At 61.0% G+C, this 51022-nt stretch carries 49 protein-coding genes and 1 riboswitch (1 of these 50 only partly in view); of the genes, 26 read left to right on the forward strand and 23 right to left on the reverse strand.

The features are described 5' to 3' along the window. The 4 genes in view from FZE95_RS04830 to FZE95_RS04845 are tightly spaced (at most 11 nt apart) and all read right to left on the reverse strand, a layout consistent with a single transcriptional unit that may run on beyond the window. Window positions 1–216, reverse strand: the beginning of a protein-coding gene (locus FZE95_RS04830; protein ID WP_150299687.1) for a hypothetical protein. 429 nt of this gene lie to the left of the window's left edge; only the first 216 of its 645 coding nucleotides appear in the window; it begins with the start codon at window positions 214–216; the stop codon falls past the left edge of the window. Then, entirely contained in the window at window positions 213–1493 is a 1281-nt protein-coding gene (gene hemL / locus FZE95_RS04835) for a glutamate-1-semialdehyde 2,1-aminomutase (protein ID WP_150299688.1), read from the reverse strand. The genes FZE95_RS04830 and hemL overlap by 4 nt, the downstream gene beginning before the upstream one ends. An 11-nt stretch (window positions 1494–1504) precedes the next feature. Beyond that, entirely contained in the window at window positions 1505–2140 is a 636-nt protein-coding gene (gene thiE, locus FZE95_RS04840; protein ID WP_150299689.1) for a thiamine phosphate synthase, read from the reverse strand. Next, on the reverse strand, window positions 2137–2937 hold the full coding sequence (locus FZE95_RS04845) for a hydroxymethylpyrimidine/phosphomethylpyrimidine kinase (protein WP_150299690.1): 801 nt from the start codon (window positions 2935–2937) through the stop codon (window positions 2137–2139). Before FZE95_RS04845 ends, thiE begins: the two co-directional genes overlap by 4 nt. Window positions 2938–3090: 153 nt before the next feature. Here FZE95_RS04845 and FZE95_RS04850 point away from each other — a divergent pair, with 153 nt between their 5' ends. Beyond that, on the forward strand, window positions 3091–3513 hold the full coding sequence (locus FZE95_RS04850) for an Mpo1 family 2-hydroxy fatty acid dioxygenase (protein WP_150299691.1): 423 nt from the start codon (window positions 3091–3093) through the stop codon (window positions 3511–3513). A gap of 65 nt (window positions 3514–3578) precedes the next feature. Here the strand turns inward: FZE95_RS04850 and FZE95_RS04855 are convergent, their stop codons facing one another. After that, on the reverse strand, window positions 3579–4481 hold the full coding sequence (locus FZE95_RS04855; RefSeq protein WP_150299692.1) for a polyprenyl synthetase family protein: 903 nt from the start codon (window positions 4479–4481) through the stop codon (window positions 3579–3581). A 189-nt stretch (window positions 4482–4670) separates the two neighbouring features. On the opposite strand from FZE95_RS04855, the gene fni reads away from it, so the two are divergent. The 5 genes from fni to FZE95_RS04880 are packed head-to-tail and all read left to right on the forward strand — an operon-like array spanning window position 4671 to window position 10576. Further along, window positions 4671–5726 carry a type 2 isopentenyl-diphosphate Delta-isomerase gene (fni, locus tag FZE95_RS04860; RefSeq protein WP_150299693.1) on the forward strand — a complete coding sequence of 352 codons (1056 nt, stop codon included), beginning with the start codon at window positions 4671–4673 and terminating at the stop codon, window positions 5724–5726. Next, the gene (locus tag FZE95_RS04865; protein WP_150299694.1) at window positions 5723–7009 is read left to right on the forward strand and encodes a glycosyltransferase; all 1287 of its coding nucleotides are present in this window, start codon (window positions 5723–5725) and stop codon (window positions 7007–7009) included. Before fni ends, FZE95_RS04865 begins: the two co-directional genes overlap by 4 nt. Next, window positions 7006–8178: a lycopene beta-cyclase CrtY gene (gene crtY, locus FZE95_RS04870; RefSeq protein WP_150299695.1), complete on the forward strand. Its 1173-nt coding sequence runs from the start codon at window positions 7006–7008 to the stop codon at window positions 8176–8178. Before FZE95_RS04865 ends, crtY begins: the two co-directional genes overlap by 4 nt. After that, window positions 8175–9659 (forward strand): phytoene desaturase, encoded by a 1485-nt coding sequence (locus tag FZE95_RS04875; protein ID WP_150299696.1) that lies wholly within the window; start codon window positions 8175–8177, stop codon window positions 9657–9659. Before crtY ends, FZE95_RS04875 begins: the two co-directional genes overlap by 4 nt. Then, window positions 9656–10576 (forward strand): phytoene/squalene synthase family protein, encoded by a 921-nt coding sequence (locus FZE95_RS04880; RefSeq protein WP_223824973.1) that lies wholly within the window; start codon window positions 9656–9658, stop codon window positions 10574–10576. The genes FZE95_RS04875 and FZE95_RS04880 overlap by 4 nt, the downstream gene beginning before the upstream one ends. Here the strand turns inward: FZE95_RS04880 and FZE95_RS04885 are convergent. The 8 genes from FZE95_RS04885 to FZE95_RS04920 form a co-directional block, all read right to left on the reverse strand. After that, the gene (locus tag FZE95_RS04885) at window positions 10539–11066 is read right to left on the reverse strand and encodes a sterol desaturase family protein (protein WP_150299698.1); all 528 of its coding nucleotides are present in this window, start codon (window positions 11064–11066) and stop codon (window positions 10539–10541) included. The two genes, FZE95_RS04880 and FZE95_RS04885, sit on opposite strands and share 38 nt — an antisense overlap. Window positions 11067–11128: 62 nt before the next feature. Next, window positions 11129–11653, reverse strand: coding sequence for an FAD/FMN-containing dehydrogenase (locus tag FZE95_RS04890; protein WP_150299699.1), 525 nt, complete (start codon window positions 11651–11653; stop codon window positions 11129–11131). Window positions 11654–11752: 99 nt separating this feature from the next. Then, window positions 11753–12382, reverse strand: coding sequence for a pseudouridine synthase (locus tag FZE95_RS04895; protein ID WP_150299700.1), 630 nt, complete (start codon window positions 12380–12382; stop codon window positions 11753–11755). A 788-nt stretch (window positions 12383–13170) separates the two neighbouring features. Beyond that, on the reverse strand, window positions 13171–14820 hold the full coding sequence (locus tag FZE95_RS04900) for an acyl-CoA dehydrogenase family protein (protein ID WP_150299701.1): 1650 nt from the start codon (window positions 14818–14820) through the stop codon (window positions 13171–13173). Between the two features lie 104 nt (window positions 14821–14924). After that, on the reverse strand, window positions 14925–15125 hold the full coding sequence (locus FZE95_RS04905; protein ID WP_397387091.1) for a DUF2788 domain-containing protein: 201 nt from the start codon (window positions 15123–15125) through the stop codon (window positions 14925–14927). 79 nt (window positions 15126–15204) lie between these two features. Beyond that, window positions 15205–15693 carry an Lrp/AsnC family transcriptional regulator gene (locus FZE95_RS04910; RefSeq protein ID WP_150299702.1) on the reverse strand — a complete coding sequence of 163 codons (489 nt, stop codon included), beginning with the start codon at window positions 15691–15693 and terminating at the stop codon, window positions 15205–15207. A 307-nt stretch (window positions 15694–16000) separates the two neighbouring features. After that, window positions 16001–16885 carry a cation diffusion facilitator family transporter gene (locus tag FZE95_RS04915; RefSeq protein ID WP_150299703.1) on the reverse strand — a complete coding sequence of 295 codons (885 nt, stop codon included), beginning with the start codon at window positions 16883–16885 and terminating at the stop codon, window positions 16001–16003. Further along, the gene (locus tag FZE95_RS04920; protein ID WP_150299704.1) at window positions 16885–17298 is read right to left on the reverse strand and encodes a polyribonucleotide nucleotidyltransferase; all 414 of its coding nucleotides are present in this window, start codon (window positions 17296–17298) and stop codon (window positions 16885–16887) included. The genes FZE95_RS04915 and FZE95_RS04920 overlap by 1 nt, the downstream gene beginning before the upstream one ends. Window positions 17299–17396: 98 nt before the next feature. Between FZE95_RS04920 and hrpB the strand changes: the two genes are divergently transcribed. From hrpB to FZE95_RS04935, 3 genes are all read left to right on the forward strand, one after another. After that, window positions 17397–19946 (forward strand): ATP-dependent helicase HrpB, encoded by a 2550-nt coding sequence (hrpB, locus tag FZE95_RS04925; protein ID WP_223824965.1) that lies wholly within the window; start codon window positions 17397–17399, stop codon window positions 19944–19946. 932 nt (window positions 19947–20878) lie between these two features. Continuing rightward, window positions 20879–21898, forward strand: a complete 1020-nt coding sequence (locus FZE95_RS04930) for a methyltransferase (protein WP_190324495.1) — start codon at window positions 20879–20881, stop codon at window positions 21896–21898. Between the two features lie 26 nt (window positions 21899–21924). Further along, window positions 21925–22104, forward strand: a riboswitch (yybP-ykoY riboswitch). Window positions 22105–22120: 16 nt separating this feature from the next. Next, window positions 22121–22714 carry a TMEM165/GDT1 family protein gene (locus FZE95_RS04935; RefSeq protein ID WP_150299707.1) on the forward strand — a complete coding sequence of 198 codons (594 nt, stop codon included), beginning with the start codon at window positions 22121–22123 and terminating at the stop codon, window positions 22712–22714. Between the two features lie 33 nt (window positions 22715–22747). Here FZE95_RS04935 and FZE95_RS04940 read toward each other — a convergent pair whose 3' ends face one another. Beyond that, window positions 22748–23062 (reverse strand): BON domain-containing protein, encoded by a 315-nt coding sequence (locus FZE95_RS04940; protein ID WP_150299708.1) that lies wholly within the window; start codon window positions 23060–23062, stop codon window positions 22748–22750. Window positions 23063–23188: 126 nt separating this feature from the next. Here FZE95_RS04940 and FZE95_RS04945 point away from each other — a divergent pair, with 126 nt between their 5' ends. Together FZE95_RS04945 and FZE95_RS04950 are read left to right on the forward strand one after the other, a co-directional pair. Continuing rightward, a complete protein-coding gene (locus tag FZE95_RS04945) occupies window positions 23189–23968 on the forward strand; it encodes a class II glutamine amidotransferase (protein ID WP_150299709.1) in 780 nt (259 codons plus the stop codon). A gap of 312 nt (window positions 23969–24280) precedes the next feature. Continuing rightward, on the forward strand, window positions 24281–25102 hold the full coding sequence (locus FZE95_RS04950) for an SAM-dependent methyltransferase (protein WP_150299710.1): 822 nt from the start codon (window positions 24281–24283) through the stop codon (window positions 25100–25102). 80 nt (window positions 25103–25182) lie between these two features. On the opposite strand, the gene FZE95_RS04955 is transcribed toward FZE95_RS04950, so the two are convergent. From FZE95_RS04955 to FZE95_RS04990, 8 genes are all read right to left on the reverse strand, one after another. Beyond that, a complete protein-coding gene (locus FZE95_RS04955; RefSeq protein WP_150299711.1) occupies window positions 25183–26445 on the reverse strand; it encodes a hypothetical protein in 1263 nt (420 codons plus the stop codon). Beyond that, entirely contained in the window at window positions 26445–27086 is a 642-nt protein-coding gene (locus tag FZE95_RS04960; protein ID WP_150299712.1) for a hypothetical protein, read from the reverse strand. The genes FZE95_RS04955 and FZE95_RS04960 overlap by 1 nt, the downstream gene beginning before the upstream one ends. Next, window positions 27083–30856, reverse strand: coding sequence for an ATP-binding protein (locus FZE95_RS04965; protein ID WP_150299713.1), 3774 nt, complete (start codon window positions 30854–30856; stop codon window positions 27083–27085). Before FZE95_RS04965 ends, FZE95_RS04960 begins: the two co-directional genes overlap by 4 nt. A gap of 334 nt (window positions 30857–31190) precedes the next feature. Beyond that, complete coding sequence (locus tag FZE95_RS04970; RefSeq protein ID WP_150299714.1) at window positions 31191–32507, reverse strand: OprD family porin; 1317 nt, start codon at window positions 32505–32507, stop codon at window positions 31191–31193. Window positions 32508–32770: 263 nt separating this feature from the next. Beyond that, on the reverse strand, window positions 32771–33577 hold the full coding sequence (locus tag FZE95_RS04975; RefSeq protein ID WP_150299715.1) for a M48 family metallopeptidase: 807 nt from the start codon (window positions 33575–33577) through the stop codon (window positions 32771–32773). A gap of 153 nt (window positions 33578–33730) precedes the next feature. Beyond that, window positions 33731–34390, reverse strand: coding sequence for an SOS response-associated peptidase (locus FZE95_RS04980; RefSeq protein WP_150299716.1), 660 nt, complete (start codon window positions 34388–34390; stop codon window positions 33731–33733). Continuing rightward, a complete protein-coding gene (locus tag FZE95_RS04985; RefSeq protein WP_150299717.1) occupies window positions 34390–34659 on the reverse strand; it encodes a putative signal transducing protein in 270 nt (89 codons plus the stop codon). Before FZE95_RS04985 ends, FZE95_RS04980 begins: the two co-directional genes overlap by 1 nt. A gap of 2 nt (window positions 34660–34661) precedes the next feature. Then, window positions 34662–34856, reverse strand: a complete 195-nt coding sequence (locus tag FZE95_RS04990; RefSeq protein ID WP_150299718.1) for a CPXCG motif-containing cysteine-rich protein — start codon at window positions 34854–34856, stop codon at window positions 34662–34664. Between the two features lie 141 nt (window positions 34857–34997). On the opposite strand from FZE95_RS04990, the gene FZE95_RS04995 reads away from it, so the two are divergent. After that, window positions 34998–36158, forward strand: a complete 1161-nt coding sequence (locus FZE95_RS04995) for a 1-acyl-sn-glycerol-3-phosphate acyltransferase (protein ID WP_150299719.1) — start codon at window positions 34998–35000, stop codon at window positions 36156–36158. Between the two features lie 38 nt (window positions 36159–36196). Here the strand turns inward: FZE95_RS04995 and FZE95_RS05000 are convergent, their stop codons facing one another. Next, window positions 36197–36478 carry a hypothetical protein gene (locus FZE95_RS05000; protein WP_150299720.1) on the reverse strand — a complete coding sequence of 94 codons (282 nt, stop codon included), beginning with the start codon at window positions 36476–36478 and terminating at the stop codon, window positions 36197–36199. Between the two features lie 271 nt (window positions 36479–36749). On the opposite strand from FZE95_RS05000, the gene FZE95_RS05005 reads away from it, so the two are divergent. The 14 genes from FZE95_RS05005 to FZE95_RS05070 all read left to right on the forward strand — a co-directional run bounded on the left by FZE95_RS05005 (window position 36750) and on the right by FZE95_RS05070 (window position 50792). Continuing rightward, window positions 36750–37211, forward strand: a complete 462-nt coding sequence (locus tag FZE95_RS05005) for an outer membrane lipoprotein (protein WP_150299721.1) — start codon at window positions 36750–36752, stop codon at window positions 37209–37211. A gap of 1051 nt (window positions 37212–38262) precedes the next feature. Next, on the forward strand, window positions 38263–40986 hold the full coding sequence (gene mbhE, locus FZE95_RS05010) for a hydrogen gas-evolving membrane-bound hydrogenase subunit E (protein ID WP_150299722.1): 2724 nt from the start codon (window positions 38263–38265) through the stop codon (window positions 40984–40986). After that, window positions 40986–41414, forward strand: a complete 429-nt coding sequence (locus FZE95_RS05015) for a sodium:proton antiporter (protein ID WP_150299723.1) — start codon at window positions 40986–40988, stop codon at window positions 41412–41414. Before mbhE ends, FZE95_RS05015 begins: the two co-directional genes overlap by 1 nt. Beyond that, on the forward strand, window positions 41411–42904 hold the full coding sequence (locus FZE95_RS05020) for a proton-conducting transporter transmembrane domain-containing protein (protein ID WP_150299724.1): 1494 nt from the start codon (window positions 41411–41413) through the stop codon (window positions 42902–42904). The genes FZE95_RS05015 and FZE95_RS05020 overlap by 4 nt, the downstream gene beginning before the upstream one ends. Continuing rightward, window positions 42904–43383, forward strand: coding sequence for a Na+/H+ antiporter subunit E (locus FZE95_RS05025; RefSeq protein ID WP_150299725.1), 480 nt, complete (start codon window positions 42904–42906; stop codon window positions 43381–43383). Before FZE95_RS05020 ends, FZE95_RS05025 begins: the two co-directional genes overlap by 1 nt. Continuing rightward, window positions 43380–43703: a monovalent cation/H+ antiporter complex subunit F gene (locus tag FZE95_RS05030; RefSeq protein ID WP_150299726.1), complete on the forward strand. Its 324-nt coding sequence runs from the start codon at window positions 43380–43382 to the stop codon at window positions 43701–43703. Before FZE95_RS05025 ends, FZE95_RS05030 begins: the two co-directional genes overlap by 4 nt. Then, complete coding sequence (mnhG, locus tag FZE95_RS05035) at window positions 43700–44053, forward strand: monovalent cation/H(+) antiporter subunit G (protein ID WP_150299727.1); 354 nt, start codon at window positions 43700–43702, stop codon at window positions 44051–44053. Before FZE95_RS05030 ends, mnhG begins: the two co-directional genes overlap by 4 nt. A gap of 190 nt (window positions 44054–44243) precedes the next feature. Continuing rightward, the gene (locus tag FZE95_RS05040; RefSeq protein ID WP_150299728.1) at window positions 44244–47036 is read left to right on the forward strand and encodes a monovalent cation/H+ antiporter subunit A; all 2793 of its coding nucleotides are present in this window, start codon (window positions 44244–44246) and stop codon (window positions 47034–47036) included. Beyond that, a complete protein-coding gene (locus FZE95_RS05045; protein WP_150299729.1) occupies window positions 47036–47362 on the forward strand; it encodes a Na+/H+ antiporter subunit C in 327 nt (108 codons plus the stop codon). The genes FZE95_RS05040 and FZE95_RS05045 overlap by 1 nt, the downstream gene beginning before the upstream one ends. Beyond that, a complete protein-coding gene (locus FZE95_RS05050) occupies window positions 47362–48885 on the forward strand; it encodes a monovalent cation/H+ antiporter subunit D (RefSeq protein WP_150299730.1) in 1524 nt (507 codons plus the stop codon). Before FZE95_RS05045 ends, FZE95_RS05050 begins: the two co-directional genes overlap by 1 nt. Then, the gene (locus tag FZE95_RS05055; RefSeq protein WP_150299765.1) at window positions 48885–49388 is read left to right on the forward strand and encodes a Na+/H+ antiporter subunit E; all 504 of its coding nucleotides are present in this window, start codon (window positions 48885–48887) and stop codon (window positions 49386–49388) included. Before FZE95_RS05050 ends, FZE95_RS05055 begins: the two co-directional genes overlap by 1 nt. Continuing rightward, window positions 49373–49642 carry a K+/H+ antiporter subunit F gene (locus tag FZE95_RS05060; protein ID WP_150299731.1) on the forward strand — a complete coding sequence of 90 codons (270 nt, stop codon included), beginning with the start codon at window positions 49373–49375 and terminating at the stop codon, window positions 49640–49642. Before FZE95_RS05055 ends, FZE95_RS05060 begins: the two co-directional genes overlap by 16 nt. A gap of 9 nt (window positions 49643–49651) precedes the next feature. Beyond that, window positions 49652–49990: a Na+/H+ antiporter subunit G gene (locus FZE95_RS05065; RefSeq protein ID WP_150299732.1), complete on the forward strand. Its 339-nt coding sequence runs from the start codon at window positions 49652–49654 to the stop codon at window positions 49988–49990. Window positions 49991–50273: 283 nt separating this feature from the next. Continuing rightward, window positions 50274–50792, forward strand: coding sequence for an Hcp family type VI secretion system effector (locus tag FZE95_RS05070; protein ID WP_150299733.1), 519 nt, complete (start codon window positions 50274–50276; stop codon window positions 50790–50792). Window positions 50793–51022 lie beyond the last annotated feature (230 nt).

The following is a 51022-nucleotide window of genomic DNA, read 5'->3' on the forward strand; positions in this document are numbered from 1 at the left end:
GCCCAGCATGCGCTGGGCGTGCACCAGGCCATGCTGATTCATGCCCAGTTCGGTCAGCACCAACAACAGGGCAGCGGCGGCAGCCAGCAACAGTCCGACGAGGCCTGCGGTTAATGCCCCGCGAGCCGGTAGATGCAGCGGCTGGCGATGCAACCACAGCCAGGCACTCATCCCGAGCAGGCTGGTCGTCAGCGCAACGTACACGAATAGCGTCATAGGGCGGCGAAAGCTTTCTCGGCGGCATCAAGGGTCAGCTGCAGCTCGGTGTCGCCGTGGGCGATCGAGGTGAAACCGGCTTCGAAGGCGCTTGGTGCCAGATAGACGCCGTTCTCCAGCAGCACGTGGAAGAAGCGTTTGAAGCGTTCCGCATCGCTGGCCATGACATCCTCGAAGGTGACGATGTTATCTGCGCCCGAGAAGTAAAGGCCGAACATGCCCCCCGCCTGGGTGGTGATGAACGGTATACCGGCTGCATCGGCCCGCTCCTGGAGGCCGGTCAGCATACGACTGGTGTAATCGGTCAACTCGTCATGAAAGCCGGAACGCTGAATCAGCTTCAGAGTGGCCAGGCCGGCCGCCATGGCCAGCGGGTTACCGGAAAGCGTGCCTGCCTGATAGACCGGACCCAAAGGTGCAATCACCTCCATGATTTCGCGCTTGCCGCCAAAGCATCCCACTGGCATGCCACCGCCGATGATCTTGCCGAAGGTGGTCAGGTCCGGCGTGACGCCGTAATACGCCTGCGCACCGCCGAGGGCAACGCGGAAGCCGGTCATGACTTCGTCGAAAATCAGCACCACGCCGTGCTGGTCACACAGACTCCGAAGACCCTGCAGAAAGCCTGGCGCTGGCGGCACGCAATTCATGTTGCCGGCCACCGGCTCGACGATGATGCAGGCCACGTCGTTGCCGACTTCCGAGAGCATCTTCTCGACCTGGGCAATGTCGTTGTAGGGCAACGTCAGGGTGTGCTTGGCGAAATCGGCAGGCACCCCGGCGGAGCTGGGCACGCCCTGGGTCAAGGCGCCGGAGCCTGCCTTGACCAGCAGACTGTCAGAGTGACCGTGATAACAGCCCTCGAACTTGATGATGCTGTCGCGACCGGTATAACCGCGGGCCAGACGAATGGCGCTCATGGTGGCTTCAGTGCCGGAACTGACCATGCGCACCAGGTCCATTGAGGGCACGAGCGAGCACACCAGATCGGCCATTTGCGTTTCCATCTCGGTCGGCGCGCCATAGGACAGGCCATGGTCAAGTTGACGGCGTACCGCATCCAGTACATCGGGATGGCTGTGGCCCAGAATCATCGGACCCCAGGAACCCACATAATCGATGTAGCGTTTGTCATCCTCATCGATGATGTAGGCGCCCTCGGCATGCTTGATGAACAGTGGCGTACCGCCCACGCTCTTGAACGCGCGGACCGGGGAATTGACGCCGCCTGGAATGTGTTTCTGAGCGTTGGAAAAAAGTACTTCGGAGCGGGACATGGCTTTTTCTCTTAAAGGGGTGGAAACAATTCGGTGAAACCGCGGGCCCGGCGTTCGACCTCCGCAGGTGAGTCAGCGGCGAACAAACCGTTGACCACGGCGATCATGTCGGCGCCGGCACCGATGAGCTGCGGCGCGTTATGCAGGGTAACGCCGCCGATGGCTACCAGCGGCAGGGCGAAGCGGCGACGTACCTCTTCCAGTAGCACCGGGGTCGCAGCCGGTGCGCCGGGCTTGGTGACTGACTGGAAAAAACGGCCAAAGGCGAGATAGCTCGCGCCGGCCGCTGCGGCTTGCTCGGCAAATGCCTGGCTGGCATGGCAGGTGGCGCCAATAATCACGTTGGGGCCAAGTTGCTGGCGCGCCTCACGCAGGGAGCCGTCATCGCGGCCGAGATGCAGTCCGACGCCGAGCTCGGCGGCCAGGGCCAGGTCATCATTGATAATCAGATGAGCACCGTAATAGGCGCACAGCGCCCTGAGTTGTGTCGCCTCGTCCAGCCGGCGCGCCGAATCGGCAGTCTTGTCACGATATTGCAGCAGACGCGCGCCGCCTGCCAGGGCAGCATCCACCCAGGGCAACAGCCGGTCGCCAGGCAACAAGGCATTGTCAGTAATGGCGTACAGACCGCGCAGGGTCTGGCTCATGAACAGAAGTCCAGGGGCAATCGGCGTGGCACATACTGCCCGTGGCCGGGCTGCTCGGCGTCGCGCAGCGTACGCCAGGTGTAATCAAGTGCGGTCCTGACCGCGCTGACCAGCTCTTCGCCCAGGGCCAGCCGACCGGCCAGCGTGCTGGCCAGCGTACAGCCGGAGCCGTGGTAGCTACCAGGCAGGCGTTGGCAAACAAAGGTGTGCTGTTGTCCGTCACGGCAGTAGAGCCGGTTATGGACCTCGCTTTCGTCGCCGTGGCCTCCGGTGATCAACAGATTCTGGCAGTAGGGCAGCAGTTTGGCGGCACAGGCATCAGCGTCGCCCTCGGGCAGTTCCGCGAGGATGCGTGCTTCGGGCAGATTCGGCGTGGCGATACGGGCGGCTGGCAACAGGCGCTCACGCATGGCGTATCCGACATCGTCCTTGCCCAGCGAACCGCCGCCCCCGGCGCGCAACACCGGGTCGCATACCAGAGGCGCGTGTTCAAGCTGTTGCATCAGCTCCAGCACGGTATCGACCATCTCGACGGAGCCAAGCATGCCGAGCTTTACCGCCGAGATCGGCATGTCGGCGATCACCTTGTTGGCCTGGGCCAGGACCCATTCGCGATCCAGCACGCGAAAGTCGCTGACATCCAGGGTGTCCTGGACGGTCAGAGCGGTGACAGTTGGCGCAGCGTGACAACCCTGTGCAATCAGTGCTTCTATATCTGCCTGCAGACCAGCCCCACCGGACGGATCATGACCGGAAAGGCACAGCACTACAGGGCGGGAAGGAGTAGGTATATTCATGGCTCAAGCTTATCATCAAGCACCCGGTTGCGGCAGCCAGCGGCCGGGCTAAAGTGGTTAAAGCGTTTCGTTCGCTGCGCCAGTTGCTGCTGGTCCCGGTAAACGTTCGCCCCGAGCAAAAAACAATAACAATCCTTGATGGGACATTGTCGAATGAAAGCGATCAACCAGTGGTTCGATGAATACGGTGAAAGCCATGTCGATCCGGTCAACAAGATGCTGCACTGGATCTGCGTGCCGCTCATAACGTTCAGCGTGCTGGGTATCTTCTGGGCAATTCATCCGGCGGTCGCGATGCTTGCTGTGGCGCTCGCTCTGGCGTTCTACGTGGCGCTGTCATGGCGCATCGCGGTAACCATGTTGCTGGTAAGCATGCTGATGCTGCTGGTGCTGAGCCTGATGACCAATGTGTTGGTCCCGTCACTGGCGATTTTTGTGGTGGCCTGGATCGGCCAGTTCATCGGACATCACATCGAAGGGCGCAAGCCGTCGTTTTTCAAGGACATACAGTTCCTCCTGATTGGCCCGATCTGGTTGCTGGGGTTCGTTTTTCGCTCGCTGGGGCTGCGTTACTGACCTGAGGGCTGTCCCCACGAAGATCTGAGCGGCGGCTGCGTGAAGGCTCTGTCTGATGTTGCGCGTCAGTGCGGCGCCAGCGCCTGATCGAAGAGTTTGTGCATGAAACGGCTTATGGTCTGGTTGGGTCCGTATATGGCCGCCAGACTTGCATCCGCCTGAGCGATATGGCGGAGCAGCTGTTTGCGCGCCGCATCCGGGCCGAGGAGCGCCACCAGGGTGGACTTGCCTTCATCCTTCAGCGGGTCTTTTCCGGTGTCGGGCGCGCCATCGCGCAGATCGTCCAGCAGCTGAAACGCCTGGCCCAGCTCCTGAGCGAAGTCTGCCAGGGTCCGCTGCTGTGGCTCGGTAGCGCCGGCTACCAATGCAGCCATGTTCAGGGTTGCAGCGAAGAGCACGCCGGTCTTCAGGTCATTGGTGGTGGCAATGTCCTCCGCGGACCGCTGGGTGGCTCCTTCGCGCAGGTCCTTGTACTGCCCGTGCACCAGCCCCTGCATACCCACTGCATTGGCCAGTTCGGTAACCAGCTGAGCGCGCAGGGCCGCAGAAACATCCGGTAATGAAGAAACCAGACTGAATGCCTTGGTCAGCAGGGCGATTGCAGCCAGCACGGCCACGTCCTCACCATACTCCCGATGGATGGTCGGCCGCCCCCGGCGCAATTGGGCGTCGTCCATGCAGGGCATATCGTCGATGATCAGTGAGCTGGCGTGGACCATCTCCACCGCGCATCCCAGGTCGATTAGCGAGGGTGAGCTGGAACCCAGCCCCTGCGCGGCCAGCACCAGCAACAGGGGGCGTACGCGCTTGCCCGCAGGCAAGACACTGCCGCGCATTGCGTTGGCTACCTGATCCCCGCCATTCGGGTCCGCGGGCAGCCACTCGCCAAGGCGGCGATCAACCGCCTCTCTGATCGAATGCAGGTCTTGCAGGCCACTTTCCTCTGCTGCCACTGATAACGAATCCATAAGCACGCTGCTCCAGTCGGCGGTCCCTCGATCACGGTCACTTGACGGCTGAACTGTAGCTGAAAAAACTGTTCAGAATTGACGTTCGCACTTGTTTGCAAAGTTAGCCCACATCAGGAGGTGGAGAAGTTTCCTTGCAATGCAATGACACCTGCGCCCGAAAAAAAATCCCTCGGTGAAGGAGTGTCCATGGCCCATGGAGAGCTGGTTGACCGCAAGAACGATCATCTGGATATCGTGCTGGATCCCGGCCGCGCCATTTCGCCGATGGATAATTCTTTCAGCGCCTTTCGCCTCGAACACTGCGCACTCCCTGAACTTGACCTGGACGCCATCGACCTTAGCCAAACGTTTCTGGGCCGAACACTGCGCGCTCCCGTGCTGATCAGCTCCATGACCGGCGGGGCCGAGCGCGCACGCGGCATCAACCTGCACCTTGCCGAGGCAGCCGAACAGTTGGGCATCGCGCTGGCAATCGGCTCCCAGCGCGTGGCCGTCCAGACCGGCGTGGACCATGGTCTGACCCGCGAGTTGCGGGCCAGGGCACCGAGCGTACCGCTCCTTTCCAACATCGGCGCGGCGCAATTGGCCGAGCCTCAGGGCATCGGCTGGGCCCAGCGTGCGGTGCAGATGATCGATGCGGATGCGCTCATCGTGCACCTGAATCCGTTGCAGGAGGCCGTACAGGGCGGAGGTGACCGCAACTGGGTGGGCGTGCTGGCCAGCCTGAGGCGCCTGGTCCGCGAGCTAGACGTCCCGGTGGTCGTCAAGGAAGTCGGCGCAGGCATTTCGGCAAGTGTCGCGGCGAGCCTGGCGGATGCCGGCGTCGCCGTCATCGATATCGCCGGCGCGGGCGGGACCAGCTGGGCCGCGGTCGAGAGCGAACGGGCGGCCAACGAAGCCGACCGTCGCGTTGCACATGCCTTCACCAGCTGGGGAATCCCCACACCGTACGCCATTCTTGGAGCGCGCCGGGCGCTGCCGCGGAGCATACTGATCGCTTCGGGCGGCATACGCGACGGCGTCGATGCCGCGAAGGCAATTCGTCTCGGTGCCGATCTGGTAGGGCAGGCGGCCGCAGTCCTGCACGGCGCGACCCAGTCGACCGAGGCGGTGGTCGCCCACTTCCAGATACTCATCCGGCAGCTGCGGATCGCCTGTTTCTGTACTGGCAGTGAGAATCTGGCGGCGCTCAGGCAGGCACCGATCTACCGTGACGGCACCTTGCTGGAGCCCTGGACGTGAGCCACTTCGGGGTCGTGGCGCCGCCTTTCCCGAGTCATTTCAAGGTATTCCAGGCGCTCGCCATCGAGCTGATCGAGCGGGGTCATCGCGTCACTTTTTTCCATCAGGCAGATACTGCGGCCTGGCTCGACGATGGGCGGATCGGTTTTCATACCCTCGGATGCGACACACACCCGCCGGGCAGTCTCGCCGCGACGCTGCGCTGCGCGGCCAACCCAGGCGGGGTGCTGGCACTGCGCCGGCTCATCGGCGATATGGCGCGGACTACCGATATGCTCTGCCGTGAGCTGCCTGCCCAGCTCGATGCGCTGGGTATCGATGCGCTGCTCTGCGATCAAATGGAAGCCGCCGGTGGACTGGTCGCCGAGGGCTGTGGCCGGCCCTTCGTATCGCTTGCCTGCGCCCTCCCGGTCAACCGCGAGGCTGGGGTGCCGCTGCCGGTCATGCCAATGGCCTACGAAGACAGCGAGCGGGCGCGGCAGATCTATCAGGGCAGTACCCGGGTCTACGACTGGCTGATGGGTGCTCACCGGCAGACGGTGGCCCGGCATGCGCAGCGTTTCGGGCTGTCGCCCCGCGAGGGTCTCCACGAGTGCCTCTCGCCCAGTGCGCAGATCAGCCAGACCCTGCCCGGTTTCGACTTCCCTCGTCGGGCGCTCCCGGACCACTTTCACCATGTGGGCCCGCTGCGCTCGGTCGAGGAGGTCAGTCGGCCGCTGATTATCCAGCCAGACCCCGATAGGCCGCTGGTCTTCGCCTCGCTGGGAACCCTCCTGGGTCACCGTTTCGGCTTGTTCAAGCGGATCGCCCGGGCCTGCGCCGGGCTCGATGTGCAATTGCTGCTGGCCCATTGCGGCGGCCTGGATGCAGGACAGGAAGATCAGCTACGGCGTGCCGGCGCGACCTGGGTCACCGATTTCGCGCCGCAGCAGGCAGTACTCGAGCAGGCTAGCGCGGTGATCACCCACGGCGGCCTGAACGCGGTTATGGATGCCATTGCCAGCCGCACCCCCATGCTGGTCACGCCCATTGCCTTCGATCAGGCCGGCGTGGCTGCTCGCGTCGAGCATGCCGGCATCGGTCTGAAGGCGTCGCCTCGTTTCGCCGGGCCCGGCACGCTGCGCAAAGGACTGGAGCGGCTACTGCAGGGCAGCGAGTTTTCAGCCGGGCTGGAGCGGCTTCGCAAGCAGGCACTCGTCGCCGGTGGCACCCGCGCCGCGGCTGATATTGTTGAACAGGCATTGCGCAGCGGCCGTCCGGTGCTCGCGGTGAACGCTGCGTGAGTGCCGCCTGGGATCTGATCCTGGTCGGAGCCGGGCTGGCTAATGGGCTGATTGCCTGGCGGCTCAGGCAGCTGCGCCCTGAATTGAGGGTGCTGTTGCTCGAGGCCGGTGCGGTGCCCGGCGGCAACCACACGTGGTCGTTCCAGGCCTCGGACCTGACGTCCGCGCAGCTGGAGTGGCTCGATCGGCTGATCGGTGCCCGCTGGGACGGCTACGAGGTACGTTTCCCGACCCTGCAACGACAGCTCGAAAGTCCTTATTGCAGCATCTTCTCTGAACGCTTCGCCGAGGTCGTTTCCGTCGATCTGGGCGACTGTTTGCGCACGTCCACCGCGGTCCGGTCGCTGGGCCCAACCTGGGTAGAGCTTGAAAGCGGCGAGCGCATCGAGGCGCAGGCCGTTATCGATGGGCGGGGCGTCGAGCGCAGCCCGCATCTTGCTCTGGGTTACCAGGCGTTCGTAGGCCAGGAGCTGCGCCTGACGAAGCCCCATGGTCTGACGCGGCCGATTCTCATGGATGCCACAGTGAGCCAGGGGCAGGGCTACCGTTTCGTCTACGTGCTGCCCTTTGCTCCGGATCGTCTGCTCATCGAGGATACCCATTACATCGATGCGCCAGTGGTGGACGACGGGCTACTGCGCGAACACATCGCTGCCTACGCCAGCGCTCAGGGCTGGTCCGTCGCGCAGGTGCTGCGCGAGGAGCAGGGCGTTCTGCCGATCACCCTGGCAGGCAACTTTTCACAGTTCTGGCAGGCCGCAGAGGGCCAGCCCCGTAGCGGGCTGCGCGCGGGGCTCTTCCACGCCACCACCGGCTATTCGCTACCGCATGCGGTGCGTCTGGCGGAAATGATCTGCGATGCGTCAGAGCTGGATGCCGGGTCGTTATTTAGCTGTATCCGGAGTCAGGCCGAGCAGGAGTGGCGCCGTCAGGGGTTCTTCCGCCTGCTCAATCGCATGCTGTTCCTGGCCGGCAAGCCGGAACAACGCTGGCAGGTGATGCAACGCTTTTACGGGCTGCCCGCGGATCTCATACAGCGTTTTTACGCAGGCCGGCTCAGTGCGCCGGACAAAATGCGCATCCTGACCGGGAAACCGCCAGTCCCGGTGCTGGCCGCTGCCAGAGCGGCGATCGCCGTTACCCCACAGCAGATAAGGAATAGAGCATGAAGGCTGATAAGCGCGCTGTGGTCATCGGCGCCGGCTTCGGCGGGTTGGCACTGGCTATCCGCCTGCAGGCGGGAGGTTACCAGACCACGGTGTTGGAAAAGCGCGACAAGCCGGGCGGCCGTGCTTACGTATACGAAGATCAGGGTTTCACTTTCGATGCAGGGCCGACAGTGATTACCGACCCCTCGGCCCTCGAAGAGCTTTTCACGCTGGCAGGCAAGCGCATGGAAGACTACGTTGAGCTGCTTCCGGTGGCGCCGTTCTACCGGCTTTGCTGGGAAGATGCACCGCCCTTCGACTATGCCAATGATCAGGCTGAGCTGGATCGCCAGATTGGCGAGCGCAGTCCGGAGGATGTGGAGGGCTATCGCCGTTTTCTGGCGTACTCAAAAGACGTGTTCCGGGAGGGCTACCTCAAGCTGGGCGCAGTACCTTTTCTGTCGTTCAGGGACATGGTGAGCGCCGCACCGCAACTTGCACGGCTGCAGGCCTGGCGCAGTGTCTACAGCATGGTGTCGCACTTCATCAAGGACTCGCATCTGCGCCAGGCGTTCTCGTTCCATTCACTGCTGGTGGGCGGCAACCCCTTCGCCACCTCGTCGATCTATACCCTGATCCACGCTCTGGAACGGGAATGGGGGGTGTGGTTTCCACGGGGCGGCACCGGCGCGCTGATCAACGGCATGGTTCGGCTGCTGGAGGGCCTGGGCGGCAGGGTCGAATTGAATGCCGAGGTGGCTGATATCGAGGTGCGCGATAACCGCGTCCGGGCGGTCAGGGTGCAGGATGGTCGCCGCTTCGAACTGGATGCGCTCGCTTCCAACGCCGACGTCGTGCACACCTACGACCGCCTGCTGCGGCGCCATCCGCGCGGCCCCAGGAACGCCCGGGCGCTCAAGCGAAAGCGCTTCAGTATGTCGCTATTTGTAATCTATTTCGGGCTGAGCAAAGTGCCGGAAAATCTTCAGCACCATACCGTCTGTTTCGGCCCGCGCTATCGCGAGCTGATCGACGAGATTTTCAAGAGCGAAACCCTGGCCGGCGACTTTTCCCTCTACCTGCACGCCCCCTGCGTGACCGACCCCTCGCTGGCGCCGCCTGGTGGCAGTGCTCATTACGTACTGGCGCCTGTGCCTCATCTCGGTAATGCGCCAATCGACTGGGAGGTTGAAGGGCCGCGCTATCGGGACCGCATCCTCGACTATCTCGAACAGCACTACATCAAGGATCTGCGGGCGAATCTGGTCACCTGCCGGCATTTCACCCCTTTTGATTTTCGCGATGAGCTCAACTCGCACCTGGGGTCGGCGTTCTCGCTGGAACCGATCCTCACCCAGAGCGCATGGTTCCGCCCGCACAATCGGGATTCGGAGATTCGCAATCTGTATCTGGTCGGTGCGGGCACGCATCCGGGCGCCGGCGTACCCGGCGTTGTCGGCTCGGCCAAGGCGACGGCCGGGCTGATGCTGGAGGACAACTGATGGACGCCCTGGCCGACCACGCGACCCGCACCATTCGCGCTGGGTCCAAGAGTTTTTCCGCCGCATCGCGTCTGTTCGAGCCGGACACCCGGCGCAGCGCCGTGCTGCTCTACGCTTGGTGTCGCCATTGCGATGATGTGATCGACGGTCAGCTGCTGGGAATGGAGCAGGCCGGCGCGGCGAGCACTGCGCAGGAACGTCTGGCCGAGCTGGAGGATGCTACCCGGCGGGCCTATTGCGGAGAGCAGATGAACGATCCGGCCTTCGCCGCCTTTCAGGCGGTAGCCATCAAGCACGCTATCCCGCAGCGGCACGCACTGGATCACCTGCGCGGCTTCGCCATGGACGTCGAAGAGCGGCGCTACCTGCGCATCGAGGACACACTGGAATACTGCTACCACGTCGCGGGTGTGGTAGGCGTGATGATGGCGATCATTATGGGTGCGCGGGATGAGCCGACACTGGACCGCGCCAGTGATCTGGGTATTGCCTTCCAGTTGACCAACATCGCCCGCGACATCATCGAGGATGCGGCGATCGGACGCTGTTACCTGCCGGCGGACTGGCTTGAGGAGTTCAGGATTTCCCCGCACGAGCTGGGCCAGCGTCGCCATCGTCCAGCCGTGGCGGTGATGGCGAAACGTCTGGTGGAGATGGCCGAGCCATATTACGTTTCAGCCCTACAGGGACTGCCCGCGCTGCCGCCAAGATCCGCCTGGGCCGTTGCCACCGCCCATGGGGTTTACCGCGAGATCGGAGTCAAGGTGGTCGAACGGGGAGAGCAGGCCTGGGACAGTCGAACCTTCACCAGCCGGGCGGATAAGCTGCGACTTGTAGCGCGAGGCGGCTGGCAGGTCTGGGCTGCGCGCCGGCGTGAACCTACGCCGCGCCCGGCTCTTTTTCGCCGTCCCCGGTAGCCTCGTCGTTACGAGCGAGGCGCCCATGGTGCAATTCCCGCAACTGACGCCGCAGCGTGGGAACCGGTGGTGCGATCAGAAAACCGAAGGATACACAGCCCTCCCGACCCTGAACGGCGTGGTGCATCAGATGCGCCTGATAGAGGCGTTTCAGGTAGCCGCTGCGCGGTACATAGCGAAATGGCCAGCGGCGGTGAACCAAACCGTCGTGGGCCAGGAAGTAAAGCATGCCGTAGGCCGTCATCCCGGCGCCAATCCACTCCAGCGGAGGGTGGCCTGCGGTACCCAGAGCAATCAGTACGATGGCCACCCCGGCGAAGACCACCGCGTACAAATCATTCTTCTCGAACCAGCCGCTACGCGGCTCGTGATGCGATTTATGCCAACCCCAGCCCCAGCCGTGCATCACATATTTGTGCGCCCACCAGGCGAAGGCTTCCATTCCCGCAACAGTGGCGAGAAATACCAGTAGATTAGTCAACAGCCCCATAAGCTGAGCTCCCGGGAAGTGTCAGTGGCCATTCTAGATTGAGTCGCCAGGGCTGGGCAGGGTCATTGGTCCGCAGGTTCTGGGTCCGCAGTCGTATTCGTGTCCTTAACGGGATCGAGCGCCTCTAACGCCAGGCGCAGAGCAGCGGCGGAGTCGAAGCGCTGCCGCTCGACGATCCGGCTGTCTTCCAGTTCAAGCCAGAGTACCTCGCTGCGCTCCTCCACATACCGGCTTGCCACCTGATCCTCCCGGTCCAGGAGAATGCGGTACGGTGCAGAGCGCATGGAGGGGACCATCATGCGGTTGGCTATCAGCCGGGGGACATGGGTAATGTCTGCAACGTATACCACCTTGCGCTGCGCCAGCCAGCCCTCTGGCTGGTCCTTGATCGCATCATTTACCAGCCCTGCAGCGCCCTTGCTTGCAGCGATAAGCATGACGCGTTCGTCCGGGTCGAAGGTGTAGGGCTCGTCGAACTGATCGGATAGGGTCCATGGCTCGATATGGTCAGCGGTCTGCGCGGTGGGTTGGTCCGCCTGCACTGTGGGAATCAGCAGCAGGCTCAGGGCGAAAAGCAGCGTTTTCATGAAGGCTCCGACTCGGTTTGCGTGCTTCCAGAATAGTCGCAGCGGGTGAAGGCGTCATACCCAATGAGCACCCCGGTTCCGGCGTGCGCGCTAGATCGGTTAATTTGGCGTCTTTGGCGTCAGTTCTCGCCAGTGTCCGGGTTGCAGGTCATCCAGCGCCCAGTCGCCGATGCGCACGCGCACCAGACGCAGGGTAGGCAGACCAACCGCGGCGGTCATCCGCCGCACCTGGCGGTTGCGGCCTTCGCGAATGGTTATTTCAAGCCAGCTGGTAGGAATGCTTTGGCGAAAGCGCACCGGCGGATCGCGCGGCCATAGTTCGGGCTCGGCTATCACTGCGACCTCTGCCGGGCGGGTTGGCCCGTCATTCAGCACCGGACCTTTACGCAAGTTTTCCAGCTGTTCGTCGGATGGAGTTCCTTCCACCTGTGCCCAATAGGTTTTCGCCAGCTTGTGCTTTGGATCGGTAATCCGCGCCTGCAAGCGACCGTCGTTGGTTAGCAGCAGCAATCCTTCGCTGTCTCGATCCAGCCGCCCGGCGGGATAAACGCCGCTGATGTCGATGAAGTCCTTCAACGTCGCGCGGTCCTGCCCGTCGGTGAACTGCGTCAGTACATTGAACGGTTTGTTGAAGGCGATAAGACGCGGATTGGCTGGCGGCGCGATTGGTTTGCGACGTGGTTTCGCCAGGGGGCGCTTGGCTGCGAAGGGCTTTCTTGGGTTTTGCATGGATGAGTACTGCAGCGTAAAGCCAGCCATGCTAGAGCGGTTGGTGACGCAGGTCCAGTAGCGTTTGGTGCGTCGCCCACCAACTGTCAGGATTACGCAAGACGCAGTGAACCCATCCCTGGGGGCTTGGTGAAAACATCCCTGTTTTCAACACTTGCTTCACCCTGGCAGTCGGCGGGCTTGGCCGCGCATCGGCGTGAGACAGAGATCGGAACCGCTTTCGATCTTCCTATCAGGCGACTCGAATGTTGTTGCGAAGCGGGGCGACAGGGTTGAGCCGACCGTGCGATGACAGGGATGTCATCGACGAGCTTACAGGGACGTACTTGCAGCGTGTCGGCGCGGCCCTGACGACTCGCGGCAGCTGACTCCGTAACGCCACCAAACGAATACCTGTATTGCTTGAGATAGTTGCGGATAGCGTGAGAGGTGGCCCGGAGGAGGGCAGCCCGCCGGCTGTCAGGCTTGCGCAAGACGCCGTGAATTCATCCCTGGAGGCTTGACGAAAACATCCCTGTTTTCAACACTTGCGCCACCCTGACAGCCGGCGGGCTTGGTCGCGCATCGGCGTGAGGCAGAGTTTAGAACCGCTTTCGATCTTCCTATCAGGCGGCTCGAATGTTGATGCGAAGCGGGGCGACAGGGTTGAGCCGACCGTGCGATGACAGGGATGTCATCGACGAGCTTACAGGGACGTACTTGCAGCGTGTCGGCACGGCCCTGTCGTCACGCGGCAGCTCACTCCTTATGCTCCAATGAGCGTTATCGTCCTTTCCCCATGCAGAACGTCAGTTCTGCATGGGCGCCGAACGTGCCACCAGCGCCTCGACATCAAGACCGCGGGGCAGCGTGCCAAAGGCATGCCCGCGCCCTTCGAGACGGCTGGCGATGAAGGCGTCGGATACTGCCTGATTGCCCGCATCCAGCAAGAGCTTCGCCTGAAGCGCAACGGCAATATCTTCGGTCAGCTGACGGGCGCGGTACTGAATGTCGTCCTTGTCGGCGAAAGCCTGCTGCAGACGCTGGATATGTGCCGTAAGCCGGGCGTCGCCCTGGCCATTTCCAAGCTCGGCAAAGAGCGCGTCCAGCACGCCGGGCTCCTTCGACAGTGCGCGCAGCACATCAAGGCATTGCACGTTGCCGGAGCCCTCCCAGATGGAATTGACCGGCGCTTCACGATACAGGCGCGGCAGGATGGTGTCCTCGACATAACCTGCGCCGCCGAGGCATTCCTGTGCTTCGTTGATCATTGCCGGGGCGCGTTTGCAGATCCAGTATTTGCCGATGGCGGTGACCAGGCGCGCAAATTTCGCTTCCTGTTCATCGTGCGCGCTGTCCAGCGCCTTGCCCATGCGCATGGTCAGCGCCAGCGCGGCTTCGCTTTCCAGCGCCAGGTCGGCCAGCACGTTCTGCATCAGTGGCTGCTCGACCAGGGGACGACCGCCCACCTGGCGATGCGTGCAATGGTGAATCGCCTGGATCACGGCCTGGCGCATCAGCGAGCTGGAGCCGATCATGCAGTCGAAACGGGTCAGCGAGACCATCTCGATAATGGTCGGCACGCCGCGCCCGTCTTCGCCCACCATCCAGGCCAGCGCCCCCCGGAACTCCACCTCGCTCGAGGCGTTGGCCCAGTTGCCCAGCTTGTTTTTCAGGCGCTGGATATAAAATTCATTACGCGAGCCGTCCGGTCTGTGACGCGGCAGCAAAAAGCAACTCAGGCCCTTGTCGGTATAGGCGAGGGTAAGGAAAGCATCGCACATCGGCGCTGAACAGAACCACTTGTGGCCGACCAGCTCATAGGCTTCGCCGGGACCACCGAGGCCAACCGGATGGGCGCGAGTGGTATTGGCGCGCACATCGGTGCCGCCCTGTTTCTCGGTCATCGCCATGCCGATGGTGGCGCCCGTCTTCTCGGCAATCGGCAGGTTGCGTGGGTCGTATTCGCGGGACAGTATCTTTGGTAGCCAGGCGTCGGCCAGGTTTGGCTGCAGGCGCAGCGCCGGAACGCAGGCGTAGGTCATGGTCATCGGGCAGCTGGTGCCGGCTTCTGCCTGGTTATGCAGATACATGGTTGCGGCGCGCGCAACCTGCGCGCCGGGGCGCGGGTCAGTCCATGGTGCAGAGGTAATCCCGGCGGCGATGCCCGCTGACATCAATTCATGGTAAGCGGGATGGAACTCGACCAGATCAATGCGATGGCCATAGCGGTCATGGCTTTTGAATTCCGGCTTGTTTTCATTAGCCAGAAAGCCGGCCGCCATCAGGCGACCGCCAGCCAGCTCACCGTAGCCGGTTAACGCTTCGTCAGCCCAGCCGCCGTCATAACGCCTTACCCATTCCTGCAGCGGAAGATCCGAGCGGTAGAGGTTGGTGCCTTCCAGTGGCGGCACCTGATTGGTGACTTCGTGGGTTTCCGCGAGGATATCGAGGCTCATGGGCATACTCCTGGCTGCTGACGCAATGGGACGAGCTAAGCCTTGAGCATGCCACTATTGAGACGCCAGCGAAACTGGTCCGCTGCGCGCTGAATCAGCGGACATCAGCCGTCAACGCGGCCGATAATGATGGCTTTGATAATAAAACCGAGCACACCCAGGCCGAGCGCGAAGAACAGCACCATGGTGCCGTAACGGCCGGCTTTGGATTTCTTGGCCAGGTCCCAGACGATGAACCCCATGAAAGCCACCAGGCCAAATAGCAAAAGGGGCATGGCAAGCGCTTCAAACTGCTGATAATCCAAGTGATTGCTCCTGAAAACGAAAAGTCGCTGCGCATTGTACCGGTCCCGGTTGATGCGCTCAGCTTTGATTGATGCTGGTTTATTGAGGAGTGATATGCGCCAGTGGAAGTTCAGTGGACGCGACGATTTTGTGCAGCATGAAACTGGACCGTACGCTGGAAACGCCTTCGATACGCGTCAGGGTGCCGAGCAGGAACTGTTGATAATGCTCCATATCCGGCACGACCACGCGTAGCTGGTAATCCGCGTCCATGCCGGTGACGAGGTAACAATCAAGCACCTCCGCGCAGCCCTTGATCGCCTTTTCGAACCCCTCGAAACGCTCAGGCGTGTGTCGGTCCATGCCGATCAATACGAAGGCGGTCAATTTCAGTCCCAGGCGAGCCGGGTCCAGCAGGGCCACCTGGCGGGTTATGTAACCGGTGTCTTCGAGGTGTTTTACCCGCCGGGAACAGGGCGAGGGTGACAGGCCTATACGCTCAGCCAGCTCCTGGTTGCTGATACGAGCGTCGCGTTGCAGTTCGGCGAGAATTTTGAGGTCATAACGGTCGAGATTGTGCTCATTCATGGTGATGCCTTCTAAAATTGCAGAGAATGCGAGATATCAGGTTTTAATTGCTGGATGGTAAGCTTATTGTGCAATTTTAGACAAGAAATGGCGCTGCGGTCGGGGTACCATTGTTTCAAGTTTGAAGCCCGGACCGAACAGTCCAACCTCTCCTTCAACCAGCAGGAGAAGCGGCGGCAGATCTTACCGGATACTGCAGCCACTCGGTCACCCAGCTCACAAGGCGTGGGAACAAGGCAGCATTTCACCAGAGTGCGAAACGGACAGAACACGAAAACGGCTGACCTTTGGGTCGGCCGTTTTCGTTTCAGGCCGGGTCGGTATGTACCAGCACGTCGGCCTGGGGGTAGGCTTTCTCGATGACCATGCGTACGTCTTCACCCAGATCGTGCGCCTGGGCAAGTGACATGTCCGCGGGTAGTTCAACGTGTAACTGCATGAACCAATGCTGTCCGGACTCGCGGGTGCGCAGGTCGTGTACGCCGACGACGCCGGGTACAGCCCGAGCCAGCGCCAGAGCATGGGCACGGACCTCATCGGGCAATTCATGATCCATTAATATCTGAGTGGCTGACAGACCGATCCGCACAGCGCCATAGGCGATATAGAGCGCAATCACCACACCAAATAGCGCATCCGCCCGGGCGATACCGTAGTAGGCAAGTATCAGCGCAACGATGATGCTCAGGTTCATCAACAGATCCGAACGATAGTGCAGGGCATCGGCGCTAATGGCCGTGGACTGGGTGTGCTTGATGACGTGGCGTTGAATCAGCAGCAGTCCGATAGTAGCGGCAATGGATATCAGCATGACCACTACGCCGAGCCAGGCTGCTTCAAGCGGTTGGGGGTTAGCCAGCCGTTCGATGCCCTGAATGAATACCAATATGGCCGAGCCGCTGATAAACGCGGACTGAGCCAGCCCGGCCAGCGCTTCGGCCTTGCCGTGACCGAAGCGATGTTCCCGATCCGCGGGCTTGAGCGAGTAGCGCACTGCAAACAGGTTGATGATCGAGGCGCCCGCATCCATGAACGAGTCAATCAGTGAGGCCAGCAGGCTCACCGACCCGGACATCAGCCACACCGAACCCTTGAGCACGATCAGGGTCAGCGCCACGGTCACCGAAGCGTAGGTGGCGAATCTAAGCAGTCGGCTGCGGGCCTCGGGGCCAAGAATGGTCTCGGTGGCCATCAGGCGCGCTGCGGGGGTAATCCGAGCAGGGCCAGTTCCTGATGATCCGGTTTGTCCATCTGTTGGGCGCGTTCCAATGGCAGATCCAGATTCAGTTCCTGCTTGATGATTGCCTTGAGCTTCAGTTGATCCACTTGCCCCTGGGCATCGACGGCCTCGTTGAGGCGCTCTGGAGCGATACTGTAGCGCTGGTCGGGCAGATAAATCGCGCCGGTCGCAAAGTCCACTGCAAAGGCCACGATCCCGGGCACCAGATAAAACAGCAGTCCGATGGCGTTGAGGGCGGCTATGCCAGGATCGATATTGCCCTGAATCTGCCCCCGGCGCTCGGGATAGAAAATGGTTCCGCAGGCAGCAAGCTGGGTAGCCAGCGCGGTGGTGAGCAATACACAGGCCAGTGGTTTCAGACGCATCAGTCAACTCCTCTAATCCGTTATGTCGGCGTTCGTGTGAGACGGCAGGGCCGGTTAGAATGGCGGCCCATTTCAGTTTTCAGTGTAGCGAGTTCTATTTGAACCAGACGAGCGAACTCCCGGTCCAGAGCGTCCTGCCCCAGCTGGAGGAGGCCCTTGCCAGCCATGCCTGCGCCGTGTTGCAGGCGCCTCCGGGTGCAGGCAAAACGACACTGGTCCCGCTGAAGCTGCTGAATAATACATGGTTGGCCGGGCAAAAGATCATCCTTCTCGAGCCACGTCGCCTGGCTGCGCGCGCGGCGGCGGAACGTCTGGCTGACACGCTTGGCGAACCGGTGGGGCAAACGGTTGGGTATCGCATTCGGCTGGAAAGCAAGGTCAGCGCGGCCACCCGCATCGAAGTGGTCACCGAGGGTATATTACAGCGCCTGTTGCAGGCTGATCCTGAGCTACCAGGCGTGGGGCTGGTGATTTTCGACGAGTTTCACGAGCGTAGCCTGGATGCCGACCTGGGCCTGGCGCTGTGTCTGCAAACCCAGCAGTACCTGCGTGACGAGCCGCCGCTGAAACTGCTGGTAATGTCCGCCACGCTGGATGCCGAGGCGGTCAGTCGGTTGCTGGACGATGCACCCTTGATCCGCAGCGAAGGCCGCCAGTATGCGGTGGAGGTGCGTTATGGCAATCCGCTACAACCAGGGCGATTCATCGAACCCGCTGTGGTACAGCAAACCCTGCAGGCGCTGGCTGAAGAGTCAGGCAGCATTCTGGTCTTCCTCCCTGGCGCTGCGGAAATTCGCCGGGTGCAATCGCAGCTGCGTGATGCACTGGCCGATCGCAGCGACATTCTGATTGCTCCGCTTTACGGTGAACTGGACTTTGCTGCCCAGCGCCAAGCCATCAGCCCCGCTGCGCCCGGCCAGCGCAAGGTGGTGCTGGCCACCACCATCGCCGAGACCAGTCTGACCATCGAAGGTATTCGAGTCGTGATTGATTCAGGGCTGTCCCGCGAGCCCGCATTTGATCCGGTTTCCGGCATGACGCGCTTGCAGACGCGACGGGTCTCCCGCGCTTCGGCAGAGCAGCGCGCCGGCCGGGCAGGGCGCCTCGAACCGGGTGTGTGCTATCGCCTCTGGTCAGCTGATCAACATATGCAGCTGGCTGCGCAAAGCCAACCGGAAATGCTTCAGGCCGATTTGGCGCCGCTTGCGTTGCAACTGGCCCAGTGGGGCGTGCAGGACGCAACAGAACTGGCCTGGCTCGACCCGCCGCCCGCTGCGGCATTGCAGCAGGGCCGTGAACTGCTTGCACGGCTGGGTGCGCTGGCAGCGGACGCCGAGGGCTGGAAGCTGACCGAGCACGGCGCTGCCATGGCCGCGTTGCCGATGCATCCGCGTCTGGCTCACATGCTATTGCGTGGCCACTCGATGGGCTTGGGCAAACAGGCGTGTCAACTGGCGGCAATCGTTGGGGAGCGCGATATTCTACGCAAGGTGCAGGATGCCGATATCGCCCGCCGTATGGCGGTGTTTGCTGCGCCTGAGGCGGAGCCAGCGGTCGACCGTGGCGCGCTGCAGCGTGCCCGCCAGCTGACGTCTCAGTGGCAACGTTTGCTGGGAAAGCGGCCAAGCAGCCAACAGGTATCCGATCCGGCTGCCGAGCAATGGATTGGCATGTTGCTGGCCATGGCCTATCCCGATCGCATTGCCCAACGGCGTGGCGAAACGGGCAGCGAATTCCGTTTGGCCAATGGCCGGTCCGCAGCTTTTATCGAGGTGGATGCCCTGCAGCAACAGCCCTGGCTAGCCGTCGCCAGTCTGGGCGGGCAGGCAGCGCAACGTAGCGCACGCATCTTTATGGCCGCTGCGCTGAACCCTGAACGGGTGCGTGAACATCTACCGGAGTTATTGAGCAAACGGGACACCCTGGAATGGGACCCGCGCAGCGAAACCCTGTTGGCGGAACAGCAAACCCGGCTGGGCGAACTGATATTCAGTCGTGAGGCGCTTCCACAGATCGACCCGGCTCAGCGCAATCGAGCGCTCTGTGACGTGGTGCGGCGCCAGGGCTTGGCGTTACTGCCCTGGACCCCAGCGCTACGACAGTGGCAGGCGCGTATCCAGCTGCTTCGTCGGCTGGATGAAGATGCAGGCATTGAAAGTGCCTGGCCCGATCTGTCGGACGTGACTCTGCTGGATACGCTGGAAGACTGGCTGGCGCCCTATCTTGATAACGTGCGCCGCCTCGCTCACTTCGCCAATCTCGACCTGCCGAGCATTCTCTCCACCCTGTTGCCTTGGCCGCTGCCAAAACAGCTGGACGAGCAGGCGCCGACGCACTGGACCGTGCCCACCGGATCGAGAATCCGCATTGACTACGCAGAAGAACCACCGGTGTTGGCGGTGCGTCTACAGGAAATGTTCGGCTGCACCGACACCCCGCGCATCGCTGACGGCCGGGTCGCGCTGAAATTGCACCTGCTGTCCCCGGCGCAGCGTCCGCTGCAGGTGACGCAGGATCTGGCCGGTTTCTGGGCAGGCAGTTACGCCGAGGTCAAAAAAGATATGAAAGGCCGGTATCCCAAGCACTACTGGCCAGACGACCCGGCACAAGCTCAACCGACCAGCCGAGCCAAGCCGCGTAAAAGCTGAACCGGAAGCTTCAAGCCCAGTGGATGGTTGCCTGCATGCGTATGAGCAGACAAAGCACAGCACCATTCCCCCTTTGGAACAGGGGCCAGGGGGATTCGGTCTTGGGCTTGGAGTTTAACGGCAAACTGTGGAGCCAATCCCCTGCCGGCTGTCAGGATTACGCAAGACGCCGTGAACCCGTCCTGGGGGCTTGATGAAAACATCCCTGTTTTCAACACTGGCTCCACCCTGACAGCCGGCATGCTCGGTCGAGCATCGGCGTGATGCGGAGAATGAATCCGTTCTGGGGTGTGCCATCCGGCAACGCAAATCTTCAGGCGAAGCGAGGCGACAGGGTTGAGCCGACCGTCCGATGACAGGGATGTCATCGACGAGCTTACAGGGATGTGCTTGCAGCGTGTCGGCGCGGCCCTGTCGGCTCGCGGCAGCTGACTCCGGCACACATTCAAATGAATAATCGCATTGCTTGAGGTGTTTTTGGATCGCGGGAATGATAGGGCCGGAGCAGGTCGCCCGCCGACTGTCAGGATTGCGCAAGACGCCGTGAACCCATCCGTGGGGGCTTGGTGAAAACGTCCCTGTTTTCAACACTTGCTCCACCCTGACAGCCGGCGGGCTTAATGAACATTGGTGTGAGGTTGAGATTGAAACCGTTTTCGGTCTCCTATCCGGCAACTCCAATGTTCATGCGCAGCGGGACGGCAGGGTTGAGCCGACCGTGCGATGACATGGATGTCATCGACGAGCTTACAGGGACGTACTTGCAGCGTGTCGGCGCAGCCCTGTCGGCTCGCGACAGCTGACCTCGCGATACCAGCCCCCGCGATACCAGCCCAGCGGATAGCGTGCATACTCTGCCGCATATGATCAGCTTGGTCCGCGTCACCCGTCCGCGTACAATCCCAGCCCCTTCCAGCATTGAGGAGCCCGTCATGGACAACACCAGCCAAATCATCGAGCGCAGTAGCGAGTTGTTCGCCAACAAGCGGCTTCTCCTGGTTAATCCAGTAGCCGACGGCCTGACCAGCGAACTACCCGCTGACTGGCACGTCTGGACCTGGGATTACGCCGTTTGGCTGGGGTTGAATGGCCAGCTGGACGAGGTGCATCTGAGTTTTTCGCATCTCTGCCCACAAATAGAAGAGCTCGATGGCGCTATTCTGGTGATGCCCAAAGCGCTGGAACGTGCCGAGTATGCACTGGCGCAGATGGCACCGTTGCTCAAGGCTGGCCTTCCCCTGTATCTGGTTGGTGAGAAAAAGGGCGGCATCACCCGTGCGGAAAAGCTGTTGGCTGTATATGGCGATAATGCCGAGAAACTCGATTCAGCGCGTCACTGCCAGCTTTGGCGCATGCCGGTGAACGGCCAGGCTGCGCCGTTCCGCCTGGAAGACTGGATGCGCGAAATCACCGTCGAGTTGCATGATCAGAACATCGATCTGGTGAGTTTGCCCGGCGTATTCAGCCACGGCCGGCTGGATGAGGGCAGCGAGCTGCTGCTGGAAGAGCCAGCCGAGTTACCCACCGGTAGAGTGCTGGATTTCGGATGCGGGGCAGGGGTGCTATCGGTTGCCCTTGGCCGGCGCAATCCCGACACCCGATTCGAGCTGGTTGATGTCGACGCACTTGCGCTGTACTGCGCGACCGAGACGCTCAAGCGCAATGAAATAGAAGCCGAGGTGTATCCCTCGGACGGTCTGAGCGATGTGCACGGACGCTTTGCCGGTGTGGTCAGCAACCCGCCGTTTCACAGCGGCATCCGGCATGACACCAGCATCGCCGAGCGCTTCTTCGAGCAGGTCACGCGCAACCTGGTGCCCCGCGGTGAGCTGCGTATCGTCGCCAATGGCTTTCTGAAATACCCCGCGCTGGTGGAAGCGCATATAGGCCCGTGCCAGGTGCTGCGCGAGAACAATCGCTTCAAGGTGTACTCGGCGACGGCTCCCGGTTGATCTGCCCCGACCTTATTGCTAAAGTTCCGCCCGTCTTAGGGGAGTAGTCTCTCCGGAAGCATGGCTTCCATGGCAAACGTCAACATAATCGGCCAACAGGTCGTGGCGTTTGCGGCCCGCTGTTCGATCGGGTCTGACGAGACCTTTGACATGCATGCACTAACCGAGGGCGGGGGTGCACGCGTGTCATTGGTTCGCTGATCCGCCCTCTCTGGAACACCCGTGGAAGCCTTTTTCGTATCAACCGGTATTGTTGCGCTGGCGGAGATCGGCGACAAAACCCAGTTGCTGGCGCTGCTGCTGGCGGTACGTTTTCGTAATCATCCCTGGCCCATCGTTCTGGGCATCTTCGTCGCGACGGTAGTCAATCACGCGCTGGCTGGCGCGCTGGGTCAGCTGGTTGCCAGCTTGCTTACCGACACCATTGTGCACAGCATTGTTGCAGTGAGCTTCATCGCGGTGGCGGCCTGGACCTTGGTGCCTGACAAGCTTGAGGAGGAAGATACAGCGCCGATTGGCCGGTACGGGGCGTTCATGGCAACACTGGTTGCGTTCTTTATTGCCGAGATGGGCGACAAGACGCAGGTGGCGACTGTCGTACTGGCGGCGCAGTTTGTCGATTATCTATGGGTTGTGCTTGGCACTACGCTGGGGATGATGCTGGCCAATGTGCCCGTCGTGTTTCTGGGAAACGCGGTAGCCGGACGGCTTCCGCTGGATCTGATTCGCCGGGTAGCGGCTCTGGCGTTCCTGATACTCGGGCTGTATTCCGGCTGGCTTGCCTACACAGGCTTCGCGATGGGTGGGGGAAGCTAAGGGGCGCGCCCGGCAGTGTGCCGGGCGTTTGCATCAGCGTATCTGCATATCGTCGCGGACTGCGGTGACGCCTTTTATCCCGCGTGCCAGTTCAACTGCGCGGTTGGCGGCTGCGCGTGAGCTGACGTAACCGGTCAGCTGAACCTCGCCTTTGTAAGTTTCTACGTTGATCTCGCTGGCGCGGACAGTGTCATCCTTGATCAAGGCAGTTTTGACCTGGGTGCTGACGAGGCTGTCGTCTACAAACTCGCCTGCCGACTTCTGACCCGATGCCACGGTACAGCCGCCCATTACGACCAGGGCGAAGGCAAGAAACAGCGCAGTGACGTACTCCCTTGAAAATTTCATCGAAAGACTCCCGTTGACGATAGTGTCACTGTTGAGACTTGAGCGTGTCGGGTTAGTTTCGGAGTGGTGGCCTGGCGTTTTCGCCTGGCCTAAGATCAAGTCATTGTCTGACAGAGGACCGAAACCATGTGCGAACTGATGGGCATGAGCGCCAACGTGCCGACCGATATCTGTTTCAGCTTTGCCGGGCTGATGCAGCGGGGCGGCGGAACGGGCCCGCACGGCGATGGCTGGGGCGTTGCCTTTTACGAAGGGCTGGGGGTGCGTTGTTTTCACGATCCGCAGCCATGTCACCAATCCGCCATCGCTCAGCTGGTGCAGTCCTATCCGATCAAGTCAGAGAACGTGATCTGCCATATCCGCCAGGCTAACGTCGGCCGTGTCGGTCTGGCCAATACCCATCCGTTCATGCGTGAACTCTGGGGCCGCTACTGGACCTTTGCCCACAATGGGCAGCTGCCGGACTTCACCGCGTCGCCGGGGTCGTTCCAGCCGGTGGGTTCAACCGACAGCGAGTCCCTGTTCTGTGAGCTGCTCAATACCTTGCGGAGTCGTTTCGACTCACCCCCTGAGCTGGACGAACTGGTGTCCTGCATGGCGGGAATCTGCGGTGAGTTTGCGCGCAAAGGGGTATGCAACCTGATGATCAGTAACGGCGAATGGTTGTTTACCCTGTGCACCAGCAAGTTGGCCTGGATAACGCGCCGCGCACCCTTCGGTCCCGCCCAGCTGAGCGACCGCGAGTTGGCGATCGACTTTCAGGAGCACACCACACCTAAGGATATCGTTTCCGTGATCGCTACCGAGCCTCTGACCAGTAACGAAGAATGGCAATTATATCTGCCGGGGGAGTGGCGGCTCTGGTGCGGTGGCGAGACCCTTATGCAGGGTAATGTGCTGCGTTAAGGCGTGCTGCTTTGGCGGCGATACAGACCTGTAAACCACACCCTGGGTTCCATGTCCGATAATGCCTAAACGCCTGAAATGCCTATTCCAGAGGCCTTTTTGTGCTTAATTGAGATCTCGCTCACGCTTCAACCTGTCACATTGCCATCTGCGTTGACAGCATGCTCGCCTGCGGCTTAGCTGGAGAGAGAGCAGGGAAGCCACGTCGTGCTGGTGTTTAGCTCGGACCAGCCCGCATCCATTCCGCTTTAGGATTTTTTCGCTCACTATCGCGGATTCCTTTTAAGTCAAACGTGTTTTGCTGGAGGAATGATGGCTCTCTTCTCTTCTTGTACGGGCATTCACCGCGCCTGTGCCGCAACGCTGTCCATCTCGCTGGTTTCCCTGCTGTCTGTTGGAAACGAGGCAGTGGCGAAACCCACGCTGGACGTCTCTCACATACCTACTCCTTATCCTGTCGTGGAGCGCATGCTGGAAATGTCGAAGCTGCAGCCCGACGACCACCTGCTCGATCTGGGCTCTGGCGATGGGCGAATCGCGATTGCCGCCGTCAAGGACTGGAACGCAGGTTCTGCTATGGGCATTGACCTGGATGAAGACCGTATCGCCGAAGCACGACAGAACGCCGAGCGGGCCGGCGTGGCTGATCGGGTCCGCTTCGAACAGGGCGATCTGTTGGAAGCTGACCTGTCCGAAGCCTCGGTACTGACCCTGTATCAGCTCAACGCCAAAAACATATGGCTGCAACCGGTAATCCTCAAAAGCATGAACCCCGGAACGCGCGTGTTAACGCATAGCTTTGAGCTGGGCGAGTGGGAGCCGGATCAGTCCGATACGGTCGAAGGGGGTACGGTGTACATGTGGACGGTGCCAGCCAGCGTTGCTGGCAAATGGCAGCTGACCACCGCAGAGGGTATCGAAGCGCTGATCCTGATCGAACAGAGCTATCAACGGGTGGTGGGCAGTGCCGAGATCGAGGGCGAGCCGGTGATGCTTTCCGATCCACGCCTGCATGGTAACGAGATCCGTTTTTCCATCGACTCTCGCCAGTACATTGGCAAGGTCGAAGGAGACAATATCGTGCCTGTCGACGAAGCCAACGGGACGGCTGGCTGGAATGCACAGCGTATTTGAAACTGCTTGAAGGCCGTGAGCGCTCAAGCCACTGCGGCAATCGCGCAAACGGCCGGTTTCTCCGGATCGCTTAAGTATCGCTAGGTGTATTCGGCGGTGCTCACCAGGCGAAACTCGATGTCCTCGACCAGATGGTTGCCGGAGTAGCCGGGCAGGGACCGCTCACGGAAGCGCATGCTAAGCCGGTCACCCTTGGCGTAGTCGCTGTTGGCGTAATGATCGGCGACGCATACCAGCCATAGCTCGGGGTCGATTTCGAGGTCCAGATAGGACAGGCACGCAAGGGAGGAGGCCGGTTGCTGTTCGGCCAGTTGCGGCAATATCTCGAACATCTGTCGCAGCGCTTGCTCCACCGGCTCAGGTTCGGCCAGAAATACGCCATCCCGGCAATCCTTGACCGGTACCAGCGGCGGCTCCTGGCGTTGGCGTTCAGGCTGCTCATCCGCTGCGATGCGCGCCAGCGCCTGCTGCGCAATATCGCTCAGCGCGCGTTCCTCGGTGGGGCTGTCGATGGGCGGGTGGGCCTTCAGCTCAAGGCGTTCGGCGGCGCGGAATATCCGCGGGATGCTGCGGTATTGTTCCAGTCCGGGCTGGTAACCGGGGTTGCGCTGATAGTGTTGCAGCAGGGTATCAATCAGCTCGTTGTGTTCACGATAACGCTGATCATCCTGCAGCTTGGACAGGTTCTCGCGCAGCTTGTGCAAGGCGTCGTGCAGTTCATCCGCGCAGGAGCTGACGGCCCGCCCCAGGACTTTCTTGAGCAAGTGCGAAAGCAGACGATCCGAGCGGGCGAGCTCCGATAACACATCGGGCGTCAGGGTGGCGAACAGGTCATTGAGCTGGGAGGCTTCTCTGATCGCTCGCTCATTTTCGCGGATGCGCTGCGACAGATCGCTGACCATGCTGAATTCGTTGCGCACGTAGCCGGCGAAGCGTTGGGTGATCTCGCGCAAGGTGTCTATCAGGTGCGCGACGATCTCCTGAATCTCGGATTCGTACACCTTCTGGTCCCGCATCAGCCCGCGATCAGCGGTGGCGAGATAGCCGGAGATGGCATGCTTGAGCTGGTCAAACAGATCGTCCACGGCGCCGCTCGATAACCGGCGGCGGTAGTTTTGCGTAGCGTGGTGGAACAGCTCGGATACCACCCGGTTGACCTGCACGTAGGGATCGCGCTCATCCAGACGGAAAACCAGCCGGTGCGCCTGCAGATCGGCGATGGCTTTTGCGCCGTCCTGCTCGTCCACGATGATGCCCTGGTTCTCGATGCAGGCGCGGCTCAGCACCTCGCAGTGCTTGTCCAGCATGCGGATGGTGCGCGTGGCTTCGTCGTACCTGGCCATCAGATCAGCTGCTCCTGTTCCTGCGCCGAGGCCTGGTCATGTTCCCGGTCAGCAAGCTGGATGCCTTCCTGCTGACGGATGAATTCCATCTGGTCCTGCAGCATCGACCAGCGCGCGGTGGCCTGGTACACGGAGGGGTGACGTTCAACGAGAAAGCCTTCCTTTTCCAGAAAGCGCAGCAATTGATTGAGGCGCGTGCGGGGATCGACCTTGCCGCGCATCTGGAAACGCTGCGCGATGCTTTCAAGCTCGGCCTGCAGGGCCGAGGAGCTTTCAATCGCGCCAAGCAGTTCGCTTTCCTTGAGGATGTCGCGTGCGCTCAGAGGATGCGCCTCCGGCGACAACTGCCGGGTCAGGCGCAGCCACATCAGCAGTGCTTCCCATTTGGTGGCCAGGGCATGGAACTGATGGTTCAATCGGTTGCGAACCCCTTTGTCCTCGACATCAAGGTACACGCAGTAATAGCCGGTCATATCGCTGGTCAGCGCGACGCCACGGCCGAGCACCGCAAGGTGCTGATTGACCCGGTCGAGGTTGTCCTCCAGCTGGAGGTACAGGTAGCCCGCCTCGTCGCTGACTTCGCAGAGCAGCTCGCCTTGCAGCAGCTTTTCGGTGACGTGGCGGAAGGTGGCGTTGCTCATGCCTGGTCTCCTTCGGTGAGCGCTTCGCTGCCCGCCAGTAACTGCGCCAGCGGATTGTTGGGTGACGCCTGGTTGGCATACACGAAATCGCGCACCCCGTGGTCCTTGCTCAGCAGCAGACGGTGCTTGTAGCGGCGCAGGAACTCGTGGGAAGCGGTGGGCTGAGCGCACAACAGCACGATGTTCTTGCGATCCATCATGCGGAACAGCTTGTCGATATTGCTTGGGTGCAACTCGCCCAGCTCGTCGATCGGCCAGGTAATGGTTACGCTCTCATCGGGACACAGGAAGCGCGACAGCCCGCCGAATATCACCACCACTGCGATGCTGGACAAGCCGGTACTGCTGGAGTTGCGCAGGTCGTTGTCGTTGCGGATCGGCACGATACGGCCGTTCTCGGTGAACTGGATCTCCAGCTCGACCAGCGAACCCAGATCGCTGGTGGTCATGCGCGCACTGCGGAACATCTTGTCCAGTGAACTGAGCCCGATGCGCAGCGTTTCCGAGGGCAGGTCGTGGTGGCGCGTCAGCTCCCATTCGTGCCAGTCGCGGGCGAACTGCTTGAGCTGCGGCCAGAAGTCGAACTGGGTGATGCGCGACAGCAGACGGATGCGAATATCGGAGATAGCCTCGAAGTCGTGCTCGGTATTGATCCGCGTTTCCAGCGTGCGCGAGACCTGGCTGACCCGCAGATCGATGTCCTTGAGTTCTTCGTAGTAGCGCGCCATGGCGCCGCCCGCGCTCTTCACATTCTCAATCAGGGCCTTGCGGATCTCGGGCAGGTCATGCTCGACGATCCGGCGCAGGTCGGCCATGGACTCAATACGGAATGCCTCGGAGCCCTCGGTATGCAGGGAGGTGTGCAGGCGCGCGTTATGCAGATGCTGCCACTTCTGATACACCTGCGAGTCGGGGTGCTGATTGAGTGCAGCAACGCAGCGGGTGAAGGCTTTGATGACGGTGTCTTTGGTCTCGGCAGTCGCCTTGATCAAACGGCGCAACTCGTCAGTGACCAGGGCGGCGGACTCCAGCGACCCGGTGTGTTCTGCTGCACCGGGTTGATGGGCGGCGATTTCCTCGGTCGATACCGGGATGCTGTCACTCAGTTCGCTGGCGCTGCGCGCCAGCTGCTCCCAGTCGCGCAATTGCTCCTCAAGCCGTTTGAGCCCGGCGCCGAGCTGTTTTGCCTGGTCCTTCAGGGCATTGATGCGCGTGTTGTAGCTGGCCTTGCAGTCCTTCGCCTGGCGCTCGCCCTCTGTCAGCGCGTTCTGTGCCTGATACAGCGATTCCTTCAATGCCCCCAGGCCGGCCCAGTGATGCTTCAGCCAATAGCGGTATTCGCGCACCGGCTCGTCCATGGACTGAGTCTGTCCGATGCGGTCACTCAGCGATTTTACCCGCTGCTCGGTTTCGCGGATAGACGCGACGTCCACCCCGGCGCCGCGCAGTCGCTCGTCGCGCGCCTGCTCAATGGCCGCCAGATCCTGCGCAGCGGCGGAACGGCGTTGATCGACCGCCTCCTGCACTGCTGCGAGCGCTGCTTTTGCCGCGTCCAGCTGTTCGTCATGTGAACGCTTGAGCGCATCGCGGCGCTCGGTGAACTGTGCTTTCAGCTGATTGCGGCGCTGTTGCTCCTGGCTGATCCGGTCCTTCGTCTGCAGCGTCAGGTGGCGCACATGTTCGGCTGCGTGAACCGTCCGCGCTTCGATGCTGTCCTTTACTTCCCGTTGTATCAGTTCCGCACTTTGTTCGGCCTGGGCGTAACGCTCGCCCGCTTTGTCATGCGCCTGCCGGGCGCGGACGAAGGCTTCCTTTGCCCGGGCCTGGTCCTGCTGCGCGCCTTGCCATTTTTCTTCGCAACGCCCCAGCTCCAGCTCGACACGTTGCATAGCCTGTTCGGCGCGGCTGAGCTGCTGTTGCAGGGCGGCTTCGCTTTCGGCTGCAGCCGGCAGCGCAATCGCGTCAAGATCCAGGCAGACGCCATACACATCAGACCCGGCCTGGCCGGACAGTGTCGGTGCCAGGTCGGTGCGCGTCAGCAGCGCAGGATTGATCGCCTTGCCCAGATTCTCGTGCCAGGGCAGACCGCTAGCGCGTAGATAGGCCAGCAGTGTGCCGTCTTCGGGATACAGCAGCGAGTGGATTCCGTCCCGGCGAGCTTTGGCCTCCTGCAGCTCTCCTCTGGCCCGTTCATAGTGTTGTTCGGCGCTGCGTTCGCCGGTGCTCACCTGCTCGAGCTGATGGCGCAGGCGCTCAACATCCCGCTCGGTCTGCTCACGGTGTTCCCGCGCCAGCGCGACAGCGTCGGTTGCGCTACGGCGCTGCTCAAGCTCGGTTGTGCCTGGCTCGCGGGCCTGGCGTTCCTGTTCGCGGGCGTCTTCCAGCAGTGCCTCGCATTCGTGGCGCACCTGAGCCAGTTGCTCATCGAATGCTTCCAGCTGCTGCTCGCGGCTTTGTTCAAGCGCCTCGATGGCCTGCTGATGCTGGCTGCGCAACGCGTCCCGTGCCTCCTGCGCCTGATGCTGGCGGGTTTCCAGCGCGTCCAGATCCTGCTCGAGCTGCTGGTTGATTGCCGCTTTAGCCATGCCGGCTTCATGCGCGATGTTTTCGCTTTCTGCCTTGAGTACCTGCAAGCGGTCTCTGGCAGCATCGAGGTCGGAGCGCACCATGGGCAGGTTCGCCAGTTCCGCTTCCCAATGACGGATGTTGCGTTCCGTTTCCCAGTTATCGCGCTCCGCCTCGAGACGTTGTACCTGGCTGTTGTAGGTGTTGACCTCAGCACGCTGACGGCTGATCTGCTCATCCAGCGCCTCGCGTTTGCTGGCCAGCTCAGTTGAAAGCGCTTCGATATCGAGATTGATGCCGGCCATCTGGCGCCCGAGAAGAGCGGTCTGATCCGCGCCCAGCGCCTGTAGATCCGCCAGAGCCAGGCGGCAGCTGTCGAGCGCAAGCCGGTTGTCCTTGACCGATTCGAAATCGGTAAGCGCCTGCTTCACGGTTTTCTCATGCTCGCCGAACGCGGTGAGACTCTTCAGATCGCTCCACAGCCCCTCGTTCTTGATGTGGCTGGGCGGCGCGCCGAGATTGACCACGTCGCTGAGCAGCGAGTCGACGATCATTTCCTTGAGTCGCGCCATCATCTGATCCTTCTTGATGGACACGGTCGTCAGCGCATCGATGTGCTGCATGCGGGTTCGTATCGAGCCGAGCCCGAACTGGCCGGCGAATGTGCGCACATCAATGCGCGAACGGGCACCCTGCACCCGACGGCCTCCACCGGTGGGGTCGTTCTGGATGATCGAGCGGAAGTCGACGATGCGATTGATCTCGGGGCTGACGCGGATATCCAGCGCAGGCACCTGGTGGCGCAGAATGCTTCCGGCGTCTTCGCCGGCGGCAAACAGCGCCTCCATGTCGGGATGAAACACGCTGGCGTCGGCGGCCGCCTTGACGAATCGGTAGGCAAAACCGGCATCACCTTCCTTGCGATACATCACCGCGCAGCAACGCTCGTCATCGGCTCGCGTGTATTCGAACACCAGCATGGACTGACGATTGGGCAGGTAATAATTGACGAAGCTGTCCTTGCCCGCGACCTTGTCGACCAGCCGGTTCGGCTCGTAGCCGTAGAACATCGGGATCAGGCGCAGCGCGGAGGTCTTGCCCGCGCCGTTGGTGCCCTGCAGGTTGGTGTGTCCGTCGCACTCGATACGCACCCGCAGGCCGCGAAAGTACGAATGGTGAAGAATGATACTTTTAAGCCCGCTCATCGGAACCAGCTCCCTGGGTTGTGTGAATATCCGCGTGAGTCCGGGAAAGCGTCGGCTATGGGCTGCTTAGCGGGTTGCGGAGAGGCAAGAATGTCGAGGCGGTATGGTAACCGCTCGGGCATAAATCGGGGGCTGTTTTTATCGGCCGGAACGATGATTGCGGAGGGGCGCGAGTGAGACAGAAGCGGAGACCCTGAAGCGGGCAAGACCAGGCAGAGCTTGCCTGCATACGTGGCCGGGGGATCACGGAAGGTCGAGTTCCATCTCGACCAGCGGCAATTCCGGCGGGCACCATGGCCGGGGTGGAACCCGGCCTTCCATCACGCGGCGCGATTTACTTCAGCGCGATGCTGTAGCTGAGGATGACGCGGGCCTCGTCCACATTTCGCTGGTTGCTTACCTTGCTGCGCAGGCTGGCATGGCGCAGGGACACGGCGACGTTCCTGAATACGCCGCTCTGTACCTTGTAGTCCAGCCGCAGGTCGCGTTCCCATTCCTTGTCAGCACCACGCTCGGCTACGTCGATATCGCTACCACTGAGGTAGGCGGCCGACGCTTTCAGGCCCGGCACACCGACCTGGCTGAAGTCGTAGCTGTACTGGGTAACCCAGGTCTTTTCCCCGGCGCGCAGAAACTTGCCGATTTGCGCGTCGGTGATCAGATAGGCCGTCGCGCCGTCGCCGTTGTTGATGAAGGGGAAGTCGCTGTCGCCACTGAGATGCTGATAGCCCAGGCCAATCGCATGCCCTTCAACGCTATAGGTAAACAGGGCGCTGCGCGCCTGGTTGTTCACGCGACCGGAGGTAGCGCCGCCGTCGAAGAATCCGCGGGCACCATAACCGCCAGCGCGATCGTCATTGGCCCCCACCGAATCGCTGTTGAAGTAGCGCAGGTCAGTCTCCAGCGTGCCGATACCCAGCTCAGCGCTGTGCTTGGCCCCGAGAAAATGCTGGCGATAGTAATCCTCAAGTTCGGCGAGGAAGTAAGTCGCGGTCAGGCTGTCATTGATCTTGTATACGGCTCCGCCAAAACGGAACTGATTGACCCGCTCGGACCCACCGCTGATGCGCAGGTGTTCATAGTCGGTCGACGCGCGGCCACTCGCCCGTGCTATCTCACCCAGATGCAGGGTCAGATCGCTGACCTCGCCCGAGGTCAGGTGAGCGCCGCGGAAGGTCTGTGGCAGCAGGCGCCCGTCGTTGCGTGTGAGCACGGGTAGGCTGGGCTGCAATACGCCCACCCTGAGTTCAGTCTTTGATATGCGCGCCTTGGCGGCCACATCGAGGCGACTGAAATCGCTGGCGGCCTGATCGTCATCCAGCGGGAATATGACACCGGGGTTGCGCGAGAGCCCGGTCTTGCCGCTGCGTCCGCCACCGTCGAGCCGTACTCCCAGCTGGCCCAGTAGGTCGACCCCAAAACCGATCGCCCCGGGGGTATAACCCGAACGTGCATCGAGCAGGAAACCCTGGCCCCATTCTTCGGCCTTGGAATAGCCCGGGTCGCCGCTGCGTTGATCCTGATTGATGTAGAAATTGCGCAGGTTGAGCTCGATCTTGCTACCTGTAACGAAACCGTCCTCGGCCATCGACAGACACGGCAAGCCCAGCAGGCCGGCGGCCACGGCACTGGCTATCAGCGTTTTTCTCATGCAGTTAATGCTCCGTTGAAGGGGCGCGGCGACTCAGGATGCGCCAGGAGCGCGCGCCAAGGGGCGTAACATATACGAAGCCGGGAAATTGAAAAAGTGCCGGTTGGTCGTTGGGAGTTCCGGCGTGTCATCGAGGACCGCGACAGGATGGCGAAATGCGTAGAAACGCGTCAGGTGCTGGCGTTGGTGTGCAGGGAGGAAAACAGGGTTGGATCGTTGAAACAGAGGTCCGGCCACGCAGAATCCTGCGTGGCCGAAGCTTGTCAGCGTGCCGCTTCGTATAGCGGCTGAACGCGCGGAATGGCGTTGCGCAAGGTTTCGATCCGGCCTCCGGAGCTGGGGTGAGTGCTGAGGAACTCCGGCGGCGCGCCCTGCGCGGCGGCGCCCATCTTCTGCCACAGCGTTACCGCTGCTTCTGGCTTGTAACCAGCGCGAGCCGCCAGCTCAAGCCCGATCAGATCCGCTTCGCTCTCATTGGAGCGGCTGTTGGGCAGCGTCAGACCGTATTGCACTGCGGCGTCTGCAGCCTGTCGGCTGACTTCACCCAGGCCGAGCAACGCGCCCACCAGCTGGGTGCCGGTCTGGCTGATATAAGCGCGGGAAATTGCTTCACGGCCGTGTTCCCGCAGGGCATGGGCAATCTCATGGCCCATGATCTGGGCAATTTCATCATCGGAGAGATTCAGTTTTTCAACGATACCGGTAAAGAACAATATCTTGCCGCCGGGCATGCAACTGGCGTTGAGTTGCTCGTTTTCGATCAGGTTGACTTCCCAGTCCCAGTCGGGAGCGTCCTGACGAAAATGCGTGACCTGAGGAATCAGGTTGTCGGCGATGCCCCGCAGACGCTTGAGCATGGCAGTGTCGGTATTCAGCACGCCTTCGGATCTGGCTTCGCTGAGCATCTCGTCATAGGCCTTGGCAGCCATCTGGTCCACTTGCTCAGCGGGCAGGGCGCTGACCATGCGTTGTTCACGATTGACGCCAACGGCTCCAGCCTGGGTGGTTTGGACAGTTTCACAGCCGACCAGCCAGAGGAACGGCAGACACAGAAGCAAACGGATACGCATGGGTGAATTCCTTGAAAATGGGGTACTAGATTAGAGCGATGGTTGAAAGCAGGCAACCGCAAGTCTGTCATCAGATCGACAAGATTACCCCGACCCGGCAGGGCTATTCTGATTTGGTTGGCGGTGCGTGAATGCAAACGGCCCGCGCGGGCGTCAAACGGGCGACTCGGCCGTCACCGGATGTCCGCTGGGCGCGCAGCAATGCGGGCCGACGGTGGCGGGGTTGCTCATGGCGGGATTTACCGGATACATCATGTCGACCCGGGATTCGGCGTTGAGCAGCAGTGGCTGCAAAACAGAAGGAGCCGTTGCCGATGCCAGCCAGATAGCCTGCTCGGCTCGGTTGAGCGTCACCGGCATGCGATAACCCAAGCGCTCAGGCAGGCCCTTGGCGGGCACGGTTATCAACGCGCAGCTGTCCCAGTATGTGTTTTCATCCAGACTGTAGCGTTCCCATATGCCGGCAATCGCCAGACCGCCCTCGCGGCGACGCAGATACCAGGGCTGCTTGCGCTTGCCCTGCACGCGCCAGCCGAAATAACCGTCCACCGGAATCAGGCAGCGGCGCTCGACCAATGGTTGGCGGAACATGGGCTTGTCGTGCATTACCTCGGCATTCACGCTGAAAGGGGTGCGGCTCAGGTCCTTGAGCCACCCGGGCGTGAGATTCCATAACACGCGGGCACACTCGAGCTGGTTATCGGTCTTGCGTAGAATCAACAGGCGTTGGCCGGGAGAGATATTCCAGGCGGGCTTCCAGTCCCCGGGTACATCGGCGAGCGGCGGAGTAAACTGTGCGAGACGTCCGGCCATCAGGCGAGCGGCTCGTGTTCTGGCTGTTGTTCGGGATCATCGAATTGCGGCATGACCGGTTCCGCCTGCTGCCAGGAACTGATCAGTTCACGCGCCAGGTCTGCATCCTCCGCCGGCACCCAGAGCCCCAACAGCCCGTGTGCCGGCAATTCACCGATGGCGCCTTGCAGGTACTTGCCGCTCAGATGACAGTGAATACGTCTCTCCATGAGAATCTGCCGGAGCAGCTCGCCCTCGGTCAGGTCGGCCGGTTGGAAGATGCATAACATGCTTAATCCTGCTCCCTGCGCAGGTCGACGTGATAGTCAGTGTCGCCTTCATCCATCCACAACGTGACATGGATTGGCTGACAACAGACCTGACAATCTTCGACGTAGGACTGGGCGCCGCCGGACAGATCCAGCAGCAGACTGATCGTTTCGCCGCAATGCGGACATTGCAACACTGCTTCGTCTACTGCCTGCATGGATGTCCTCCGGAGATGGTCATGATGTGTGACGGTGAGTGTAGTCCGAACGTCGATCAGGCGAAACCGCGCCTGCGCCAATTGTTCCAGCCCCCTGCGGCAAGCATAATGCGCGGCTCAACCCGAACAGAAGAGGATGACATGGGCGAGTTTGATGCCATAAAGCCCTTTGAGGATAAAGATGTCCCTGAAGTGCTGAAGCGCCTGAGCGGGGACAGGGATTTACGCCGGATGCTGGCGCGACACCGCTTTGCGCGGTTGTCGCGGTGGGCGCCCGGGCTGGTCGAGCCGCTGGTGGGTTATGGTTTGCGCCGGGAAGCGCGGGGCATAAACAGTATCGAGGCGCTGCAACACAAGCTCGAACCCTATCTGGATCGGTTGATCGAGCGCAGCACGCTGGATGTGACCTACAGCGGGCTGGACAATCTGCGCAAGGATCAACCGCACCTGTTTCTGGCGAACCACCGCGACATCGTGATGGATCCGGCCTTCGTCAATTATGCGCTGTACCACGCCGGGCACCCGACGCCGCGGATCGCCATCGGCGACAATCTGCTGCAACGGCCGTTTGTCAGTGATCTGATGCGTCTGAACAAGAGCTTTATCGTGCACCGTTCGGTAACCGGCCGCCGTGAAAAGCTGGCTATTTATCAGTCGCTTTCGGCCTATATCAACCATTCAATCCAGACCGGGCATTCGATCTGGATCGCACAGAGTGAAGGGCGTGCCAAGGACGGTAAGGACGAGACTGATTCGGCGATTATCAAGATGCTTTGCATGAGCCGACGCAGCGAACGTTTCGAGGATGTGATCCGCTCGCTGAATATCGTTCCGGTGTCGATAGCCTATGAATGGGATCCCTGTGACCTGATGAAGGCGCGCGAGCTGGAGCAGCGTGAGCGTACCGGTAGCTATCAGAAGCAGCCGGGCGAAGACGACCGCTCTATCGCCATGGGGCTGACCGGTTACAAGGGGCGGGTACATGTGGCATTCGGCGAGCCGTTGAGTGATGACTATACGGATGCTCGCGCGGTAGCCCGTGAGGCGGATCGCAGCATTCTGCTCTCGTACAGGCTTTATCCGAGCAACTACCTGGCGTTCGAGCACCTACCAGACTTGCCGGAGTTGGCGATTGGTGACTGGCGCAAGCAGTTCGATGCGCAGCAGTTGGCAGCGGAGCAGGCGCGTTTCAATCAACGCCTGGCGCAATGCCCCGAAGAACACCGCAGCTGGTGGCTGGCGCAGTATGCCAATCCGGTCATCAGTCAGTTGCGCCAGCAGGCGTTTCTGGACAACCTTTAACGGGCTGCCCGGGTATGCTTTCGCGGCGTCCTGGCCCCTTAGACCTGAGTGCTGGCAAGCATGAGTAGCGTGGCCAGCAACAGACATACGCTGCCGACCGCGGAGAACATCCGGTTGATGCGCCGGGTTGTGGCAGGGATGATCGTCGCTTCCCCTGAAACAGCCGGGCTGGTCGCCAGGCGCGCCGCGGCGCGGGCACTGCGCAGCTGAGTGGCAAGCCACAGCCAGCCCCCGGCGAGACCATAAAACAACGCCAGTCCGTTCAGCACCAGCGCGGGATTGTTCAGATAATAAAACCAGGCAGCCTGCAATACGGGCATGCGGAAACCTCAATCAGGGATCGGCAACCGACGGGTATTCTTGTTGTTATTACCGGGTTACGGCGAGCAAGATGGATTTACGGAAGCGGGTGAACGCTCCGATGAAAAGTCGCGACGGATTCTAGCGAAATAGCCGCATGGAGACGACCGTTCCGGTTGATTTCTGATCAGTGGCTCCGCTTGGTCAGTCACAACTGGTAAGAGGTTCACGCAACATCTGGGCAACGAAAGCGTCTAATCTGTCACTGACTTGATGAGAGTGGAGTACACCATGAAAAAACATCTCTGGATGACCTGGCTGTTGGGCGCTCTGCTGGTTCTCGGTGGTTGTGCCAAAGGGCTGACCGGCGATACCTATTCCCGTGAGCAGGCCCGCACGCCGCAGACAGTTCGTATGGGCACCGTTGAATCGGTGCGTTTTGTGCAGATTGAAGGCACCAAATCCGTGATTGGCCCGGGTGCAGGCGCAGCAGTCGGCGGCATTGCCGGTAGCGGTATTGGCGGTGGTCGCGGCAGCATGATCACCAGCGTGCTGGGCGCAGTAGCGGGCGGCGTCGCGGGGGCTGCAGCCGAGGAGGGGTTCACCCGCAGGCAAGGTATCGAAATTACCGTCCGCGAGGAGGACGGTCACACCCGGTCCTATGTTCAGGCCGTCTCCGATGACGTCTCCTTTGCGCCGGGTGAACGCGTGCGAATCGTGACCGTGAATGGTGAATCGCGCGTGACGAAGTAGAACTCTGGAGGGCCAGGTTCCATCCTGGCCTGCTTGGTAGCCGATGATGCCGCTATCGAGACGGAGCTCGACATTCCATAGCGCCGGGTTTGTTTCAAACGCTGTGTTTGTCGGCGACGCCTGTGGTCGAGCTGATGCTCGACCTTACCGGAGGAGCACGGTCTATGGAGGGCCAGGTTCCATGCTGGCCGGGTTGGTAGCCGATAATGCCGCTGTCGAGACGGAGCTCGACATTCCATAGCGCCGGGTTTATTTCAAACGCTGTGTTTGTCGGCGAAGCCCGTGGTCGAGCTGGTGCTCGACCTTCCCGGAGGAGTACGGTCTATGGAGGGCCAGGTTCCATCCTGGCCGGCTTGGTAGCCGATGATGCCGCTGTCGAGACGGAGCTCGACATTCCATAGCGCCGGGTTTATTTCAAACGCTGTGTTTGTCGGCGAAGCCCGTGGTCGAGCTGGTGCTCGACCTTCCCGGAGGAGTACGGTCTATGGAGGGCCAGGTTCCATCCTGGCCGGCTATGTAGCCGATGATGCCGCTGTCGAGACGGAGCTCGACATTCCATAGCGCCGGGTTTATTTCAAACACTGTGTTTGTCGGCGACGCCCGTGGTCGAGCTGGTGCTCGACCTTCCCAAAGGAGCACGGTCTATGGAGGGCCAGGTTCCATCCTGGCCGGCTTTGTAACCAGCGACGCTGCTGACCATAGCGTCAGTTTCATTTCAGGCACTGTGCTCGCCCGCAACGGTCGAGCTGGTGTTTGTCCTGCCTGGGAGCGTCGAGCACCAGCTCGATGAGCAGAACGCCCCCTCATCCAGGACCGGCGGGCATAACAGGCGCTTCGATTCGCATTGAACTGTATCAAGTTGCTTCCGCCGCCGAGGCTTCCCTTCTTATTTATAGCGCATTAGCCCCCGCCGCGTTCAACGGAAAATGTGGCCGTTGCCCCGCGACTATCCTGTATGAACAATGGTTGCACGGTGACTGCGCAGCATTGCTGCGCGGAACGTTCATGGAGGTTGCGATGACAAGACCCTGCACGATGAAGGTCGGCTGATATGCAGTTCAGCTTGCTTGCTATCGCTCTGAACGGGCTATGCGCGCCCTTGATCTGGCGTCTGCTGCCACGGCAGGCGCTGTGGCTGCTGGCGCTGGTCCCTGCAAGCTGTTTCGCCTGGTTTGTCAGTGTCATTCCCCTGGTCGCAGGCGGCGAGGCACTGACCTCCAGCCTGGCCTGGGTGCCGCTGCTGGATGTCAGCTTTACCCTCAGGCTTGACGGGCTGGCCTTGCTGTTTGCCTTGCTCATCACCGGTATCGGCACGCTTATCGTGCTGTACTCCGGCAGCTATCTGAACGAGCATTCGCACCTTGGTCGCTTCTATGCCTATTTGCTGATCTTCATGCTCGGCATGCTCGGGTTGGTACTGGCCGACGACATGCTTGTCATGTTCGTGTTCTGGGAGCTGACCAGTATTTCCTCATATCTGCTGATCAGTTTCGAGAATGCCAAACCCGAGGCACGCCGCGCTGCGTTACAGGCGTTGCTGATCACTGCGGGCGGTGGCTTGGCCTTGATGGCAGGACTGGTGCTGTTGGGCATCGCAGCCCAGCAGTGGCAGTTTTCCGGCCTGGATGCGGCGGCTGTGCAAAGCAGTACGCTCTTTCCCTGGATCATGGCGCTGGTGCTGATAGGCTGCTTCACCAAGTCTGCACAGGTGCCTTTCCATATCTGGCTACCGAACGCGATGAACGCACCTACGCCGGTGTCGGCTTATCTACATTCGGCGACCATGGTCAAGGCCGGTATCTATCTGTTGGCGCGGCTGAACCCGACGCTGGGTGGCGGCGTTGCCTGGAGCTCGATCCTTATCGGGGTCGGTGCGATGACCGCGCTGGTGGGGGCTGTTCTGGCCATTCGTCAATATGATCTCAAACGTATGCTCGCCTATACCACGGTGACCGTGCTCGGCCAGCTGACCATGCTCATCGGCACCAATACCAGCTACGGTCTGCAGGCCTTCGTCCTCTATCTGGTGGCGCATTCGCTATACAAGGGCGCGCTGTTCATGGCGATCGGCGCGGTTGACCATGCCACCGGTACGCGGGATCTGCGCCGCCTTGGTGGTCTGTTCACCGTGATGCCATTCACCGGCATCGCGGTTGGCCTGGCGGCCTTTTCCAATGCCGGCTTGCCGCCATTCTTCGGTTTCATTGCCAAGGAGTTCAAGTACACCGGACTGATCGAGCTGGGTGCGATTGGCTGGGCCGTCACTATCGCGATGATTCTGACCAATGCGCTGCTGTTTGCGGCGGCGGGGTTGGTATTCATCCGCCCCTTTTTTGGTCAGCGCCGTGGCCGTTTCCACAAGCCTCATGAGGTATCGCCCTACATGTGGGCGGGCGCGCTGTTGCTGGCAATCGGCGGGCTGGGGCTCGGCATCTGGAATCAATGGCCGGAGGCCTGGCTGGTCAATACGGCGGTGCGAGCGATCTCTGCCGGGCCCGTGGATGTGCACCTGTATCTCTGGGGCGGCATTACGCCGGCAGTCATTGCCAGTGTGCTGACCATCAGTCTGGGCGTGCTGTTTTACCTGCAAGCGGGGCGGGTGCGCTGGCTGGCGAACCAGCTCGACAGGATCTGGCGCGTCAGTGGTGACCTGTTATGGGATCGCTTTCTGCTGAGGCTGTTCCAGCTGGCTGGCGCGGTCGCCGGCAATTTTCAGCATGGCTCGCTACGCGCGCATGTTGCGCTGCTGGCCGCCGTGCTGAGCGTCAGCTTGTTGGGTGTGATGTGGCTGATAAGGGCGCCGCTGATGCCCGTTGAATCACTCACTCCGCTCACCTTGCCAGGCATTGTCGGTGCAGTGCTGGCGCTGGGTGGGGCGGCAGGCGCCGCGCTCAAGTCCGGGCGACTGGCATTGGTGGCTTCCCTGGCGGCCAGTGGTCTGGGACTGGCGCTGTTCTATCTATCGGTCAGCGCACCTGACGTGGCGCTGACCCAGCTGATGGTCGAAACCCTGACCGTAGTCTTCCTCGCGGTGGTGTTGCGGCGGATGCCGGGACTGCCCTCAGTTGCCTCGGGATCCGGACGCAACCGACGCTGGCAGGCGATCGCTGCCTGTACCGTTGGGGTGACGGTCACGCTGATGATCATGACTACCGTCAGCCAGCCATTGCCCGGCAATATCGCCGACTGGCTGACTGATAACAGCCTGCCAGGCGGCTATGGCATGAATGTGGTGAACGTGATTCTAGTGGATTTCCGTGCGCTGGATACGCTTGGCGAAATCCTGGTGGTAGCCCTCGCGGCACTAGCGACTTCGACCTTACTCGGCGCGGGACAGTCGGCCGATGTGAGGCCCAAGGGACTTCCCGAATTCGGCTCGGTGCTGCTGCGGCAGGGCATGCGGCCGTTGGCCGGCCTCATGCTGGCGGTATCGCTGGTGGTGCTCTGGCGCGGGCATAACTATCCAGGCGGCGGCTTTATCGGTGGGCTGGTCGCGGCGACTGGTTTTGCCTTGCTGGTACTGACCTTCGGGCGCGGCATTCAGCGCGGACTGGGCCGTGTGCCGCCAACGATGATCATCGCGCTGGGCATGGCCTGTGTCGGGGGTGCCGGCCTGGGCGCGATCTTTCATGGCGAGCCCTATATGACCAGCCATTGGGTCGCACCTATTAATGTGAAACTGGGCACGCCGCTGCTGTTTGATCTGGGCGTGTTCCTGACCGTTTTTGGTTCGGTCACGCACATGCTGCGCAATCTCGTCGGGAGGGCTGGCTGATGGAGTGGCTGACCGCTGTGACAGCAGGCGTAATGGCAGGTTTGGGCATCTGGATGATGCTTGATCAGCATCTGATACGGGTGGTGTTGGGCATTGCCGTATTCAGCAACGCGATCAACCTGGGCGTACTTGCCGCGGGTCGACACGCCGGTGATGCGCCGGCATTCGTTACCCAGGGCGCAAACGCTGCGTTGGTCAATCCCTTGCCCCAGGCGCTGGTGCTGACGGCGATCGTCATCGGTTTCGCGTTGTTCGTATTCGCTTTGTCGATACTCAAGCGAACCTACGAACTGCACGGTAAAAACGAGACTGATGACGTGACAGTGGTGGTCGAGCAGCCCGCACCGGACGGTCAGGAAAACGGCTTCGAAGAGGGCGGTGAGTCAGCGCCCGGCGAACCCGATCCGCCAGCTGGGGAGCGCGAATGAATCTCCTGCTGGTCTTGCCGATCCTGCTACCACTGACCACCCTGATGCTGTGCCTGCTGGCGCGGCGCCGGCTGGCCTGGGTGACTGCAATCAGTCTCGTGGGCAGCACGCTGTTACTCATGACCGGGCTGTGGCTGGTGTGGTTTGCAGCGCAGGGCAACGTGCTCAGCGGTCAGATGGGTAGCTGGCCTGCGCCTTATGGCATCAGTCTGGTTATCGATCGGCTGTCGGCGGCGATGGTTGCGATTACCGGTGTGATCGGTCTGGGTACGCTGGTTTACATGCATCGCCAGCCGATGGCGACCGAGTTTCTGCGCGACGCGCATCTTTTCGTTCATGGCCTGCTGACCGGTATCTGCGGCGCCTTCATTACCGGCGACGTATTCAATTTGTACGTCTGGTTTGAAGTGTTGCTGATGGGGTCCTTCGCGCTTATCTCGCTGGGCGGCGGACAGCGGCGACTGGCCGGGGCGATGACCTATATCGTACTCAACCTGCTGGCGACGCTGCTGTTTCTGCTGGCAGCGGGGCTTGTGTACGGGGCCAGCGGTACGTTGAATATGGGTGAGCTGGCGCTGATATTCCGCAGCGGTGAAGCCACCGCCAGCGCAACCATGGGCGTGACCTTGATGTTGCTGGCATTCTCGATCAAGGGCGCGCTATTCCCCGTGTTTGGCTGGTTGCCCGCGTCCTATCATGTGGCCTGGGTGCCGGTATCGGCGCTGTTTGCCGGCTTGCTGACAAAGGTCGGCGTGTATGCACTGATCCGTCTGGTGACACTACTCTGGCCAGCGCCCGGACTGGCCCATGACATCCTGTTGTGGGTGGCCTGCGCGACCATGCTGGTCGGGGTTCTGGGCGCGGCGGCGCAAACCGAGATCCGGCGCATCCTGTCATTTCATATCGTCAGTCAGGTCGGTTACATGGTGCTGGGGCTCGCTCTGGCGACGCCGCTGGCGCTGGCGGGTGCGGTGTTCTATCTGATCCATCACATCATCGTCAAAGCCAATCTGTTTTTCATTGGCGGTCTTGCCTCGCGGCTCACCGGCTCTGAACGGCTGGCGCGCATGGGTGGGCTTTACTCAGCGAAACCGCTGCTCGCCATACTCTTTGCCATTCCTGCGCTGTCGCTGGCGGGAATTCCACCTTTATCCGGCTTCTGGGCCAAACTCATCCTGATCCGTGCGAGTCTGGAAGCGGGACACGGATGGGCAGCCTTTATCGCGTTGCTGACCGGAGCCATAACCGTGTTGTCCATGAGCAAGATATGGAATGAAGCTTTTCTCAAACCGCATCCCGACGGTGCTCACTGTGTACAGACTAACAACGGACCGCGCAGTCCCTGGGTGGTCGCCGCCGTGCTCGCTCTGATGACCGTAATTCTGGGCTTTGGCGCCGGGCCGGCCATGCAATATGCCTGGGATGCCTCGTTGCAACTGACCGAGGCGAGCGCATACCTTCGGCTTCCGGTGACGGAGGGGGCGCCCTGATGCTTTTGATACATGCAGTGAGCGCGGCATTGCTCGCCTGGGCAACCCTCGGGCTTACACCCACCCGATGGCTGCTGGCTATGCTGCTGATCTATCTCGGCTGCAGGTTGCTGGGGCTGGCTGTGCCCAGGGTGCGGGTGTATGCCATGAGAGTAGAGGCGGGCGCACGTTTCGTTCCCTGGTATGCCTACAGGATCGTCGCGGCCTCGCTCGATGTGGCGGCAGCAGTGCTTGACTGGCGCAGCACCGTCACGCCTGCGGTGGTTCGCGTCTCGCTGCAGACCGATGACAAGCGCCTGATCACCCTGATTAGCTGCCTGCTGACACTGACCCCCGGGACTCTCGCACTGGATTACCTCGACAAGGTGCTATATGTGCATGTGCTGGATTCACGCAGCGCCGATTCCGTTCAGCATGCGGTTGACGAAATCGAACAGCGGCTGGCTGGCTGGATACACCCTCCGGGAGAATTCTCATGACTGTCGATCTGTTTGCCGCCGGGTGGGTATTGCCGCTTGCCGGCGCGATGCTGATTCTCAGCGCGATGATACTGGTGTTGCGGCTCTTGCTTGGACCCAGCCGGCCCGACCGGGCGGTTGCTGTCGACGCCATGACCATGGTGGGCGTTGCGGGCGTCGCAGTGCTGGCGCTCTATCGGGGCCAGGTCGCGCTGTTGGACGTGGCGATCGTGCTGGCCATTGTGAGCTTCCTCAGCAGCGTAGCCTTTGCCCTGCTGTTTCATGGTGACGACGGCCCGTCCAACCGCGAGATTCAGGACAGCCGGAGTGATGGTCAATGAGTGTGTTTCTTTCGATAGCAGCCTCGGTGTTGATACTGCTCGGTGCGCTGCTGAGCCTGGTTGGTGCGCTGGGCGTGTGGCGATTACCGGATGCCTATGCCCGTATGCACTCGGCGAGCAAGGCCGGCGCGCTCGGCGCGATTCTGGTATTGCTTGGGGTGCTGTGCGCAACATCTGGCATGGCATGGCTGGAATCGCTGCTGGCTATTTGCGTACTCTTGATCACCGCTCCCCTTGCTGCGCATGCCATTGCCCGTGCCGGGCATATGGCTGATATCCGTCCGCAGACGGGCCTGCTCGGCGATGCGCTTGAGGAAGACCGCCAGCGACGGGGCACTCAGGAACGATGACCTCACCGTTTCGCTTCTCGGCATCCGTGCGAGATTTAACGATGTGTTGCCGGGCTTGTCCGAATGCCGAGTCAAACCATGACAGCCAAACGCTGTCTGTGGATAATGATGCGCCTTCCGGCCGCCGAGCCGGGAAGACGAATTCGCCATACGAAGAAGCCTGAAAGGCCATAAACGGAGTGTGTCCCGCATGACCCTGGCGCTTATTGTATTGCTACCTTTTCTGGGCTGTTTTCTGCCCCTGTTGACTGGCGAGCGCGGACGTTCGCTTTGCGCTACGGCAACGATGCTCGCGCCGATCATCGGCCTGGTCCTGTTGTGGCGTCACGTACCCGAGGTATTTGCGGGCGAGACGGTTGTGCAGAGCTGGCCGTGGCTGACCCGTGTCGGGCTGAATCTCAGCTTCCGGCTCGACGGGTTGGGCTTCATGTTCGCCTTGCTGATCATGGGCATCGGCCTGCTGGTGATTCTGTACGCACGCTATTACCTGTCAAAGAACGACCCGATGGGGCGTTTTTTCGCCTATCTGCTGCTGTTCATGGGCTCGATGCTCGGCGTGGTGCTGTCGGAAAACCTGCTGTTGATGATGTTTTTCTGGGAGCTGACCAGCCTGTCGTCTTTCCTGCTCATCGGTTACTGGTCGCATTCCAGTGATGCCCGAAAGGGCGCTCGAATGGCGTTGGCGGTGACCGGAGGTGGCGGACTGGCTCTGCTCGGCGGCGTGTTGTTGCTGGGACAGATAGTCGGCAGCTATGAGCTGAGTGACGTGCTGGTTGCCGGCGATATCATTCGTGCCCATGCGCTGTATCCTGTGGTGTTGGTTCTGGTGCTGCTGGGCGTGTTTACCAAGTCTGCACAGTTTCCGTTCCATTTCTGGTTGCCGCATGCGATGGCGGCGCCGACCCCGGTATCGGCTTATCTGCACTCGGCAACCATGGTCAAGGCGGGTGTGTTCCTGCTGGCTCGGTTATATCCGGCGCTCTCCGATACCGACCTGTGGTTCTTCATGGTCAGCGTTACGGGCATGATTACGTTGCTTGTCGGCGCCTGTACCGCGTTGTTTCAACACGACCTCAAGGGATTGCTGGCCTATTCGACCATCAGTCACCTTGGCTTGATCACGCTGCTGTTTGGCCTCGATACGCGGCTGGCGGCGGTGGCGGCGGTGTTCCATATCATCAACCACGCGACCTTCAAGGCCTCACTGTTCATGGCCGCGGGCATCATCGACCACGAGACCGGTACTCGCGATATGCGGCGGATCAATGGTCTGTGGCGCTATATGCCGCATACCGCGACATTGGCCATGGTCGCGGCGGCGGCGATGGCGGGCGTGCCGCTGCTGAACGGCTTCCTGAGCAAGGAAATGTTCTTCACCGAAACCCTGCAGCAACACCAGTTCGGCAACTTCAGCTGGATTATTCCGCTGGTCGCGACACTGTACGGTGTATTCTCGGTGGCCTATTCGCTGCGCTTCATCCACGACGTGTTCTTCAACGGCAAGCCGGTGAATCTGCCGAAGTACCCGCCGCATGAGCCGCCGCGTTACATGAAGGTGCCCGTGGAGATACTCGTGGCGCTTTGTCTGCTGGTCGGGCTTTTGCCTGCCTTCACTGTTTCCAGTCTGCTGGCTGTGGCGGCCAGCGCAACGCTGGGGGGAGACCTGCCGGAGTACAGCCTGTCCGTATGGCACGGCTTCAACCTCCCGCTGATCATGAGCATCGTGGCGATGGTGGTCGGCATCATTCTCTATTTCACGCGCCGGCAATTGTTCGGCTGGTACGAACGACTGCCGGACCTGGACGCCAAGCTGGTGTTCGAAAATGCGATCCAGAAACTGGTAGGGCGTGCCGGGCAGTTCACGCTGCTGCTGGAGAACGCATCGCTGCAGCGTTACATGACCTGGATGCTCTTCGCTGCGCTGGTGGTCACTGGCTTCTGGCTGGTGCGTCTGCCGGTCTGGCAGGGCGAGGTGGCGATGTCGCCGGTTGATGGCATCACGCTTGTCGGCGCGCTGATTCTGATGGTGGCGGCTGGGGCTACGGCGATAATGCACCGGCGCAGGCTGGTCGCGCTGATCATGCTGAGCGTGGTCGGGTTGATGGTGGCGCTGGGCTTTGCACGCTTCTCCGCGCCGGACCTGGCATTGACCCAGCTCTCGGTTGAAGTCGTGACGATCATCCTGTTCATGCTGGCGTTGTTCTTCCTGCCACGTTATACGCCGCGCACCTCTTCCAGGACGCGTAGTTTCCGCGACCTGATTCTGGCTGGCCTGGCGGGGCTTCTGGTCGGCGGCTTGACCTTCGCCGTGCTGACCCGCCCCTACGACACCATTGCCAGTTTCTTCCTGGAGAACAGCTACAGCGGTGGCGGTGGCACTAATGTGGTCAACGTGATTCTGGTCGACTTCCGGGGGTTCGATACCATGGGCGAGGTCACGGTGCTGGCAATCGCCGCGGTGGCCATCTATGCGCTGGTCGACGGGTTGCGCCTGCGCATTCCCGATACCGACATGTTCGGTCGCGGTTGGGCGCGGGCCACGCGGCCGCTCATGCTGGTCAACCTGACCCGCGTGATTCTGCCACTCGCGCTGCTGGTGTCGGTGTACATCTTCTTCCGCGGCCACAACCTGCCTGGCGGCGGCTTCATCGCTGGCCTGATTACCGCGGTAGCGCTGATCCTGCAATACGTCGGTAGCGGTGAACAGTGGACTACGCAGCGCTGGGGTGTGAATTACCACCATCTGGCGGGTATCGGTGTGCTTATTGCCGGTCTTACTGGTCTGGGCAGCTTTGCCTTTGGCTATCCATTCCTGACCAGCGCCTTCGGTTATTTCCACTTTCCGTTAGTCGGAGAGGTCGAGCTGGCAACAGCAATGCTCTTCGATCTCGGCGTGTACCTCACCGTTGTGGGCGCTACGCTGCTGATCCTCGCCAACATCGGCAAATTGTCCGGAAGCCGTACTATAAGGGAGACGCTTTAATGGAATTGCTGTACGCCCTGACGCTGGGCATTCTCACCATGTCCGGCGTGTATCTTTTATTGCGCGCACGTACTTTTCAGGTTGTCGTTGGCCTTACCCTGCTCAGCTATGCGGTGAACCTGTTCCTGCTGGCTATGGGGCGCTTGCACACCGGTATGCCCGCAGTACTGGGCAAGGCTGATGAGTACGCTGACCCTTTGCCGCAGGCACTGGTGTTGACTGCCATCGTCATCGGCTTTGCCATGACCGCCTTCGCTCTGGTGCTGGCATTGCGGGCGCAAGGCGAGCTCGACAGTGACCACGTAGACGGCAAGGGAGACAATTGATGAATCAATTGCCGATCCTGCCGGTCCTCCTGCCCATGTTCATGGGCGCTTTGTTGTTGCTTATCTCGCGAAGCAGCATGCCGCTGAAACGCGGCCTGTCGCTGATTGCCGTGCTGTTGCAGATTCCGCTGGCTATTGCGCTGGTAGGGCAGGCCAGTGAAGGGATTCAAGTCTATGCCGCCGGCAACTGGGTGCCGCCATTCGGCATCGTGCTGGTAGTCGATCGTCTGGCTGCCTTCCTGCTGTTGGTCACCGCTGTGCTGGCGTCGTGTTCGGTTCTGTATGCGATGCGCGGCGACGATAACCTGGGACGCAATTTCCATGCGCTGTTCCAGTTTCAGCTGATGGGTATCAATGGCGCCTTCCTGACCGGCGATCTATTCAACCTGTTCGTGTTCTTCGAGATCCTGCTGATCGCCTCCTATGCCTTGCTGTTGCACGGTGCAGGCTCTTCCCGCGTGCGCGCCGGCTTGCACTACGTGCTGCTCAACCTGTTCGGATCAGCGCTGTTTCTGTTGGCGGTCGGTACGCTTTATGGTCTGACTGGCACGCTGAACATGGCGGACATGGCCCTGCGCATCGCCCAGTTACCCGAAGCGGACACACCCTTGATTGGTGCAGCAGGCATGCTGTTGCTCATCGTATTCGGCCTGAAAGCGGCGATGTTCCCCCTGTACTTCTGGCTGCCACGCGCCTATTCCGCCGCCTCAGCGCCGGTCGCGGCGCTGTTCGCCATAATGACCAAGGTCGGTATCTATTCGATCATCCGGGTCTATTCGCTGATGTTCGGCGAAGGCGAGGGGCCGCTTGCCTGGTTGGTGAATGACTGGCTCTGGCCGGTCGGGCTGGCCACCATTGTGCTGGCAACAATTGGCGCACTCGCTGCGAGCACCCTGAACGGCCTGGTCGCGTATCTGGTTGTGTTGTCGGTGGGTATCCTGATGGCCGGCATCTCCCTGGCCACAGCTGAAGCACTCACCGCCAGTCTTTTCTATCTGGCGCACTCCACCTGGATCAGCGGCGGCTTGTTCCTGCTTGCCGGCCTGCTGGCGCGCACCCGCGGACCCAGGCATGGTGCGCGACTCGTGCCCGGCCCGCCGTTACCCAAGCTCATGCTGTTCGGCGGCGTGTTTTTCCTGTCTGCTATCTCGATTGTCGGTCTGCCGCCGCTCTCGGGGTTCATCGGCAAGCTGATGCTGTTGCGCTCGGCCGGCACGGGTTTTGAAGCCGCCTGGCTGTATGCGGTGGTGCTCGGCAGCGGCCTGGTGGTTCTGGTCGCGATGAGCCGGGCGGGCAGCACCTTGTTCTGGCGCAAGGATGCGACCGCGGTACCAGGTGAGCCAATGGACGCCCTGCGCATGACCGCCGTGATTCTGCTGCTGCTCTGCAGTCCAATGATGGTGGTTTTCGGTGAACCGATAATGGATTATCTGGACGTCGCGTCGGCGGAGATATTCAACCCCTCCGGGTATATTGAGCAAGTTATGTCTACCCAGGCAGTCAACCCGGGAGGTCAGCCATGATGACGCCGAGAGCTTTGCTGCCGCACCCCTGGCTGAGTCTGTTCCTGCTTATTGTCTGGCAGTTGATCATGAACGATCTGGGTGCCGGCACGCTGATCATGGGCGCGGTGACGGCCTGGTTGATCCCGTTGCTGACCAACCCGTTCTGGCCCAATCCGCCGACGCTGCACAAACCTGTGGTGCTGCTTCGATTCACCATGAGGGTATTGCTGGATATCGTCACCGCAAACGTTGAAGTAGCCAAACTGATCCTCGGGCCCAACCGGACGCTGCGACCGGCTTTCGTAGAATATCCGCTTGAGCTGACCAACGATTTCGCCATCAGTGTGCTGGCCAGCACGGTGTCCTTGACGCCCGGCACGGTCTCTTCGGATATTAGTGATGACCGCAAGACCTTGCTGATCCACGGTCTGGATGTGGCCGATGCCCAGGAGCTGATCGACACTATCAAACAGCGCTACGAAAACCCGCTGAAGGAGGTATTCGAATGCTCCACAACGTGATTCTTGTGTGCCTGGGCATCATGTCGCTGGCGACGATACTGAATATGATCAGGTTGATTATCGGACCTGATATGCCGGACCGGGTGCTGGCCCTGGATACGCTGTATATCAACGCCATCGCGCTCATCATCCTGTTCGGCCTGTATCTGGATTCGGACCTGTTCTTCGAAGCGGCACTATTGATTGCGGTGATGGGCTTCGTCGGAACGGTAGCCATTTCCCGGTATCTGCTGCGTGGCGACATCATTGAATAAGGAGCGCTCATGAACGACACCACCTGGATCGAGTGGCTGGTCGCCGCGCTGATTCTCATCGGCAGTGTATTCGCGTTGATCGGCTCGATTGGCTTGTTGAAGCTGCCGGACTTCTTCATGCGACTGCATGGGCCGACCAAGGCAACCACGCTCGGCGTCGGCGCGTTGGTGATTGGCTCGCTGATCTATTTCAGCACCAAGGGAGACGGCCTGAGCATGCACGAGCTGCTCATTACCATTTTCCTGTTCATCACGGCCCCGACCAGCGCCAATATGATGGCCCAGGCAGCCATGCACTTGCAGCTGAAGCGGGTAGAACGAACAAAAGGCGAGCCCTGGGAGCAATAGCGACGCTGGCAACAAGTTGCGCAGTCGTCTGTGGATAAGTCTGTGCGCAACCTGTTGGCGAGCCGGTTCATGGTGAGGAGGGCAGTGTGCGCAGCTTTTTGCGCACCCTGAGCAGGAAACTGCCCACTCGTTTGTGACTCGCTTCGCGGCTGAATCGAACAGGAATCTAGGATTCCGGGTAAGCTACTGATTTAGCAGGGTATTTTTGTCATGGCACAGCTCTTGATATGTCTATGGTTCCCGGATCAACCAAGATCCACGAACCCAGGCAAGGAGAGCTTTCATGCCAACACCAGCATATCTGACTATCGAAGGCACCAAACAGGGCCTTATCACCGCCGGCACCTTCACCGAAGACTCTGTGGGCAACATTTTTCAGGAGGGCCATGAGGACCAGATTCTCGTTCAGGCTTTTGATCATCAGGTCATCATTCCGCGCGATCCGCAATCCGGTCAGCCCACTGGTCAACGCGTCCATAAACCGCTGATGATCACCAAGGTGTTCGACAAATCCTCGCCGTTGCTTTTCAACTCACTGACCTCCGGTGAGCGTCTGAATACATGTCGTCTGGAGTGGTACCGCACCTCAGCCACCGGCACCCAGGAGCATTACTTCACCATCGAACTGCAGGACGCCATCATCGTTGACGTTCAGTCGCGCATGCCGAACTGCCAGGATCCGAGCCTGTCGCATTTCACGCACCTGGAAGACGTCTATTTCACCTACCGCAAGATCATCTGGACGCATGAAGTGTCCGGCACCTCCGGTTCTGACGACTGGCGCACGCCGATCTCCGCATAAGTTTGCGAGAATCATCCATCGACTGGCCCTGCGCCAGTGGATGGATTTTCGGCAGTCGACACCCCAGTTGGAAGGGCAGTGTTGCACATTGATGAGGACATCGGATGTTCGCCCCGGCCAACAAGCCCCATTTCAAACTGGCCATTCAAGGCCTTTCGCACGACTTCAAGGTCCTTGAGTTCACCGGCTACGAAGCCCTGTGCCGACCCTATCGTTTCGAACTGGATCTG

The organism is Pseudomonas profundi (assembly GCF_008638305.1).
Classification (GTDB): domain Bacteria; phylum Pseudomonadota; class Gammaproteobacteria; order Pseudomonadales; family Pseudomonadaceae; genus Halopseudomonas; species Halopseudomonas profundi.

What these genes read in the sequence shown, in the direction of transcription:
- hemL (WP_150299688.1), bottom strand. Translation starts at nt 1,493, where the DNA reads ATGTCCCGCTCCGAAGTACTTTTTTCCAACGCTCAGAAACACATTCCA.
- thiE (WP_150299689.1), bottom strand. Translation starts at nt 2,140, where the DNA reads ATGAGCCAGACCCTGCGCGGTCTGTACGCCATTACTGACAATGCCTTG.
- FZE95_RS04845 (WP_150299690.1), bottom strand. Translation starts at nt 2,937, where the DNA reads ATGAATATACCTACTCCTTCCCGCCCTGTAGTGCTGTGCCTTTCCGGT.
- FZE95_RS04850 (WP_150299691.1), top strand. Translation starts at nt 3,091, where the DNA reads ATGAAAGCGATCAACCAGTGGTTCGATGAATACGGTGAAAGCCATGTC.
- FZE95_RS04855 (WP_150299692.1), bottom strand. Translation starts at nt 4,481, where the DNA reads ATGGATTCGTTATCAGTGGCAGCAGAGGAAAGTGGCCTGCAAGACCTG.
- fni (WP_150299693.1), top strand. Translation starts at nt 4,671, where the DNA reads ATGGCCCATGGAGAGCTGGTTGACCGCAAGAACGATCATCTGGATATC.
- FZE95_RS04875 (WP_150299696.1), top strand. Translation starts at nt 8,175, where the DNA reads ATGAAGGCTGATAAGCGCGCTGTGGTCATCGGCGCCGGCTTCGGCGGG.
- FZE95_RS04885 (WP_150299698.1), bottom strand. Translation starts at nt 11,066, where the DNA reads ATGGGGCTGTTGACTAATCTACTGGTATTTCTCGCCACTGTTGCGGGA.
- FZE95_RS04890 (WP_150299699.1), bottom strand. Translation starts at nt 11,653, where the DNA reads ATGAAAACGCTGCTTTTCGCCCTGAGCCTGCTGCTGATTCCCACAGTG.
- FZE95_RS04895 (WP_150299700.1), bottom strand. Translation starts at nt 12,382, where the DNA reads ATGCAAAACCCAAGAAAGCCCTTCGCAGCCAAGCGCCCCCTGGCGAAA.
- FZE95_RS04900 (WP_150299701.1), bottom strand. Translation starts at nt 14,820, where the DNA reads ATGAGCCTCGATATCCTCGCGGAAACCCACGAAGTCACCAATCAGGTG.
- FZE95_RS04910 (WP_150299702.1), bottom strand. Translation starts at nt 15,693, where the DNA reads ATGAATGAGCACAATCTCGACCGTTATGACCTCAAAATTCTCGCCGAA.
- FZE95_RS04915 (WP_150299703.1), bottom strand. Translation starts at nt 16,885, where the DNA reads ATGGCCACCGAGACCATTCTTGGCCCCGAGGCCCGCAGCCGACTGCTT.
- FZE95_RS04920 (WP_150299704.1), bottom strand. Translation starts at nt 17,298, where the DNA reads ATGCGTCTGAAACCACTGGCCTGTGTATTGCTCACCACCGCGCTGGCT.
- FZE95_RS04930 (WP_190324495.1), top strand. Translation starts at nt 20,879, where the DNA reads ATGGACAACACCAGCCAAATCATCGAGCGCAGTAGCGAGTTGTTCGCC.
- FZE95_RS04940 (WP_150299708.1), bottom strand. Translation starts at nt 23,062, where the DNA reads ATGAAATTTTCAAGGGAGTACGTCACTGCGCTGTTTCTTGCCTTCGCC.
- FZE95_RS04945 (WP_150299709.1), top strand. Translation starts at nt 23,189, where the DNA reads ATGTGCGAACTGATGGGCATGAGCGCCAACGTGCCGACCGATATCTGT.
- FZE95_RS04950 (WP_150299710.1), top strand. Translation starts at nt 24,281, where the DNA reads ATGGCTCTCTTCTCTTCTTGTACGGGCATTCACCGCGCCTGTGCCGCA.
- FZE95_RS04955 (WP_150299711.1), bottom strand. Translation starts at nt 26,445, where the DNA reads ATGGCCAGGTACGACGAAGCCACGCGCACCATCCGCATGCTGGACAAG.
- FZE95_RS04960 (WP_150299712.1), bottom strand. Translation starts at nt 27,086, where the DNA reads ATGAGCAACGCCACCTTCCGCCACGTCACCGAAAAGCTGCTGCAAGGC.
- FZE95_RS04965 (WP_150299713.1), bottom strand. Translation starts at nt 30,856, where the DNA reads ATGAGCGGGCTTAAAAGTATCATTCTTCACCATTCGTACTTTCGCGGC.
- FZE95_RS04970 (WP_150299714.1), bottom strand. Translation starts at nt 32,507, where the DNA reads ATGAGAAAAACGCTGATAGCCAGTGCCGTGGCCGCCGGCCTGCTGGGC.
- FZE95_RS04975 (WP_150299715.1), bottom strand. Translation starts at nt 33,577, where the DNA reads ATGCGTATCCGTTTGCTTCTGTGTCTGCCGTTCCTCTGGCTGGTCGGC.
- FZE95_RS04980 (WP_150299716.1), bottom strand. Translation starts at nt 34,390, where the DNA reads ATGGCCGGACGTCTCGCACAGTTTACTCCGCCGCTCGCCGATGTACCC.
- FZE95_RS04985 (WP_150299717.1), bottom strand. Translation starts at nt 34,659, where the DNA reads ATGTTATGCATCTTCCAACCGGCCGACCTGACCGAGGGCGAGCTGCTC.
- FZE95_RS04990 (WP_150299718.1), bottom strand. Translation starts at nt 34,856, where the DNA reads ATGCAGGCAGTAGACGAAGCAGTGTTGCAATGTCCGCATTGCGGCGAA.
- FZE95_RS04995 (WP_150299719.1), top strand. Translation starts at nt 34,998, where the DNA reads ATGGGCGAGTTTGATGCCATAAAGCCCTTTGAGGATAAAGATGTCCCT.
- FZE95_RS05000 (WP_150299720.1), bottom strand. Translation starts at nt 36,478, where the DNA reads ATGCCCGTATTGCAGGCTGCCTGGTTTTATTATCTGAACAATCCCGCG.
- FZE95_RS05005 (WP_150299721.1), top strand. Translation starts at nt 36,750, where the DNA reads ATGAAAAAACATCTCTGGATGACCTGGCTGTTGGGCGCTCTGCTGGTT.
- mbhE (WP_150299722.1), top strand. Translation starts at nt 38,263, where the DNA reads ATGCAGTTCAGCTTGCTTGCTATCGCTCTGAACGGGCTATGCGCGCCC.
- FZE95_RS05015 (WP_150299723.1), top strand. Translation starts at nt 40,986, where the DNA reads ATGGAGTGGCTGACCGCTGTGACAGCAGGCGTAATGGCAGGTTTGGGC.
- FZE95_RS05020 (WP_150299724.1), top strand. Translation starts at nt 41,411, where the DNA reads ATGAATCTCCTGCTGGTCTTGCCGATCCTGCTACCACTGACCACCCTG.
- FZE95_RS05025 (WP_150299725.1), top strand. Translation starts at nt 42,904, where the DNA reads ATGCTTTTGATACATGCAGTGAGCGCGGCATTGCTCGCCTGGGCAACC.
- FZE95_RS05030 (WP_150299726.1), top strand. Translation starts at nt 43,380, where the DNA reads ATGACTGTCGATCTGTTTGCCGCCGGGTGGGTATTGCCGCTTGCCGGC.
- mnhG (WP_150299727.1), top strand. Translation starts at nt 43,700, where the DNA reads ATGAGTGTGTTTCTTTCGATAGCAGCCTCGGTGTTGATACTGCTCGGT.
- FZE95_RS05040 (WP_150299728.1), top strand. Translation starts at nt 44,244, where the DNA reads ATGACCCTGGCGCTTATTGTATTGCTACCTTTTCTGGGCTGTTTTCTG.
- FZE95_RS05045 (WP_150299729.1), top strand. Translation starts at nt 47,036, where the DNA reads ATGGAATTGCTGTACGCCCTGACGCTGGGCATTCTCACCATGTCCGGC.
- FZE95_RS05050 (WP_150299730.1), top strand. Translation starts at nt 47,362, where the DNA reads ATGAATCAATTGCCGATCCTGCCGGTCCTCCTGCCCATGTTCATGGGC.
- FZE95_RS05055 (WP_150299765.1), top strand. Translation starts at nt 48,885, where the DNA reads ATGACGCCGAGAGCTTTGCTGCCGCACCCCTGGCTGAGTCTGTTCCTG.
- FZE95_RS05060 (WP_150299731.1), top strand. Translation starts at nt 49,373, where the DNA reads ATGCTCCACAACGTGATTCTTGTGTGCCTGGGCATCATGTCGCTGGCG.
- FZE95_RS05065 (WP_150299732.1), top strand. Translation starts at nt 49,652, where the DNA reads ATGAACGACACCACCTGGATCGAGTGGCTGGTCGCCGCGCTGATTCTC.
- FZE95_RS05070 (WP_150299733.1), top strand. Translation starts at nt 50,274, where the DNA reads ATGCCAACACCAGCATATCTGACTATCGAAGGCACCAAACAGGGCCTT.